This is a genomic window from Myxococcales bacterium (genome assembly GCA_022184915.1).
Lineage (GTDB): Bacteria > Myxococcota_A > Polyangia > Fen-1088 > Fen-1088 > JAGTJU01.
Genome location: JAGTJU010000007.1, coordinates 1 through 57,671, shown reverse-complemented (window position 1 = coordinate 57,671; position 57,671 = coordinate 1). Strand labels below are relative to the sequence as shown.

At 65.6% G+C, this 57,671-nt stretch carries 44 protein-coding genes and 1 pseudogene (1 of these 45 running past the window's edge); 20 read left to right on the top strand and 25 right to left on the bottom strand.

What is annotated here, in order from left to right:
• The 7 genes from glnA to KA712_22770 all read left to right on the top strand — a co-directional run.
• Window positions 1-1,336: the 3' portion of a type I glutamate--ammonia ligase gene (gene glnA, locus KA712_22800; protein ID MCG5055797.1), read on the top strand. 77 nt of this gene lie to the left of the window's left edge; the window shows 1,336 of its 1,413 coding nt (coding positions 78-1,413); its start codon lies off the left edge, out of view; the stop codon is at window positions 1,334-1,336.
• A 157-nt stretch (window positions 1,337-1,493) separates the two neighbouring features.
• Complete coding sequence (gene asd, locus KA712_22795; GenBank protein MCG5055796.1) at window positions 1,494-2,366, top strand: archaetidylserine decarboxylase; 873 nt, start codon at window positions 1,494-1,496, stop codon at window positions 2,364-2,366.
• Between the two features lie 13 nt (window positions 2,367-2,379).
• Window positions 2,380-3,780, top strand: coding sequence for a class I SAM-dependent methyltransferase (locus KA712_22790; GenBank protein MCG5055795.1), 1,401 nt, complete (start codon window positions 2,380-2,382; stop codon window positions 3,778-3,780).
• Between the two features lie 396 nt (window positions 3,781-4,176).
• A complete protein-coding gene (locus tag KA712_22785) occupies window positions 4,177-5,622 on the top strand; it encodes a sigma-70 family RNA polymerase sigma factor (GenBank protein MCG5055794.1) in 1,446 nt (481 codons plus the stop codon).
• A 54-nt stretch (window positions 5,623-5,676) separates the two neighbouring features.
• Complete coding sequence (locus KA712_22780; protein ID MCG5055793.1) at window positions 5,677-6,336, top strand: EboA domain-containing protein; 660 nt, start codon at window positions 5,677-5,679, stop codon at window positions 6,334-6,336.
• Window positions 6,333-7,226, top strand: a complete 894-nt coding sequence (locus KA712_22775; GenBank protein MCG5055792.1) for a TatD family hydrolase — start codon at window positions 6,333-6,335, stop codon at window positions 7,224-7,226. Before KA712_22780 ends, KA712_22775 begins: the two co-directional genes overlap by 4 nt.
• Window positions 7,227-7,241: 15 nt before the next feature.
• Entirely contained in the window at window positions 7,242-8,615 is a 1,374-nt protein-coding gene (locus KA712_22770; GenBank protein MCG5055791.1) for an alkaline phosphatase family protein, read from the top strand.
• 12 nt (window positions 8,616-8,627) lie between these two features.
• On the opposite strand, the gene KA712_22765 is transcribed toward KA712_22770, so the two are convergent.
• From KA712_22765 to KA712_22755, 3 genes are read right to left on the bottom strand one after another with little or no spacing between them, the layout of a single operon-like run.
• Complete coding sequence (locus KA712_22765) at window positions 8,628-9,497, bottom strand: UbiA family prenyltransferase (GenBank protein ID MCG5055790.1); 870 nt, start codon at window positions 9,495-9,497, stop codon at window positions 8,628-8,630.
• Window positions 9,497-10,789, bottom strand: a complete 1,293-nt coding sequence (gene eboE / locus KA712_22760) for a metabolite traffic protein EboE (GenBank protein MCG5055789.1) — start codon at window positions 10,787-10,789, stop codon at window positions 9,497-9,499. The genes KA712_22765 and eboE overlap by 1 nt, the downstream gene beginning before the upstream one ends.
• Before the next feature lie 9 nt (window positions 10,790-10,798).
• The gene (locus KA712_22755; GenBank protein ID MCG5055788.1) at window positions 10,799-12,106 is read right to left on the bottom strand and encodes a 3-dehydroquinate synthase; all 1,308 of its coding nucleotides are present in this window, start codon (window positions 12,104-12,106) and stop codon (window positions 10,799-10,801) included.
• A gap of 186 nt (window positions 12,107-12,292) precedes the next feature.
• On the opposite strand from KA712_22755, the gene KA712_22750 reads away from it, so the two are divergent.
• Window positions 12,293-14,755, top strand: a complete 2,463-nt coding sequence (locus KA712_22750; protein MCG5055787.1) for a DNA internalization-related competence protein ComEC/Rec2 — start codon at window positions 12,293-12,295, stop codon at window positions 14,753-14,755.
• An 85-nt stretch (window positions 14,756-14,840) separates the two neighbouring features.
• Window positions 14,841-15,425 (top strand): CBS domain-containing protein, encoded by a 585-nt coding sequence (locus KA712_22745; GenBank protein MCG5055786.1) that lies wholly within the window; start codon window positions 14,841-14,843, stop codon window positions 15,423-15,425.
• On the opposite strand, the gene KA712_22740 is transcribed toward KA712_22745, so the two are convergent.
• Window positions 15,426-16,739 carry a dicarboxylate/amino acid:cation symporter gene (locus KA712_22740; GenBank protein ID MCG5055785.1) on the bottom strand — a complete coding sequence of 438 codons (1,314 nt, stop codon included), beginning with the start codon at window positions 16,737-16,739 and terminating at the stop codon, window positions 15,426-15,428. It abuts the gene before it with no gap.
• A gap of 14 nt (window positions 16,740-16,753) precedes the next feature.
• On the opposite strand from KA712_22740, the gene tilS reads away from it, so the two are divergent.
• The 3 genes from tilS (at window position 16,754) to folP (ending at window position 21,056) form a co-directional block, all read left to right on the top strand.
• Window positions 16,754-18,082 carry a tRNA lysidine(34) synthetase TilS gene (gene tilS / locus KA712_22735; GenBank protein ID MCG5055784.1) on the top strand — a complete coding sequence of 443 codons (1,329 nt, stop codon included), beginning with the start codon at window positions 16,754-16,756 and terminating at the stop codon, window positions 18,080-18,082.
• A gap of 114 nt (window positions 18,083-18,196) precedes the next feature.
• Entirely contained in the window at window positions 18,197-20,074 is a 1,878-nt protein-coding gene (gene ftsH, locus KA712_22730) for an ATP-dependent zinc metalloprotease FtsH (protein ID MCG5055783.1), read from the top strand.
• A gap of 139 nt (window positions 20,075-20,213) precedes the next feature.
• Complete coding sequence (gene folP, locus KA712_22725; protein ID MCG5055782.1) at window positions 20,214-21,056, top strand: dihydropteroate synthase; 843 nt, start codon at window positions 20,214-20,216, stop codon at window positions 21,054-21,056.
• A gap of 105 nt (window positions 21,057-21,161) precedes the next feature.
• Here the strand turns inward: folP and KA712_22720 are convergent, their stop codons facing one another.
• Window positions 21,162-23,357, bottom strand: coding sequence for a cytochrome c (locus KA712_22720; GenBank protein ID MCG5055781.1), 2,196 nt, complete (start codon window positions 23,355-23,357; stop codon window positions 21,162-21,164).
• Window positions 23,358-23,489: 132 nt separating this feature from the next.
• On the opposite strand from KA712_22720, the gene glmM reads away from it, so the two are divergent.
• Together glmM and KA712_22710 are read left to right on the top strand one after the other, a co-directional pair.
• Window positions 23,490-24,866 carry a phosphoglucosamine mutase gene (gene glmM / locus KA712_22715; protein MCG5055780.1) on the top strand — a complete coding sequence of 459 codons (1,377 nt, stop codon included), beginning with the start codon at window positions 23,490-23,492 and terminating at the stop codon, window positions 24,864-24,866.
• Window positions 24,867-24,882: 16 nt separating this feature from the next.
• The gene (locus KA712_22710; GenBank protein ID MCG5055779.1) at window positions 24,883-26,460 is read left to right on the top strand and encodes an NAD(P)H-hydrate dehydratase; all 1,578 of its coding nucleotides are present in this window, start codon (window positions 24,883-24,885) and stop codon (window positions 26,458-26,460) included.
• Here the strand turns inward: KA712_22710 and KA712_22705 are convergent.
• The 6 genes from KA712_22705 to KA712_22680 form a co-directional block, all read right to left on the bottom strand.
• Window positions 26,457-28,769 carry a caspase family protein gene (locus tag KA712_22705; GenBank protein MCG5055778.1) on the bottom strand — a complete coding sequence of 771 codons (2,313 nt, stop codon included), beginning with the start codon at window positions 28,767-28,769 and terminating at the stop codon, window positions 26,457-26,459. The genes KA712_22710 and KA712_22705 overlap by 4 nt on opposite strands.
• Window positions 28,769-29,557, bottom strand: a complete 789-nt coding sequence (locus KA712_22700; GenBank protein MCG5055777.1) for a hypothetical protein — start codon at window positions 29,555-29,557, stop codon at window positions 28,769-28,771. The genes KA712_22705 and KA712_22700 overlap by 1 nt, the downstream gene beginning before the upstream one ends.
• The gene (locus tag KA712_22695; GenBank protein ID MCG5055776.1) at window positions 29,557-30,069 is read right to left on the bottom strand and encodes a sigma-70 family RNA polymerase sigma factor; all 513 of its coding nucleotides are present in this window, start codon (window positions 30,067-30,069) and stop codon (window positions 29,557-29,559) included. The genes KA712_22700 and KA712_22695 overlap by 1 nt, the downstream gene beginning before the upstream one ends.
• Before the next feature lie 102 nt (window positions 30,070-30,171).
• Window positions 30,172-31,236, bottom strand: coding sequence for a hypothetical protein (locus KA712_22690; GenBank protein MCG5055775.1), 1,065 nt, complete (start codon window positions 31,234-31,236; stop codon window positions 30,172-30,174).
• Window positions 31,236-33,716 (bottom strand): TonB-dependent receptor, encoded by a 2,481-nt coding sequence (locus KA712_22685; protein ID MCG5055774.1) that lies wholly within the window; start codon window positions 33,714-33,716, stop codon window positions 31,236-31,238. The genes KA712_22690 and KA712_22685 overlap by 1 nt, the downstream gene beginning before the upstream one ends.
• Window positions 33,717-33,803: 87 nt before the next feature.
• Complete coding sequence (locus tag KA712_22680; GenBank protein MCG5055773.1) at window positions 33,804-34,280, bottom strand: MarR family winged helix-turn-helix transcriptional regulator; 477 nt, start codon at window positions 34,278-34,280, stop codon at window positions 33,804-33,806.
• A 56-nt stretch (window positions 34,281-34,336) separates the two neighbouring features.
• Here KA712_22680 and KA712_22675 point away from each other — a divergent pair, with 56 nt between their 5' ends.
• Window positions 34,337-35,041, top strand: coding sequence for a DUF4336 domain-containing protein (locus KA712_22675; protein ID MCG5055772.1), 705 nt, complete (start codon window positions 34,337-34,339; stop codon window positions 35,039-35,041).
• 12 nt (window positions 35,042-35,053) lie between these two features.
• On the opposite strand, the gene KA712_22670 is transcribed toward KA712_22675, so the two are convergent.
• Window positions 35,054-37,381, bottom strand: coding sequence for a redoxin domain-containing protein (locus KA712_22670; GenBank protein ID MCG5055771.1), 2,328 nt, complete (start codon window positions 37,379-37,381; stop codon window positions 35,054-35,056).
• Between the two features lie 128 nt (window positions 37,382-37,509).
• Window positions 37,510-39,693, bottom strand: coding sequence for a sulfatase-like hydrolase/transferase (locus KA712_22665; protein MCG5055770.1), 2,184 nt, complete (start codon window positions 39,691-39,693; stop codon window positions 37,510-37,512).
• A 172-nt stretch (window positions 39,694-39,865) separates the two neighbouring features.
• On the opposite strand from KA712_22665, the gene KA712_22660 reads away from it, so the two are divergent.
• Complete coding sequence (locus tag KA712_22660; protein MCG5055769.1) at window positions 39,866-40,267, top strand: DUF2780 domain-containing protein; 402 nt, start codon at window positions 39,866-39,868, stop codon at window positions 40,265-40,267.
• Between the two features lie 268 nt (window positions 40,268-40,535).
• A complete protein-coding gene (locus tag KA712_22655; protein MCG5055768.1) occupies window positions 40,536-40,922 on the top strand; it encodes a VOC family protein in 387 nt (128 codons plus the stop codon).
• A gap of 49 nt (window positions 40,923-40,971) precedes the next feature.
• Here the strand turns inward: KA712_22655 and KA712_22650 are convergent, their stop codons facing one another.
• Window positions 40,972-41,361, bottom strand: coding sequence for a DUF1428 domain-containing protein (locus KA712_22650; protein ID MCG5055767.1), 390 nt, complete (start codon window positions 41,359-41,361; stop codon window positions 40,972-40,974).
• 14 nt (window positions 41,362-41,375) lie between these two features.
• Window positions 41,376-41,858, bottom strand: coding sequence for a VOC family protein (locus KA712_22645; GenBank protein MCG5055766.1), 483 nt, complete (start codon window positions 41,856-41,858; stop codon window positions 41,376-41,378).
• Window positions 41,859-42,696: 838 nt separating this feature from the next.
• Here KA712_22645 and KA712_22640 point away from each other — a divergent pair.
• From KA712_22640 to KA712_22630, 3 genes and pseudogenes are all read left to right on the top strand, one after another.
• Window positions 42,697-43,149, top strand: coding sequence for a hypothetical protein (locus KA712_22640; GenBank protein MCG5055765.1), 453 nt, complete (start codon window positions 42,697-42,699; stop codon window positions 43,147-43,149).
• Window positions 43,095-44,222, top strand: a pseudogene (locus KA712_22635) (IS3 family transposase). Before KA712_22640 ends, KA712_22635 begins: the two are co-directional and overlap by 55 nt.
• A gap of 183 nt (window positions 44,223-44,405) precedes the next feature.
• The gene (locus tag KA712_22630; GenBank protein ID MCG5055764.1) at window positions 44,406-45,413 is read left to right on the top strand and encodes a hypothetical protein; all 1,008 of its coding nucleotides are present in this window, start codon (window positions 44,406-44,408) and stop codon (window positions 45,411-45,413) included.
• 33 nt (window positions 45,414-45,446) lie between these two features.
• Here KA712_22630 and KA712_22625 read toward each other — a convergent pair whose 3' ends face one another.
• From KA712_22625 to KA712_22580, 10 genes are all read right to left on the bottom strand, one after another.
• On the bottom strand, window positions 45,447-46,049 hold the full coding sequence (locus tag KA712_22625) for a sulfotransferase (protein MCG5055763.1): 603 nt from the start codon (window positions 46,047-46,049) through the stop codon (window positions 45,447-45,449).
• 143 nt (window positions 46,050-46,192) lie between these two features.
• Window positions 46,193-46,672: a hypothetical protein gene (locus KA712_22620; GenBank protein MCG5055762.1), complete on the bottom strand. Its 480-nt coding sequence runs from the start codon at window positions 46,670-46,672 to the stop codon at window positions 46,193-46,195.
• 39 nt (window positions 46,673-46,711) lie between these two features.
• Window positions 46,712-47,896 carry a glutathione-dependent formaldehyde dehydrogenase gene (locus KA712_22615; protein ID MCG5055761.1) on the bottom strand — a complete coding sequence of 395 codons (1,185 nt, stop codon included), beginning with the start codon at window positions 47,894-47,896 and terminating at the stop codon, window positions 46,712-46,714.
• A complete protein-coding gene (locus tag KA712_22610; protein ID MCG5055760.1) occupies window positions 47,893-48,597 on the bottom strand; it encodes a DUF2892 domain-containing protein in 705 nt (234 codons plus the stop codon). Before KA712_22610 ends, KA712_22615 begins: the two co-directional genes overlap by 4 nt.
• A gap of 34 nt (window positions 48,598-48,631) precedes the next feature.
• Complete coding sequence (locus tag KA712_22605) at window positions 48,632-49,687, bottom strand: SDR family NAD(P)-dependent oxidoreductase (protein MCG5055759.1); 1,056 nt, start codon at window positions 49,685-49,687, stop codon at window positions 48,632-48,634.
• Between the two features lie 98 nt (window positions 49,688-49,785).
• Window positions 49,786-50,568: a hypothetical protein gene (locus tag KA712_22600; GenBank protein ID MCG5055758.1), complete on the bottom strand. Its 783-nt coding sequence runs from the start codon at window positions 50,566-50,568 to the stop codon at window positions 49,786-49,788.
• A 28-nt stretch (window positions 50,569-50,596) separates the two neighbouring features.
• Window positions 50,597-50,899, bottom strand: a complete 303-nt coding sequence (locus KA712_22595) for a hypothetical protein (protein MCG5055757.1) — start codon at window positions 50,897-50,899, stop codon at window positions 50,597-50,599.
• A gap of 28 nt (window positions 50,900-50,927) precedes the next feature.
• The gene (locus KA712_22590; GenBank protein MCG5055756.1) at window positions 50,928-52,862 is read right to left on the bottom strand and encodes an alkaline phosphatase family protein; all 1,935 of its coding nucleotides are present in this window, start codon (window positions 52,860-52,862) and stop codon (window positions 50,928-50,930) included.
• A gap of 22 nt (window positions 52,863-52,884) precedes the next feature.
• Window positions 52,885-55,059, bottom strand: coding sequence for an alkaline phosphatase family protein (locus KA712_22585; GenBank protein ID MCG5055755.1), 2,175 nt, complete (start codon window positions 55,057-55,059; stop codon window positions 52,885-52,887).
• Window positions 55,060-55,069: 10 nt separating this feature from the next.
• Window positions 55,070-57,367 carry a sulfatase-like hydrolase/transferase gene (locus KA712_22580; protein ID MCG5055754.1) on the bottom strand — a complete coding sequence of 766 codons (2,298 nt, stop codon included), beginning with the start codon at window positions 57,365-57,367 and terminating at the stop codon, window positions 55,070-55,072.
• Window positions 57,368-57,671: the final 304 nt, after the last annotated feature.

The window sequence follows — 57,671 nt, the reverse complement described above, 5'->3', positions numbered from 1 at the left end:
CGGCACCTGGCAGCACACCACGATGCCCCTCGTCAGACTCGACGAAGACTCGTTTTCCGAGGGGTTCAACTTCGACGGAAGCTCGATCCGCGGCTGGCAGACCATCAACGAGTCGGACATGTCGTTCATTCCCGACCCTGAATCGGCGGTGATCGACCCTTTCTACGCCGAGCCGACTTTGTCAGTGGTGTGTGACATCGTTGATGCCGTTACCCGTCAACCCTACAGCCGGGACCCGAGGCACATCGCCCGTAAAGCCGAGCAGTACCTCCGGCAAACCGGCATCGGAGACCGGGTCTTCTTCGGGCCCGAGCCTGAATTCTTTGTCTTTGATGACGTGCGCTTCGCAGATGCGCCTCATCAGTCGTTTTACTACCTGGATTCAAGCGAAGGCATTTGGAACAGCGGGCGGGACGAAAAGCCAAATCTCGGGTACAAGACGGCTCACAAAGGGGGCTACTTTCCCGTTCCGCCGGTCGACACCTTGACTGACCTGCGGATGCAGATGGCGCTCACTCTCGAAAGCGTCGGCATACCGGTAGAGGTGTTCCACCACGAGGTGGCCACCGCAGGCCAGTGTGAGCTGTCCATGCGTTTCAATACGCTGAAGACGATGGCGGATTGGACCATGTGGTACAAGTATGTGGTCCGGAACACAGCGCGAAAGTACGGAAAAACTGCCACCTTCATGCCCAAGCCCATCGTGGGCGACAACGGCTCGGGTATGCACTGCCACCAGTCGATTTGGAAGGGCGAGAAGAATCTGTTTGCCGGTAACAAGTACGGCGGACTCTCGGAGACAGCGCTCTACTACATCGGCGGGCTGCTCAAGCACGCGCCGGCCCTGCTGGCCTTCACCAACCCCACCCTCAACAGCTACCGGCGCCTGGTCCCCGGCTTCGAGGCGCCGGTGAACCTGGCTTACTCCGCCAGGAATCGATCAGCCTGCATTCGGATCCCGGTGTCGGGCGCGTCGCCGAAAGCAAAGCGGATCGAGTTCCGTTGTCCCGATCCCACCGCCAATCCGTATCTGGCCTTCGCAGCCATGTTGATGGCGGGTCTCGACGGCATTCAAAACAAGATTGATCCGCGCGATCCGCTCGACAAGGACATTTACTCGCTCTCTCCAGAAGAGCTCAAGGAGGTGCCGAAGGCGCCGGCGTCGCTGGAGCAAGCGCTCGATCACCTTCTCGAGGACCACGATTTTCTCCTGCGCGGCGACGTGTTCACGCGAGATGTGATCGAGGGCTGGGTCAACTGGAAGGACGAAAACGAGGTCAAGCCGGCGCGCCTGCGCACGACCCCGTTCGAGTTCAGGATGTACTACGAGTACTGAGCGCCCTCGCACGACGAGGCTCCCTCGCCTGTAGGTAACTAACCTACTTCGAGGCCTGGGTTCCGGCGCGTGCCCCGAGGAAGGAGCGGCCTCTCGGGAACTTGTTTTGACCGAGGTTCGTTTCGTGTCCTAAAGTGACGTGTCGGGAGTTGCACGCATGGACGGCCTTTCTTTAGGTGACAAGATGATGCGCCATGCGTGGCGCTTGGCCCCGCAGCGCACGCTCTCGGAGCTCATTGGATGGTGCAGCGGGATCCGGGTGCCTGCGGCCATACGCGCCCGGGTGTTGGAGTCGTTTGCTGCCAAGTACCGTATCGACGTGGACGAGGCCGAGCGGCCCCTCACGTCCTACGAGTCTGTCGACGATTTTTTCACCCGTCGCTTGCGGCCCGGTGCGCGGCCCCTCGATCCCGACCCTCGCGCCGTCGTGGCGCCTGCGGACGGTCGGCTGGTCGCCACGGGGGTGATCCGGGACCAGGGCATCGAAGCGAAGAACATTCGCTTCAAGACGGCCGCGCTCCTAGGGGATGCCTCCACGGCCGCGCGCTTCGAAGGGGGGACCTTCCAGGTCACTTACCTTTCGCCCCGCGACTATCATCGGGTGCACGCGCCCACAGGGGGCCGAGTGACCTCCTGGCACCACCTTCCGGGTGAGTTGTTTCCCGTCAACGACGGTAGTGTGAGGCGGGAGCCGGATCTCTTTGCGCGCAACGAACGCTTTGTGTCGGTGTTCTCGGGGGAACCGGGCGTTTTCGCCGTGGTGATGGTGGCTGCCGTGGGTGTTGGACACATCACGGCCGCCTACGATCCCGAGGTGAGGACCCACCGGGGCCCTGCAGCCCTAGGGGAGGTCCGGTCCAAATCTTTCTCGGATCCCCCTACTTTGGCGAAGGGCGACGAGATTGGGATTTTCCACTTGGGCTCGACCGCGATTATCCTGTTCGAGCCGGGGCGTGTCGCCTTCGACCCGGTCGTGCCCGGCCAACCCATCCGCATGGGTGTTCGGGTGGGCCAGTTGACTTCCGCCTAACCCAACCCCCCGCATGTCGAAATCCGACGAGCAAAACCCGGACACGCCTGCCTCCCCTCGAGGTCCGTCTTTCGGTCTCGGCGCCTCCGCCCAGACCGAGGTCGCCCGGGACGCAGACGCCACGGAGGAGTGGGACTTGGGGCTGATGCCGATCCCGGATGGACCTATGGTCAAAGACTCCGACGTCGACCCCGAGGCCGGGGCTGCGGAAGCTGTTGCCCGGGACGCGGGGCGCTTCGACACTCTTCCAAGTGTGGATGTGTCGGTTTTTTCGGCTGAGGTAGGCGCGGCCCCCCAGGGGCCTGAGCTGCCACCCCTGGTCGAGACACCCACGGCGCCCCTACCTCTCGAGGAGGCAGAGGAGGTGAGCACCGGGGAGATCGAGCTGGCCGAAGTGGACGAACTGGTCGATGGCGTGGAGCGGGTCAATGATGCGCCGGTGACGACAGGCGCTGCACCACAATCCATTCACGACCAGGCTGAGTCCGTCTCCGACGAGGTGGAGTTCGTCGACGACGTCACCACACCACCGCCCGTACCGCTCGAGGCCCAGGCTTCACGGCAAGCTGTGGTGCCCCCCTTGCCCGTGGTGCCCGTTGCACCCTCGACTGACCCGGCTTCGGAGACGTGGGCGGAGCCCCTGGCCGCGCGTCCGCGCCGCAAGCGAACCAAGCCTTGGTACGAGGAGGTCTTCGACGAGGACTACCTTCGCACGTTGCCGTTCATGACGGCCGAGCAGACTTTGCGCGAGGTGAACTTCATCAAGGCCTCACTTGCCCCCGCGGAGGGCAGTGAGGTTCTCGACGTGGCCTGTGGTTACGGCCGGCATTCGATCGAGTTGGCGCAGCGTGGCCTGCGTGTCACCGGCATCGATCTGTCACTGCCCCTCCTCATCCGTGCTGCTGACGAGTCGCAGCGCCGGTCTCTTTCGGTGAACTTCGTCCACGCTGACATGCGAGAGATGTCGTTCGACAGCCAATTCGACGGCGCCTGCTGCATGATGACCTCGTTCGGGTACTTCGACGAGGAAACCAATTTGAAAGTCGCCTCGGGCGTGTTCCGGGCTCTCAAGCCGGGGGGGCGGTTTCTGCTCGACGCGATCAACCGCGACTACATAGTGGGAGATCTACCCACGCGCGTCTGGTGGGAGGGCGACGGGTGTGTGGTGCTCGAGGAGGTCGATTTCAACTTTCACACGAGCCGCGTCTCCGTGCGCAGGTCGATCGTGTTCCAGGACGGCCGTCAGATTGAGCAAGACATCTCGATACGGGCTTACAGCCTGCACGAGCTTGGGCGCCTCCTGAAGCAGGCCGGGTTCCGCGTCAGCGAAGTTTCGGGAAGTCTGGCCACACGTGGCCACTTTTTCGGAGCGACCTCCCGGAACCTCTTCGTGCTCTGCGAAAAGCCTCGCTGAGGCGCCTCTGCCCCTCTGATTCGGGGTCCCGGCGGGGCTTGGGCATATGGCTTACGCTTTATCGGAGCGCAATTTCCCTGTTTGCCACCTTACCGTGTCTCAACCCTCGAGGCGTTGCGACCGATGAGATCCCCTGAGCATCTACCATAAAGGGCGTGCGGAGGGAGGGGAATAATTCGGCGTCGAGACGCGTAGTACTTGTTGAGAACCGTTTCCTTGGCGGGCAACCCGGCAGGTGCCCACGGAAAGGCCGTCACCATGGCGAGGACAAGCACACCAATGAGCAAGAAGGCCAAGCGTAGCACGAAGCCTGTGGCCAAAACGGGCCGATCTGGGGCCGCTGCGCAGGCGAGATCCACGGCGCGGGCTGGGGGGCCGGGTGAGGCTGAGGAAGCGGTGTCGTCGCCGAAATTCCCTTCGGGGAGGGCGGTGCGATCGGCAAAGGGGCCAGAGCTGGTGGCAGCGGCGGAGGTCGTGCCGGACACCGAGGCGACGAGCGCCTTCGAGGGTGACGACGAACTCATGGCCTCAGCCGCGGGGCTCGAACTGCCGGATGACGATTTTCCCGAAGGCGACGGGCCCTCGCTCGAGGCGGCTGCGCCCGAGGAAGGTACCGCCGAGGAGTTCGAGGAGGCCGCGGCCCCGGTCAAGGCCGTCAAGGATGACGAGTCGCAGAGCTTCCTCGCCATGTACTTCAAAAACATGGCCGAGCTCGATGTGCTGCGCCCCGAGCAGGAGTTCGAGTCGGCCCGGGAGATCGAGGCGCTCGAGGTGGAGCTTTGGACCTTGCTGCTCTCGTACCTTCCCGGGGCTCGCCACGTGAACGCCGTGGTGCTGCGCACCATGGGGAAGCCCTTCCCGCTGCTCGAGGAGCACCGCGCGTTGGTGGAATCGCTGGGCGCCAAGCCGAAGCCCGCGGCGCGCAAAAAGTTCGAGGAATTCGTGGACGAACTCGCTTCCAAGCTGCGCGACGAGGACATCGATCGGCTTTTCGTGGACGCGGCGATGGCCGAGGTGCGCCGGGGGCTCCGCGGGGTTGCGGGTGATGCGGCGGCAGGTTTCGACAGTCACGAGTCGGGCTTTCGCGACTTCGCAAACCTGGCGGTTGCCAAAACCGTGGCCATCAAGGCCGCAAAGAACGCCTTCGTCAGGGCCAATCTGCGTTTGGTGGTGTCCATTGCCCGTAGGTTCAATCACGGGCGCCTTCCCTTGGCCGACTTGATACAAGAAGGGAATATCGGCCTGATGAAGGCGGTGGAGCGCTACGACTACCGCAGAGGGTTCCGCTTTTCGACCTATGCAAGCTGGTGGATTCGGCACGCGATCAGCCGTGCTCTTGCCGACAAGGGGCGAGCGGTTCGCCTTCCTGTCCACATGATCGACGCGTACCACCGCATCGCCAAGAGCGAGCGGGAGCTGCAAAGCAAGCTCGAGCGCCCGGCCACGAACGAAGAGCTGTCGGAGGCGACGGGCATCGAGGCCGAGAAGCTGGAGAAGATGCGGGGGTTCCTCAACGAGACACCCGTGTCCCTCGACCGGCCCATCTCGGATGAGGACGGGCGCAAGCTCATCGACATTCTCATCTCAGACGAAGACCTGCCGAGCCCGCCCGACCAAATCATCGTGGGAGAAACCCATCGCGAGATGCTGCGGCTCCTGCAGTCCCTCAAGCCGATCGAGGCAGACATCCTGCGCAAGCGCTTTGGCTTGATGAACGACAAGGAGCGTACGCTCAAGGAGATAGGTGACGAGTATCACTTGTCGCGAGAGCGCGTGCGGCAGCTCCAGGAGCAAGCCTTGGGCAAGATGCGCAAGGCCATGCAAAAAATCAACGCCGCCTAGCCTTGGCGGTTGACCACGGGCTCACGGGTGCCCACCTTAGGGTAAGATGCGCCCGTGGGCCCTTGGGAACAAATCGATGCGCGCGTGAGAGCGCGCGTGCGGGACGCGGCAGCGACCTGGTGGGACGAGGCGACGGCCGGACCTTTCGAGCGGGAGCGTTTTCTGGCCGCGTTTTCCGGAGCAGGCCGGCGGCTGGGGCGCGAGTGCGTTGCCGAGCCCCTTCGGGGACCTGCTGCCGAGGGCCTTGGTGTGCAAGCGCGGCCCTGGGCAGAGCTTGGGCGGATCGGGCTCTTACTGTCCATGGCCGCCCGCGTGCCTGAACCGCAGCACCTGGCGATTGTGGACGAGACCTACCGCACCGGCGACCTCAGCGAGAAGCAGGCAGTGTTGCGTGCCTTGTGCGTGCTGCCGCATCCGGCGCGGTTATTGGGGGTGGCGGCTGAAGGGGCACGCGCGAACGCGATGGCCGTGGTGGAGGCCATCACGTGCGACAATCCCTATCCTGCGCGCTTCTTTCCCGCCGACGCGTTCAACCAGCTGGTCATGAAGGCCCTGTTCAATGCGCTTCCGCTCGGCGGGATCGTGGGGCTTTCCACGCGGCTCGACGCTGATCTCATTCGCATGGCTCGAGACTATGGCCGGGAACGTCGGGCGGCTGGTCGCCCGATTTCCGCTGATCTTGCTTGGCTTGAAGGAGAAACGGCCGCGTCATGAAGCTCTTCGACCCGCACGTTCACATGACCTCGCGCACGACGGACGACTACGAAGCGATGGCGAGGTCCGGGATCGCCGCCCTCGTGGAACCGGCGTTTTGGGTAGGCCAGCCTCGCACGCACGTGGGGACCTTCGAGGACTACTTTCTGTCGCTGCTCGGGTGGGAGCGGTTCCGCGCCCAGCAGTTCGGCATCCGGCACTTCTGCACCCTGGCTCTCAACCCCAAGGAGGCCAATGAGCCGCGGGTGGCGCAAGGCGTGGTGGACCTCCTGCATCGTTACCTCGAAAAAGACGGGGTGGTCGCGGTGGGAGAGATTGGCTACGACGAACAAAATGACGTCGAACACCACTTCTTCAAGACGCAGATCGAAGTGGCCCGGCAATACGAGTTGCCCATCCTCATCCACACGCCCCACCGCGACAAAAAGCGTGGCACCGAGCGTACGCTCGCATTGGTGAGGGAGCTCGGCTTTCCTCCCGAGCTGACGCTCGTGGATCACAACAACGAGGAGACGCTGCCCATGGTTCTGGCTTCAGGGTGTTGGGCCGGACATTCCGTATATCCCAACACCAAGATGGACGAGACGCGCATGGTGTCGCTGATGCAGCAGTACGGGACGGACCGGATCATCGTGAACAGCGCCGCGGATTGGGGTGTGAGCGATCCCTTGAAGGTGCCGAAGACGGCTGCCGCCATGAAGGCCAAGGGCTTCGACGAGGCGCTCATCGCCAAGGTGCTTTGGGAAAATCCCGTGCGCTTCTTTGCGCAAAGCGGCCGTTTGGACCTCGAGGACGTGGGCCTGCCCGTTGCGGTGGATCAGCGGACCTTGTGGGAGGGCAACTCGGTGCTGCGCGGCCAAGCTCCGCGCGTCGATGGTGACGAGGCCTGAGGAGCAGGGGGCCCCATGCGACCGACCCTCGTCCTGAACGTCGTTGGGCTGACCCGCGCCCTGTTGCCGTCTGCCCCGGAGCTCTCGGCTTTCTCGCGGCGAGGTAGCGTTCGTGATCTCGAGACGATCACCCCGGCCGTGACGTGCGCGGTTCAGTCCACCTTTGTTACGGGCGAGCTGCCGAGCCGCCACGGCATCGTGGGCAACGGTTGGTATTTTCGCGATCTCGCCGAGGTGTCGCTGTGGCGCCAGTCGAATCGATTGGTGCAGGGCCCAAAGCTTTGGGACGTTGCCAAGCGCCGCGATTCGTCCTTTACCTGCGCGAAGCTCTTCTGGTGGTTCAACATGTACAGCAGCGCCGACGTTGCCGTGACGCCCAGACCCCAGTACCCGGCCGACGGACGGAAACTGCCTGATGTCTACACCAGCCCTGCCGAGCTGCGTGACGAACTGACGGGCCGCCTGGGTGTGTTCCCGCTGTTCAAGTTCTGGGGACCCGCGGCAGACCTGTCTTCGACGGCGTGGATCGGGCGTTGTGCGGAGCACATCCTCGCCACACGGGCGCCCACGATGACCCTGGTTTACTTGCCCCACCTCGACTACGACCTTCAGCGCCTCGGTCCGCACCATCCCCAGGTCGCCAAGGCCGTGGCCGAGGTGGACGCCGTGGCGGGGTCCCTGATCGCGCTGGCGGAGGCGGAAGGCATGGCCGTCGTGGTGCTCTCCGAATACGGGGTCACGGAGGTGAGCGGGGCGGTGATGATCAACCAGGCGCTTCGCCGGGCGGGGCTCCTGGCCGTCCGTGCTGAGCGGATGGGCGAGCAGCTGGATGCGGGGGCCTCCGAGGCCTTCGCCGTGGTGGACCACCAGGTGGCGCACGTGTATGTGCGTCGCCCGGAACGCGTGGCCGAAGTGGCGGCGCTGGTGCGTGGGCTCGACGGCGTGGAGGCCGTGTGGACGGGACAAGAGCGCCGCGCGCAGGGCCTCGATCATGAGCGCGCCGGAGAGATCGTGGCCGTGAGCCGCGCGGATCGTTGGTTTCAGTATTACTTCTGGTTGGACGACGACCGGGCGCCCGACTATGCGCGTACCGTCGACATTCACCGCAAGCCAGGATACGACCCCGTCGAGCTTTTCCTGGATCCCCGCATCCGCTTTCCCAAGCTCAAGATCGGCTTGACTCTGCTCAAGCGTCGCTTGGGTATGCGCAGCCTGCTCGACGTGATTGCTCTCGATGCGGGGCTCGTTCGGGGTTCGCACGGTCGTGTGACGGATCGGCCGGAGGAAGGCCCTCTGTTCGCAACGAACCGGCCGGAGACCTTACCACCAGGCCCTTCGGTGACTGCGACGTCGGTCAAGGATTTGCTCTTGGCGCACGTTTTTGCCTGAGGGCACCACCCTTCACGTGCCAGGCACGTGCCGTTGCCAGAACCGCGTCAGGCCGAACGCTGCCACGCAGGCTGCCACCCCGATGGTCCCCGCCGCGCGCGTGACGAAGACCGCGTCGAGCAGGCTGATCGCCGCGATCAAGGCGGGCACGGCTTTGCCCGGGTTGGGACGGCTGCGTCCCCATCCCAGCGCGGGCGCAAGACCCGCGGCTACGGTGTACGAGGCGTACGCAAGCCCCACGGGCAGCCAGGCCCATGCGACGACCATCGCCGCGACGAGGGCGGGGAGAAACAAGAGCAAGGGGGACAGGCGCACAACCTGGCCGCGGGTTTCGTGCTTCGCCACGTAGGTGAGGCCCACGAGGTGCCCAAGCAGCAACGACGCCCCTACCCAGACGGCCAGGCCGGGGAACCCCGAGGTGGCGCCCGCCACGGTGTATACACCCACCCGGCAGAGTCCCATGACGAGGGGACCCCAGGCGTTCTGTTTGTGGTTGAGGTCGTAGTAGACGATGAGGCTCGCCAGCACGAGGGTGAAGAGCAGGGCCCAAGCGCTCACGAGGCCCAAGGCGGCCAGGACGCCGACGAGCACCACACCGGTGGCGAGCAAGGCCAGCCCCATCTTCAATACGAGGCGTAGCGGCACCTCCCCGCGAGCGATGGGGCGCTCGGGGCGATGAACGCGATCCCAAGCGGCGTCGAAGGCGTCGTTGAGGTACATGCCACCCACGTAAAGGGCGCTCATCGCGAGGGAGAGCCCGAAGTAGACGCCTGTGTGCCACGGGGCACCTGAGAGAGCCCAGCCGGCCGCGATGTTCGTCCACACGGTGGGCAGATTCGACACCCTGCCCAGCCTGAGGGCTGTGGTCCACGAGAGGGCCATCAGGGCATGCCTCCCGCGTCCTCACCGATTCGACCAGGCACCAGCGCGTTGTGGGTGAACGCCAACTCGCGTGCGATGGCGTCGTCGAGCGGGGCTCCCCTCAAAGCCTCCGGCAACACGTCCCAGGTATAGGTTTCCACTTCGACGTGAGGGCAGAGGGGCTCGCGCGAAAAGAGCGTCAGCAGTTCCTTCAAAAACGCGCTTGTCGGCTCGAGGCGTGAGAAGCCCTCGGAGAACTCGTTGGTGAACACCGGCACGTGGTAGTGGATGCGCCATTCGTCGCCGATGTCTCCCGCCCCGGCGGCCGCGAGTGCATCGGGCAGGTCCAGGTGCCGGACAAGTGCACCGCCGCGACTGACGACGGTTTGGTGAAGGTACACACCATCAGCGAATTCCTGCAACACCGCGAGCGCCCGCGCCGAGGGCACCGGCACGCGGAGGCCCGCGCTGACTTGAAGTTTGAAGACGGGAATGGCGCTCTTTTTGAGGAGAGCCAGAGTTTCATCGGGCGCCTCGTACTCGACTGCGGCGTGGCAAGCGTCGAGGCAAAGGCCGAGATGGCGGTGGAGCGCTTCGGCTGCCTCTACCCGGGACATTCCCGTGAGCGGTTGGAAAGCGCGGACGCTGGCTTCCGTGTAGAGATGCTGCTCGAAAAACCGAACGGCCTCCGCCGTGGTCTCGAGCACGCAGTGAGGCTCAGGCTCGAGGGCCAGTCCCATCGTGGGTCCTCCGTCGGCCCGGATCCTGGCGAGCGTCGCCGCGGCCATGCGGAGGTTCTCGGCGATGGTGGCCAGAGCGGCGCCATGGGCGGCGGCGCGTCCCCGAAAGCTGCCAGGGACCGTGCTGATTGAGCCTTCGAGCAGTCCGAGAGCAGGGCCTGGGCCTCGAGGGCCCCGCGGCAACAAGGCAGCCAGCACACCGGCGAGCCTTTGCGTGTACGAGATGCGCTCGGGTTCGAGCCAGTCGGGGCGATACACTGTCTCCTTGACGGGCTGGCCATGGAAGGGGCCGTAGGGAAAGCCGTTGAGGGTGAAGACGTAGAGTCCCTCGCGGTCGAGCTCGTCACGAAAGTCCTGGAGCACGTCGGGTGCGGCAATGAGGGTGCGCACGGCGCGGTCGGAGAGGCGCAGTCCCATGCCGAAGGGCTCGTGGGGCGAGACGCGCTGCTTGACGGCTTTGACGTGGCTGCGAACCACTTCGAGCACCTCCGGCCAGGTCTCGCCCGGATGGATGTTGGTGCAGTAAGTGAGGTGAACCGGGCGTCCACGGCTGTCGCTGATCGGCAGCTTCATACGGCTAGCCTAACCGGCCGAGGAGCGGGACAGAAGCTGCGTGGGGTCCACGCGGTCGTGATCGGGCGGGGCGGCGCGCAGCGCCTGACGGTCGGGGGCCGCCGTCAGAGGGTGTGAAGACGCCAGACGTTCGAGGTCACAGACAGCCTCCGTGACCCCAACGGCGTCCATGTGGTGAACCTCTTCGGCATGCCCGATGTCGCGAAGCAAAGTGACGCACAAGTCCCCACCGAGGTGCTCGCGGAAGGCCTCGAGGCCGGCCCAAAGAGCCAGGGGGCTAGCGGGGGGAGACGAGGAGGGCCCTGCGGTGGGAGCCGGGCGTGCGAGGGCGTCGTGCCAGCAGGGCAGGCCAAGGGTTTCGAGGAGGGCGTACACGCGCGAGAACACGTGCGGGGGAAGCCGCCCCATGAGCACGGCGTAACGCGTATCGAGCAGAATCCCAAGTGCCACCGCCTCCCCGTGGCGCAAGGCATGTTCGGTACAGGTCTCGAGATGGTGGGCGGCCCAGTGGCCGTAGTCGAGGGGGCGCGCGCTGCCCTGCTCGAAGGGGTCGCCGCCCTGGGCGATGTGCGCCAGGTGAAGCTCGGCAGCCCGTCTCACCAAGGTCGCCACGGCGGCCCTGTCACCCTGGGCCAAGCGCGACGCGTGAGCTTCGAGCCACGCAAAAAAGGAAGCGTCCTTGACGAGAGCCACCTTGACCGCTTCGGCGTAGCCGGCGATCCGGTCACGCGCAGGCAGGCCTTCGAGCAAGGCGAAGTCGTTGATCACGGCGAAAGGCGGATGGAACGTGCCCAGAAAATTCTTGGCGCCATAGCCGTTCACTCCGTTCTTTACGCCCACGCCCGCGTCGTTCTGGCCGAGCACGGTGCTGGGCAGCCGCACGGTGCGCAGCCCGCGGTGTGTGATGGCTGCTGCGTAACCCGCCACGTCGAGCACAGCGCCACCTCCGAGCATCAGGACGAAAGACTGGCGATCGAGGTGGCCCGCAGCCAGGGTGTCGAGGATGCGGGCGAGTATACGAGAGTCGTTTTTGGCGATCTCGCCTCCCGGCACGACGAGGGGCGGACCCACGAGCGCGAGGGCTTCGGCGTGCCGATGAAAGTAGGACGCGACTTGGTCGGCCAGGTGCGGAAAAGCCTGCGTTACGCCCTCGTCGAGGATGACTTGGACGCGGTGTCTGCGCCCGGGCTCTCGATGCGTGAGGCTCTCCACCAGCACGGGGTTCTGGGGCGCGAAGACGTCCCGCGTGAACGCCACCGTGTATGCGTAAGGGACCGCGAAGTGCTGCCTGACGATGCCCGTGGAGTCGGAGGTCATGTGGCGTTCCGGGAAAGCCGAGCCAAACGTTCACCTTAGCAGTCCCCTCGTGCCGGCTCCACGAAAGCGTCGGCCCGGAGGTGGGCTTCCCTTGACCGGTTTGGACTCGCGGGCCAGGCCCCCACTGACCCGCAACTCGCGCGCGCTCCCTGTCGAAAACCCCGGGTGCGTCTGGCTTTGTGGGTCATGTCTTTGTTCGTGGGCATCGTCGCGGGCCTCGGCTGTGGGCGATGGCTGCTCGTGTGCACGGCGTTCGGGGCTCTGTGGGCGGCCGCCCATTTCTTGCGGCGGGGCTGGCGCACTCTTGCGGGCGCGGCGGCAGCCCTGACGTGCGGGCTCGGGCTGGGGTACCAAGGCGAGACGGAGCGACAGAAGCGCCTCGACGATCTTGCGCTGTGGACGCCGGGGCAGAGCGCCTGTGTTGAGGGGCGGGCGCTGGCTGGCGCGAGGCCCGACGCGATACGCGTCGAAGGGTGGCTTCGCCCGCAAAACTCGCCCCGAAAGGGGGCGGAGGCGCCTGTCGTCCCGGTGCTCCGCGGACGGCTTCGGCTGTCGCTTCGGCCCCCCGGCACGCCGCCGCGCGCCGGGGATCTCGTCCATGCCTGCGGGGTATGGCAGCCCCCCTTCGGACACTTCAACTTTGGTGCGCCCGACCCCTGGAAGGCCGTGGCCCTCGAGGGCGCCGTGGGACGGCTGCGCACGGAGAGACTCGTTTTCAAGGCCCGGGGTGTCTGGTGGACGCCGCGTCGCCTGGCCGATGATCTGCGCCGTCGGTTGTCCGTGGCCCTCGACGTGTTGCCTGCCGAGCGCGCTGCGTTTCTTCGGGCGACGGTGCTGGGGGAGCGCACGGCCGTGAGCGAGGACATCGAGTGGGGCTTCAAGGCCGCGGGGGCCACGCATGCTCTTTCCGTTTCGGGCCTGCACCTGGCGGCGGTGGCGGCCCTGCTCTTCGTGGGGCTACGTTGGTTGATTGCGGGCGCTCCAGGCCTCGCCGCCCGCGTTCCTCCGCGCATCGTGGCAGCGTGGTTGTCCCTCCCCGCGGTGATCTTTTACACCTTGCTCACGGGTGAGGCCGTGGCCACGTGGCGCTCGGCGCTGATGGCAGGTGTGCTGTTCGCCGGCGCGGCCTTGCGGCGGGCTCCCTCTTTGGCAGCGAGCATCGGGTTCGCGGCGCTGGCTATCGGACTCGAATCGGTATTCTGGGTGCAGGACGTATCGTTTCAGCTGTCGATCGGATCGGTCGTAGCGTTGGCCCTCTTCGCCACGGGGCTTGGCCCTCCTGCCACGCCGTCCTCGCGGTCCTTCTCACGTTCGATCGCGCGCTGGCTGTGGCGAGGTTTTGCTGCCACGGCTGCCGCAGGTCTCATCACCGGACCGCTCGTGGCTCACTGGTTCGCCGAGGTGACCCCCGCGGCGTTCCTGGGCAACATCGTGCTCACGCCGCTCGTGGAGTTGTTCGTGGTCCCCGCGGGGTTGGGGGGCAGCGTGCTGTCAGCGGTCGTCCCACGGTTTGGCTGGTGGCTGCTTTGGCCCGCTGACCAGGCGGTGCGCTTGACCCTGGCCTTGGCGCGTGGGTTTGGTGCCTGGGCGCCCGTGTGGTTCGTGCGGCCGCCCGACCGTTTCGAGACGCTTTGCTTGACCTCGAGCTTTGCCCTGCTGCTGTGGGCCTGGGCGCGGTTGCCGCGGGGGCGTGTGCGCACCCAGGCCCTGGCTGGGGCGTTGCTGGGTCTGGGTATCGGCACCCTGGCCTTCGGTGTGCGGGGCTGGCGGGCGACCCACTCCCAGCTCGTCCAGGTGACCTTCCTCGACGTGGGCCAAGGTGATGCAGCCGTAGTCGAGGGGCCGGGCGGCTTCGTGGCGGTCGTGGATGCCGGGGGGCTAGGGGAAGGCTTCGATACGGGGGCCCGGATCGTCGGACCCTTTCTCGCACGGCGAGGCTGGCGTCACATCGATCTGCTGGCGCTTTCGCACCCGCACCCCGACCACGCCGAAGGGATGCCACATCTGCTGGAGCGGTTCGATGTCAAGCAGCTCTGGATGGCGCCTGCGGCGGCCGGGCCCTCGGCAGAGGGGCCCATCATGCGCAGGCTGCGTGCCCTGGCGCGCGGCCGAAACACCCCCATGCCCGTGCCGGCTCCGTTTTCCGTGGAGGGTCTGCTCGTTGAACCCTTGGGGCCCTGGCAAGGCGACCGCCTGGAGGCTCCGGAAGGGCTTTCGGTGAATGACGCCTCGTTGAGTCTCAGGCTCAGCTACGGGGGGCGTTCGCTGCTGTTTGCGGGCGATCTGGAGGGCGCAGGTGAACTCGAGCTCGCCGCGCTGCCAGCACGTGGGAGATCTCCCCGGGCCGACATTCTGAAGGTGCCGCATCATGGCAGCCGGACATCGTCCTCGCCTGCGTTGCTGGACGCTGTGGATCCCGATCTGGCCGTCATCTCAGCGGGGCGAGGCAACCGCTTTGGTTTTCCCCACGGAGAGGTCCTCGCGCGCTACCAGGCGAGGCACGTACCGGTGTTCCGAACGGACCTCATGGGCGCGGTGCAGCTGCGCTGGGGGCCGGCGCAGGCGCTCGCGTTTCAGTGTGTGCGGTCTTGCCTGACGGCCGAGGCAAGGGCCCGTGACGCGGGACACGACGGCACGCAAGTTGAATGAAAAGCGAGCGGGTAGTGGAATCCGTCGGGCGGCGGGGCCAGACTTGGAGAAAGGGTCCCACCCAACCGGCACGAAGGAGGAGAGCATGCGTCGAAGGCGCAACGCGAGGCAGACGAGCCGCTCAGTACGGCCCGAGAGCTGTGTCGCCGAGGTGATGGGGACCAGTCTGTTCACCGTCACGCCTGATACGGCGGTGTCCGCCGCGTTGAGGCTCGCGGCAGACAAACACGTGAGTCACTTCTTGGTGGTGGATGACGGAGGCCTCACGGGCATCGTTTGCGACACGGATCTGCAGGGCGCCCGGCGCGAGACGCTGGTGGAAGACTGCATGACGAGTCCGGTCTTGTGCATCGGCCCCGAGACGACCATCGAAGAGGCCACGGGCATCATGGAGGAAAACGCCGTGGGGGCTTTGCCCGTCGTGACGGGGACCTTCCTCGTGGGGATGGTCACGCGGGCAGGGCTGGTGGCGCTGGACCTCGAATGGGATCGGGACGTGCAACGGAGCGAGGCCGAAGACGACGCTGTCTTTACCGCCGCTGCGCCTCTCACCTGCGTGGGTTGCGGAAGCCGGCGCCGTGTCGTGCGCGACGTTCGCTCGAATTTGATCCCGATGTGCGTTCGCTGTTTGGGGGGCAAAACGCTCGAGACAACACCCAAGGCGAATTGATCAAGCGCGATCGCGCCACCCGCTGACCCGCCTGGCCACGAAGGCCGCCGCAGCGAGGTCGCCCACGACGTTCACGGACGAGCGACACATATCGAGCAAGCGATCGATGCCGAGGATGATCGCAATGCCGGCGGGCGGCACCCCGAAGGTCGAAAGCAGCACCATCAGGAGGGGAATCGAACCACCTGGCACGCCCGCCACGCCAATCGCGGAGATGGTGGCAAGCAGCACCACCCCCACCTGCGCACTCAGGTTGAGCTCGACGCCAAACACCTGCGCCAAGAACAAAGCCGTGACCCCTTCAAAGAGGGCGGTGCCGTTCATGTTCATGGTGGCGCCGAGCGGGGCAACGAAACCGCTGACCTCTCGCGGAATCGCGAAGTCGCGTTCGAGCACACGCAAGGTGGTGGGGAGCGTTGCGCTCGACGACGACGTGGAAAAAGCCGTGGCCCATACCACGCGGCTCCGCCTCAGGAACGCGAGCGGCCGAACTCCTGCGAACACCTTGGCCATGGCCGGTAGGACGACCAGCGCGTGGGCGGCGAGCCCCGTGACCACCACCACCACATAAAGGGCCAACGAACGGAGCACGTCGAGACCGAAGCGGGCCATCACGCCAAAGAGCAAGAAGAACACGCCGAGGGGCGCCAGCCGCATGACGAAGGCAATCACGACGATCATGGCGTCGTTGAGCGCCTCGAGCACGCCCACGAGGGGGGCCCGCCGCGGTGCCGGTAGCGAGAGTAGGGCCGCGCCCAGCACCACGGCGAAGAAGATCACCGAGAGCATGTTCCCCTCCGCCATGGCGCCAAGGGGGTTCGCGGGTACGATCTCTACCAGCAGGTTCATACCCAGCTTGGCGCCCCCCGCCGCCGTGGTCATGCTGCGTGCGTCCCCGGCGTAAGTGGCCATGAGGCGATCGCGGGTTTCGCGGGCCAACGCCGCTCCGGGGTGCAGCAGGTTCACCAAGACGAGGCCGAGCGTCGTCGAGACGGCCGTGGCGCCCAGGAAAAACGTCATGGTGTACCCTCCCATGCGCCCGAGCCGTTTGATGTCGCCAAGTCCCACGATGCCCACGGACAACGAGGCCAACACGAGGGGCACCACCACCATGACGAGGCTGCGCAGCCAGATTCTTCCCAGCGGGTCAGTGACGTTGCGAAGAGTCCAGTCGAGCGTCGGGCTGTCGGCGACCGTGACGTTGGCAAGAATGCCCGCTGCGGCCCCCACGGCCAAGGCGGCGAAGATGGCGCGTGTGCCGGCTTCTCGGATCGGAAGCGGCTCCTGGTCGTGCAGCGGCTCTGCGGAAGGCATGGGCGCACGCTAACATGGCCGGCCCGGGCGAAAAGACGTTGCTCTCCAAGATCCTCGACACGGTTCGCACACATGGCTTGATCCCAGCGGGCGCGCGCGTGCTCGTGGGCCTCTCGGGAGGGGTCGACTCCCTGGCCCTGCTTTTGGGCCTGCAGCGGCTCGCGCCCCGTCTGCGCACGGAGCTCCTCGCCGCTTACGTTGACCACGGTTTGCGGCCCGAGGCGGCTGCCGAAGGCGCGAGGGTCAAGGCTACGTGCGAAGGCCGTGGGGTATCCTGCCACGTCGTGCGGGTCGACGTAGGCGCGCGGCGGGGCCCGCACGTGTCGCTTCAGGATGCGGCCCGGCGCGCGCGCCTCGACGCCCTCGCGGCGCATGCCGCCTCCTTGGGATGTCAAGTCGTTGCGCTTGGCCATAACGCCGACGACCAAGCAGAGACCGTGCTGTTTCGGATCCTCCGGGGCACGGGTGTCCGCGGGCTCGCCGGAATACCTTACCGACGGGGTGTGTTCGTAAGACCGCTCCTGGATGTGAGGCGGGCCGAGATCGAACGCTTCGTCGCGCGACAAGGGGTCGAGCCTGTGCGCGATCCCTCCAACGAGGACCGCCGCTTTTCGCGGGTGCGGCTCCGGCTCGATGGGTTGCCGGCGCTGGCGAAGGAAAACCCCCGCATCGTCGAAGCTTTGCTGGCGCTTGCGGACGATGCGCGCCTTCAGACGATGGGACGAAACGCGATCGTAACGAACGAGGCTTTGCCGGCCCTGCCGCCGAGAGCGTCAGCGCGGCTGGCGCGTCTGGCGGCCCAGGGAGGGAGCGCGAGCCTCGACGTGCCCGGAGGCCGGGTCGAGGTTCGTTACGGCCAACTGGCCTTCGAGGCGACGGGACGCGCGGCGGCTCGACCCCTTCCCGGAACGGCCAGGCTTGGCAGGCCGACCTCGGGGGGGCAGGTGGAGGTTGCCTGGCCCGGGAGTCCCTTCACGTTGGTCGCACGGCTTTTACCCGTGGACCTGGGCCCGAGGCCTGCGGCCCCCGGTGAACGGGGCCTGCACGCCAGGGACGCGGCGCTGTTCGATGCTGATTGTCTCGTGTGGCCGCTCACCGTGAGAAGCTGGCATACCGGGGACCGCCTGCGGCCGCGCAAGGGCCGGGGCCGCCGTAAGTTGCAGGATCTGTTCGTGGACGCCAAGGTGCCCCGAGACGAGCGCCCCCACGTGCCGGTGCTCGTCGACGCCGCGGGGCAGGTGCTCTGGGTGGCGGGTCTCCGCGCCTCCGAAACGGGCGCGCCCAACGAGGCGACGCGCACATGTGTGCAGATTGTGCTTGAAAATCGCCGTGATCTCGCGTGAGTCACTGGCAACCAGCTTGCGTTGACGGCATCGTATTGAGGGTCAATACTAGCCCTTCGTTCGTAGAAAGGACTGTAAGTGCGTCAAAGCCATAAGACGTTTCTGCTCTGGGTCATGCTGATCCTGGCCTTCTTCGTGGTCTGGCAGCTCCTCGGGCAGCGGCCCGCGCAGAACCAGGTTGCCTTTTCGACATTCATCCAGCAGGTCGAAAGCCATCCCGAAGAAATCAAAGCGCTCCGTGTGCGGATGAGCGACAACTTCGCTGAGTTCCAAGGCACGGAGAAAGACGGAACCCAATTCATCTCCACCGGGTACATCGGTGAGAGCCTGCTCGAGAAGCTCAACAAGTCGGGCGTGAACTACGAAGTGGTTCGCGAGGCCGAAGGCGGTTTTTGGCAACAGGTGATCATCACCTGGCTGCCCATGATCGTTTTGGTGGGGCTTTTCCTGCTCTTCATGAGACAGCTGCAAGTGGGCGGGGGCAAAGCGATGAGCTTCGGCAAATCCCGCGCGAAGCTGCTGTCGGAAAACTCGCGCAAGATTACCTTCGCGGACGTCGCGGGCATCGAAGAGGCCCGCGACGAAGTGGAAGAGATCATCTCATTCCTGCGGGACCCCAAGAAGTTCACGCGCCTCGGGGGGCGTATCCCGAAGGGGGTCCTGATGATGGGGCCTCCTGGCACGGGCAAGACCTTGCTCGCCCGCGCCATCGCCGGTGAAGCGGGTGTTCCCTTCTTCTCCATCAGCGGTTCGGACTTCGTCGAGATGTTCGTAGGCGTTGGCGCAAGCCGCGTGCGCGACCTGTTCGAGCAGGGAAAAAAGAACGCTCCCTGTATCATCTTCATCGACGAAATCGATGCCGTGGGCCGTCACCGGGGCGCAGGCCTGGGGGGCGGTCACGACGAGCGCGAGCAGACGCTGAACCAGCTGCTCGTGGAGATGGACGGCTTCGAGTCGAACGACGGCGTCATCCTGATCGCCGCCACGAACCGTCCTGACGTGCTCGACCCCGCGCTGCTACGCCCGGGGCGCTTCGACCGGCGCATCATCGTGCCCCGGCCGGACGTGAAGGGGCGTTCGGGCATCCTGAAAGTGCACACGAAGAAGGTGCCGCTTTCGGGCGACGTCGACCTCGAGGTTCTCGCGCGCGGCACACCGGGGTTCTCGGGGGCCGATCTCGAGAACCTGGTGAACGAGGCCGCTTTGCTCGCGGCGCGGGCCGACAAGGACCGCGTGGCACACCTGGATCTGGAGATGGCGAAAGACAAGGTCCTCATGGGACCGGAACGTCGTTCGCTCATCATCAGCGAGCGGGAAAAGCGGGTCACCGCTTACCACGAGGCAGGCCATGCGCTCGTGGGCAAGATGGTGAAGTCGACCGATCCCATCCACAAGGTCACGATCATTCCGCGAGGCCGTGCGCTGGGGCTCACCCAGCAGCTGCCCGAGGAGGATCGCCTGAACATGTCGAAGGAGGCGGCGGTGGACCAGATCGCCGTGGCCATGGGGGGACGCGTAGCCGAAGAGATCATCTTTGGTCAGATCACGACGGGTGCGTCGAACGATCTGCAGGTGGCAAGCGATCTGGCACGTAAGATGGTGTGCGAGTGGGGCATGTCCGACAAGCTGGGACCGCTGCACTTCGGGCACCGGGAGGAGATGGTGTTCCTGGGGCGCGACTTTAACGAGCAGCGCGACTACAGCGAGCAAACGGCCATCGAGATCGACGCAGAGGTTCGGCGCATCGTGACCGAGAACTATAACCGCGCCAAGCAGATCGTGGGCGAGCACGTCGAGAAGCTCAAGCGACTCGCCGAGGCGTTGCTCGAGTACGAGACGCTCGACGGCCAGGACATCGACCTGGTGTTCCTGGGGCAGCCCCTGGGGCGCCCCCCGGTGCCACGACCTACGCGGCCCGCCGCTGAGCCCAAGGTGGAAAAGGAAAAAGCCTCTTTCTTGCCAGGGCGTTTGCCCGAGCCAGAAAAGGCATGAGCCGAGGGCCCGTCCCGTACGCGTGACGGGGCAAGGCAAGGCAAGGCAAGGCAAGGGACGATTGACGGGCGGTGTGCCACCAGGCGCTCCGCCCGCTCGCTTTTCGAAGGGTCGAGGAAGGCCCTGATAGAATTACAAGATGCGCATCGGGACGACCGCGAGGGGCCGGGCAGACACCCTGTTGGCCGGAGTGCTGAACGTGACCCCGGATTCGTTTTCGGACGGCGGGCGCTTTGTCACCCCCGAGGCCGCCGTGTCCGCGGCGCTGAAGATGGTCGAAGAGGGCGCACACTGGATCGACGTGGGCGGGGAGTCGACGCGACCGGGTGCACCGATGGTCTCCCCGGCCGAAGAGCGTGCGCGGGTGCTGCCCGTCATCGAGTTGCTGGTGCCGGCGCTTGCGGGCCGCGCATGGGTCTCGATCGACACCTATAAAGCCGAGACGGCTGAAGCGGCGCTCCAGGCGGGGGCGCGTGTGGTGAATGACGTCTCGGGAGGTCTGATGGACCCTGAGATACTACGAGTGGCGGCACGCCACGAGGCTCCGATCGTGCTCGGGCACCTGCGGGGCACGCCTCAATCCATGATGGAGGCCGTGGCGTTTGACGACGTCGTGAGTGAGGTGCAACACGAGCTGGTGGAGCGGGTGGCGGCCGCGCGGGCGGCGGGGTGCGCTCGCCTCTTCATCGACCCCGGGATTGGGTTCGGCAAGCGGCTGGCTGAAAATCTGGCGTTGATGCGCGGTCTCCAAGGGCTGCGCAAGGCCCTGGGGCTTCCCATGATGTTGGGTCTGTCCCGGAAGCGCTTCCTTGGTGAGCTGACCGGGCGCAACGTGAACGAGCGAGGCATGGGTACAGCCGCAGCGCTCGCCTGGGCCGTGGCACAAGGGGTGGAGTGCCTGCGCGTGCACGATGTCGCCGCGGCAAAAGATGTCGTGGCGGTCTCCGAGGCACTCCTGCAGCCCCACCGCGGGCCGGACTAGCGAGCGCGGTCTCGGCTGTGGGGACTTCACGAGGCGGACATGAAAAGAGCCAGCCACACGAGCTCGTGTGCTGGCTCCTTTCGGGTCACACGGTGACCTCGTGGCTCAGGGGCCGCAGTGCTTGGGGTAGGTTAGCTCGCCGTAGCGGAGTGGACGCCGGTCGCAGGCTGCATCCACGGCGGCTTCGTATTCGTCTACGAGCTGCTTCGTCTTCGCGAGCGTCTCGGCGGACTCGTGCTTTTCCGAGAACTGGATGGGCATGGTCGACCTGTAAATGGGTCGCATGATCTCCCGGTCGCTCACCTTGCCGGTGCGCTGAATGTGCTCAATGGTAAGCAACATCATCATGCGAAAGGTGTTGCCCGCCAGGATTTTGTAGAGCGCGAGGGCCTCCGGATCCTTCGGCATCTTGTCGAGCTCGAGGCCGCGGTTGTAGCCCATGTAGTAGCCGTAGGTATGCGCCCAAGAATGGTCGATCCCGGCTGGCCCATCCACGTCCTTCTCTTTGCCCTGGTGTTCGTAGGCCGCAGCCAGGTTCTTGCGGAAGCGGTGATAAACCGTGTGATTGAAGTAGCCGCGCTCGTAGAGCTCGCCGGTGAAGTACTCGGACACTTTCGTCGAGTTGCTGCCGCTGGTGCGGTAGAGGGTGGTGTCGAAGAACCAGCCCACCCAGAACCACGCAAGCTTGAGGTCTTTCAGCATCGCCCGTGGGTCTTGCGCTTGGTCGATCTTCTCGACGGCGTCAGCCGGCAGGCCGAGGCAGGTATTCCAGCTTCCCCTGCAATCTTTGGAGAAGAACACGCTGTCGCGGGTGCGGGCCAGGTCACCCAGCTCCCAAAGGCTGTTTCGGCCGGGGAAGGGCGACGCGCTCATCTTGGAGAGGCCCGGTCGTCCCCGCAGCTCTTCGAGGAAGTGGTGCTGCGCGAAGAGCACGGACTCGTACTTGAGACCGTACGATCGGAAAGCGAAGTCGTCGTGTTCGTTGTAGCCGGGCGCCATGGCGTTCGGTGTGGTGACGCCGGTCAGCTTGGTGAGCGTTTTACCAGCGTCCTGGATGGCCCACAGGTTCTCCCACGTGGGGTTGGCGATGTACTTGTCGTGCAGGGCGTAGAGCGCTGTTTCGGCGGCTTTGTCCACCGGGATGTGGGGCCTGTCCGGGATCCACTCGTTGAGCGTGCCGTGCTCCTTGCCGTGGTGAATGTCTTCGGTCCAGCGGTTGAGCGGCATTCCGATGGGGAAGGTCCGGGGGTTGATGGCCAAAAGCTCGTCCTTGGCCTTCAAGGCCTCGGCCTTGGTGTCCAGCACGCCGTCGAAGAGCGTGGGGGCTGCCTGTTTGAGGTTCAGGCCAAACTTGTGGTCCCGTTCCGCGGGTGTGGCCCCCGAGATGACGAGGCCGCCCGGCTGGAAGGGCCGAAACTCGAGGAAGTTCTTCGGGCCTGCGATGCCGTACTTGGCGCGGATGGCGTGCACGAAGTCGATGACGGCACGCGTTTGCGCCTCGGTGATGTGCTTGAGCGCCCGGCGGAAGATCGTGGCGTCGTCGTAGCCGATGTACGCTAGGTCGATGGGCATCGGGCCGTGGCAGCTGGCACACGAAGCGGCTTCATGGTCCGGAGCGCGCCATTCTTTGAGGCCCGTCTCGAAGGCGCGCGCGATGGCCGCCTCGTCGAGCGGGCTTGCGCCGTTACAGCCGAGGGTCCGGTCGGCCTTGAGGGTCTTGCCCGCGAGGGTCACGTAGACCTGCAGCAGCTCGCTTTCCGAAAGGTGCGAATCCGAGAAGGCGGGCATCACGCCTGCCACGGCGCCTTCTTTGCCCTCGCGCACGATCTTCGAGAAGGCCTCGAAGCCCTTGTCTTCGGTGAGCTTCGGAAACTTGCCGACGCCCTGACCGGTGGCGCCGTGGCAGCCCGCGCAGTTGAGCGCGTAGACGCCGTTCAGCGTGGCCGGGTCGGGTTTGACCTCGCTTCCCGCCTCGATGCAGATGCGTTTGACGGGCATGGGCGCCTCGGGGCTTCCCCCCGTACCCCCCAAGGCACTGCCTTCCAGGCCGCCCGCTCCGCTGCCGGCGCCGCCTTGGTCGTCGGTGGAGCTGGATCCGCCCTGGCCCGCGCCGCCCTGACCGGATCCGCCCTCACCGTCGCGCCCGGCTTGGCCGCCCGTGTCGTCGTCGCTGCCCCCGGAGGTGACGCCCGGGGCACAGGCCCCCACGGCGAATAGCGATGCGAAAAGGGCCGTGCTGACGGCAAGTCCACCGCGCGTCGCGTCGCCGGTGCCCCTCAATGAACGAAGCTGCATGTTCATGGTGATGTGATCTTATGTGACGTGGGCGCCGTTCTCGTTACAGGAAAACGATCATGACCAACAAACGGGCACGGAGGCGCTTAGGCGCACGCTGACGTTCCTCCAGGCAGCGAGGTACACTGGCGGGACACCATGGCGAGCAATCCGACCACACGACACCTTTTCGGCACCGACGGCATCAGAGGCAAGGCGAATCAACACCCCATGACGGCGGAGGTGGCGCTGCGGCTCGGCATGGCCGTGGCGCACCGCTTCAGGCAAAAGGACCGGAAGGGGCGCATCGTCATTGGGAAAGACACACGGCTGTCCGGCTACATGCTGGAGAGCGCGCTCGAGGCCGGGATCGTGGCCGCGGGGGCGGACGCCATGCTGGTGGGCCCCTTACCCACGCCGGGGATCGCCTTCATCACGTCTTCGATGCGGGCCGACGCCGGCGTGGTGATCAGCGCGTCACACAACCCCTACCAGGACAACGGCATCAAGCTCTTCGCTGCTGACGGCTTCAAGTTGCCCGACGAGGTGGAGGCGGAACTCGAACGCGCGATGACCGCGATCGAGGACGGTGACGAGTCGTTCGCGGCCGGCGCGGACGAATTGGGTAAGGCGACCCGCATTGACGATGCGGAGGGCCGATACATCCAGTCGCTCAAGCACGCATTCCCCCGTGACCGCACGCTCGACGGCGTTCGGGTGGTGGTCGATTGCGCCAACGGCGCGGCCTACCAGGTGGCGCCCCGTGTTTTCGACGAGCTCGGCGCCGACGTGATCGAGCTCGGGGCCAGTCCCGACGGTCGCAACATCAACGAGCGCTGCGGCGCCTTGTTTCCAGAGAACGCGGCGGCCGAGGTGAAGCGGACCCGGGCCGAGGTGGGTGTGGCGCTCGATGGCGATGCCGATCGGGTGATACTCATCGACGAGCGCGGCCAGGTGGTCGACGGTGACCAGATCCTCGCGATTCTGGGACAGCACCTCAAGAAGCAGGGCCGCTTGCCTGGCAACACCGTGGTGGCCACCGTGATGTCGAACTTGGGGCTCGAGCGCGCGCTCGCAAGCCACGGCATCGAGCTTTTGCGCACCGCCGTGGGCGATCGTTACGTGGTGGAGGCGATGCGCGCGGGGGGCTTCATGCTGGGCGGGGAACAATCGGGGCACGTCCTTTCGCTCGAGCACGCCACCACGGGTGATGGCACGATGGCGGCCCTCCTGGTGATGGCGGTGATGACCGAGACCGGCAAGCCGCTTTCCGAGCTGGCGCGGGCCATGACGCGCTTCCCGCAAGTTCTGGTGAACTTCCGCGTTCCGCAGAAGATCCCGCTCGAGGAGCTGCCCGAGGTGCAGAGGGTCATCTGCGAGGTGGAAACGGAACTCGGACAGAACGGACGCGTGGTGGTGCGCTATTCGGGCACGGAGTCGAAGGCCCGTGTGATGATCGAGGGCAGCGACGAGGGGCACATCGCCGCGCGTGCCGAGGACATCGCGAAAGCGATGCAAAAAGCGCTCGCGCTCTAACGGAAGGGGCAGGCGGGTGGCACAGGTGTTCACGGCCGCGCAGGCCCGGGCCTCCGATGCGTGGGTGATGAACACGCTGGGGCTCCCAGGGCTCGTGATGATGGAGAACGCGGGCCTGGCGGTCGTGTACGCGATTCGCCACACACTGGCGGCACGCCCCCTTGCGCTCGCCGATGCCGATGTGGTGGTGGTGTGCGGGGCGGGGCAGAACGGGGGCGATGGCTTCGTGATCGCCCGGCATCTAGCGCTCGGCGGCGCCAAGGTGCGTGTGGTCACGGCGCTGCCTGCCGCCAAGATAAGGGGTGATGCCGAACGCAACCTCCAGGTGTTGAGAGGGCTTTCCCACGTGCCCGTGCGGGATGCGGGGCACGAACTCGACCGCCAGGTGTGGCAGGACCTCCTCGGCCAGCCCGATGTGATCGTGGACGCCGTATTCGGCACCGGCTTGAACGCGGACGTGCAAGGCGCACCCGCGGCCGCCATCGCGGCAATGAACGCGTGTCAGGCGTTGCGCGTGTCCGTGGATGTACCCTCGGGGCTCGACGCCGACAGCGGCCGCCAACGAGGTGTTGCCGTGCGCGCCGACCTCACGGTAACCATGGCGGCGCGCAAGTTGGGCTTTTGCGTGAACCCAGACGCTCCGGTGGGGGACGTGGTGGTTGCACAGCTGGGGGCGCCTGCGTTCGTGCCCCCTGAGGGAGGGCCGGTGGCGGAGTGGCTGGAGGCGGCTTTCGTGAGCCAGCTCGTGCCGCGTTTCGGGGCTGGTAGTCACAAAGGCTCTCGGGGGCATCTGCTGGTCATTGCCGGCGCGCCGGGCACGACGGGCGCGGCCGCGCTGTGTGGGCTTGCGGGCCTGCGGGCCGGTGCCGGGCTCGTCACGGTGGCGAGCACGCGCAAGGCTCAAAACGGCCTCGACGCGAAGCTGGCGGAGGTGATGTCGGCGGTTTATGCCGAAGGAGAGGACGCCGACGGTGACAGCTTCGACCTGGTCGTGCAGCTGTCGAGGCGCATGAAGGCGGTGGCTCTTGGGCCCGGCATTCCCACTGGCCCAGGTACGAAGGTCCTGGTCCAGCGCTTGGCGCGGGAGTTGACGTTGCCCACCGTGATCGACGCCGATGGGCTCAACCACCTGGGAACCGAGGTGGCGTTTCTGAAGGAGGCGGCGGCGCCTCGCGTGTTGACGCCTCACCCCGGTGAGATGGCCCGGTTACTCGGTGTCACCACGGCCGAGGTGCAGGGTGACAGGGTGGCAGCTGCACGGGCACTGGTCGACAAGAGTGGGGCGGTGGTGGTGCTCAAGGGTGCACGCACCCTGATCGCCACGCCGCTTGGGGAGCTGTTCATCAACCCGGCGGCCACGGCGGCTTTGGGTACCGCAGGCAGTGGGGACGTGCTTACGGGAACCCTCGGCGCGCTCCTGGCGCAGGGACTGTCGGCGCGCGACGCGGCTATCTGTGGTGTGTTCGCACACGGCGAGGCAGCGCTCGCGGCGTCCGAGCGGCTAGGCACCGATCGCCTGGTGGCGGGGGACCTGCCGCTTTCGATCGCCCAGCGCCTGTCGTCGCTCGGGGGCGCGCGTCCGCACGCGGGTTAGATCTGCACGCCCAGCACGAAACCCGGGAAGAGCCGCACGGTGGTATCGCCCTCGCGGTAGACCTTCTCGAAAACGCCGAGACCGGTCTCGTAGTCCTGCCCCTCCCAGGAGGTGAGTACGTTGTACGTGGGGCCGAGCGTGACGGCGAAGCTGCGCGCGATCTCGTAGCCCAACACCACCCGCAAGGTCCCCACGAGGCTGTCCCTTTCTCCGAAGTCGTCGCGGTTCCCCTGCTGCGTGGCGACGAGATCGATGTCGAGGAAGAGGGGCCCTCCCCACGGCGTGATATGTCCGCCCAGGCCCACGAAGGTGCTGTAGGTGCGGCGCTCGTCGTTACCGCTGCCAACGCCCCCGCCGAGCAGCGTGTACACGTGGCGGCCCCCCAGCTTGATGCCCAGGTTGCTCAGGCTGAGATCACTCGACCACAGCGCCAAGCGATGGTAACCGTCCTTGACGAGAGGCAAGAGCCCCAGTGACTCCCCCTCGACCGATGCGGCCACGTTGATGACCCCGATCTGCGCACCCCGCACCTTGCGGGCCACGTTGATCGCGGCAATTTGTGTGCCGCTGACGTCGCCTCCGATGTTCACCGCGGCGACCTGAACCCCGTTTAAACCTTCGGACACGTTGACGGCGCCCGCTTGCACACCTTTGAGCCAGCCGCCGTTGACGTTTACAGCCCCTGCTTGCATGCCGGTGAAGCCTCCGCCGTTGACGTTGACGCTTGCGGCTTGCAAACCGCGAAAGGCGCCGTCGTTGAAGTTGATGGACGCCGCTTGAAGGCCCGTGAAGTCACCGTCTGACCAGTTCAGGGACGAAAGCTGTGCCCCCTTGAAGGGGCCCCGGGACACGTTGGCCAAACCGGCACCCGCGAAGCCCGTAAATCCACCCGTGGCGATGTTGACCCCGCCAGCGAGTTGGGCGCCTTTGCCGAACCCCTTGGTCAAGTTGAAACCCGCCGCAAGTTGCGCACCCGACATGGTTCGTTCCACCATGTTGCCCGCGAGCGACAGTTGAGCGCCCTCGAGCTCATGTGAGTGCCCGAGCAATCCCAAGACGAACCGGTGGCGCACGGGTTCGTCGCCCCCACCGGACAGGCGAACGCCAGGGGCAGCCACCAGATCGAAGCCCACCTCACGCAGGGGGGCATCAAAGCGCGGAGGGCTATTTCCACGCACGGTGGTGACCAGGGCTTGGGTAGATCTGAAGTCGTTCTGTGCGAGCTGCTTACGGCTGCCTTGGCTCAAGGTTACCTTGGCCTCGAAGGGGCGCCCGTCGGCGTCGAGGAGCACGCGGTAGTCACCGGGCGACAAACCGAGCTCGACGGGATACACGGGCTCCTTGCGCAGTTCGACCAGAAGGCGCCCGGAGGCATCACGTACGTAGATGCGGCCCGCGAGCTTCTCGCCGAGCACCAGCGCCGCGTCGGTGGTGCGCAGATCGGTCATGACCAGGTCACCCGTGCCCGCGAGCTGGATGTCGTAAGCGGGGTGTTGAGCGCCCGCGCGGCTGTTTTCCGTGCGTCTCAGGGTCTCGTCGTAGGCGTATTGATAGGCCTCACCCAGGGTGACCCGCCCATCCCGGCTGGCGTCCGCGGCCCCGCGCAGACCAGAGACCAGGTAGTGGGTGAAGAACGCCGCGCCCACGCGGTCCGACTCTTGCGCCGATTCGTCGGCCGAGCTGGCGGTAAGGAACGCATGGCCCCGCGCATCCGTGCTGACGTCGGCCAAAAAGGGGGCCCGTATGGCCCCGCCCTTGAGCCGGATCAGCGCCCCGGAGGCGCACGAATCCAGCACGGCGATGCGCACGTCCGCGCCCAGATCCGAGATCCACTGGCGCAGCTCACGGTACGTGATGCGGTCTTTGCCCAACAGGAGCCCCTGCTCGTCGGAGTGGCCCGAGTAGTAGACGAAGAGTTCCCGGCGTGTGCCAGGCGTGGCGGGCTGGCCGAGCTGTGTCCGCAGCTGATCGAAGCCGCTTTCCACTGAGGTGCGGTTGGCGTTCGGCAAGAGGATGAGATCGCGGGGAGACAGACCGCCAAGCTGCATCAGGACATCGGACATCGCGCGGGCATCGGTGTTGGCGAAGCGAAGCGGCGCGCGCCCGGTGCCTCCGTCGTTCGACGAGACGATGAGGGCGAAGCGGCGCAGGCGGGGGCTTGCGCCCGTGGCCTCCTGGGCGTGTGCCCCGCGGGCCAAGAGCACGAGCAGACCCAGGAACACCAGCAGCGAGACCGTCACGTGCGTGAGGTAATGCAGCAACGCACGGGACAGAGGGTGTGCGGGCAGAAACGATCGAGGGGCGCGCATCACGGAAGCTCCTTATTCAAAGTCATCTCGAATCGAACGAGGCCTCGTGGCAGTGCTCCTCCTTGCCGCAGGGTCCGCAGGAGCGGCTCGGTGGCGAAGGGCTCGGCCGAAAGCAGAAGGACGAAGCGTTCGAAGCCCGGGGAGGCGTCGAGCTCGTAAGAGATGGGCAAACGCGTTTCGCCTTGGGTCGTCATGACCGCGGCGGCTCCGGGTCGTGTCGGAAAATGCAGAGTCGTGGTTTTGAGCGCATCCACCGATACGATGGCTCCGTAGGGCGGCGGCCCCCCCTTGGGATCACCCGGGACCACGTAGGCCAGCTGCAAAACGTCACCCGGGCTCACGGTGTCCTGTGCGGTGAGCCTTTGAGGCGCGCCTTCGTGCTTACGGTAGACGATCAGGTGCGGCGCGAGGCCCTTGATGCCCACGTACTCCTCTTGCACGGAGAGCGTGTTTTGCCCCCTGCGTGTCTCGGCGGCTGGGGTCAACGCCACCAGGGCGGCGGCACCGGCCACACCCAACGCGAGGGCGGGCAGGAGAAACGGCCGAGGCCTCGCGGCGGCAGGGTTTTGCGCCAGACGACGCCGGATCTCGCGGGCGGCCTCAACGGGAGGATGGGCGGCCAAGATGGCCACATCGTCGTCGCGCAGGTGGAGAAGCGCTTCCTCGGCACCTCCGGGCTGTGCCGCCAGCTTGGCTCTCAGGGCTGCGGCTTGGGCCGGAGGCAGCTCGCCCTGGGCCAGGCGTTCGAGCAGGTAAGAGGGGACGTGGTGTTCGGGCCGCTTGGACATCACTGCATCTCCAGGGCAGGGGCGAGTTCGGGCGTTTCCGCGGGAAGTCGCGCTTTGAGAGTTCTCAGGCGTTTGCGCACGCCTGACACCGAGAGGCCGACCTCGTGGGCCACTTCTTCGAGGGTGAGGCGATCCACGTAGTGCAACACCGCGATCTGCTGCGTGGACTCCGGCGTGTCGGAGAACAAGCGGTCGAGGATGCGCCGCCCGAGCGTGCGGTTTTCGTTCGAGGCCAAATGACTGATGTGGGTGAGCAAGACGGTGTCCGGATCGGTGTCGTGTTCGGGGTGGCGGCGCGCACTGCGGAGCTTGTTGAGGCAAACGTTGGTGGCGGTCGTGAGCAAGAGGGCGGCGGGGGCCTCCTCCGTGAGGCGTTCCTTGCGACGCAGCATCTCCACGAAGGTGTCGTGCATCGCGTCCAGGGCCTTTCCCTCGTCTTTGAGCAGGCGGCGACAGCGTCGCAGGACCATGGGTCCGTACTGCCGATAGAGGTTTTCCACGTCGAGCGCCATGACCGGTACTTATCCCTGAAACACCGGACCAAGGAGAAGCTGTCACCCTCGTCCGCGTTTTTTTTCACGTGAGTGTTTCCCTGCGGCGCGTGAACCCCCGGTTCAGGGCGTCACAAGCACGCGCAGTTGCATCCAGCCCGTGCCGCCGCGCAGGTCGCGCACCACCATCCACAGGGCCACCCAGCCGCCCGTGGCTGTCGGTGGGGCTTCGGGCGCCGTGTAAACGTTGTCGAAGGTCTTGGTGGACGCGATGGCTGTTTGGTCTTCGTCGAATGTGCCGGCCGTGGCGAACCAGGACACGACGGGCTGCTCACGTACGTCTTCGACCTGAAGCCGGTTGTCTTGCAGCGCCGCTTCCACGCGCTGGTAGCTCTCGAAGGCGCTGGGCGAGAGCGCTGGCTCGATGCGCAGACTGTCCCCGGCCTTGACGGTGAGAGTTGCGGGCAGAGGCTCGAAAGGAAGCCCGGCCTGCTTGCCGCGCGCCACCCTGACCGCCGTGAGGGCGGGGTTTTGGTTAGGTGTGCGTGGCTCAAGGCGCAGACATCCCGGCTGCGGGGCCGTGGGCTCACAAACAGAGAAGCCGAAGGCGGCGCTGAGCTCGGCGTTGTACTGCGACAAATCGCGTGCGTTGAGCGTCACCCGCTTTTGTGCGAGCACCGCACCGTCGGCGGCGCCCACGCTGAGCACGGCCGAGGGCCAGGCGCCGTTGCCAAGGCCGAGGGCGGAGCCTTGAAGGTGGTAGACGAAGAGATCCGAGGGCCAGGCCGTGGTGAAGGGCGGCAGCGCCAGGCCGGCCATCTCCTCGCCAGGCGCCGCGAGGCCCTGCTGGTGCTGCGCAAAGAGCGCGTCCAGCATCGGGCGCATGGGTAGGGGCGCCGCTTCGCGCACGGCAGGGAAGTTCAGGCAGGCTTGCTCCGACTCCACGGGGCAAAAACGCCAGGTATACGTGGTGGTTTCCCCACGCGGATCGGCCACCAGCGCCGAGAAGGTCACCTGGGGTACGCCAAAACCTGCGGCCCGGTCGTAGAGAACCTCCGGAGGTTCGGCGGCCACGGCCAGCACCCGCAGATCCTTGACCTCACTCGGGCGCTCCACCGGGTCGCCACAGCCGATGAGCGCCAGGGGCAAGAGCGCAAGTTCGAAGGCGGACAGTCGAAGAGCAAACATCAGATTTCTCCTTTCACGCCGAGCAGGGGCAAGAGGGGCAGGCCGCGCAGTTCCGTGCGGTTGGCGAAGCGGTAGTCGTAATCGATCGCCTCCACGGCGCGGCGGTTGCTGGCGTTCATCACCTCGAGGTAGGCGGTGAGGTTCCAACCGTGAAAGTCCCAGCGTTTGTCCAGGCGCAGGTCCACGCGCTGAAAGGCAGGCAGGCGGGCCGAGTTGCGGGCCACCGAGCCCGGCGCCACCCGGTAGATGTCGCCATCGGCGTCGTAGGTGCTGCGACCGTTCTCGAGCGGTGTGGTGGGGTTGCCCGACACGACCTGCACACGAAAGCCAAGCGTCATCTTCCAGGGCAGCTGCCAGCTGCCCACGGTGGTGAAGATGTGGGTTTGATCGAAGGGAGACAGATAGGTGCGGGCCGTAGCGGGCAACTCGAAGAGGCGTGCCGCGCCCGGATCGACGCCTGCGTATCCCCCAAGCCCCTGGGCGTCGGGGGTGCGATCCGTGCGAGTGGAGCGCGAGAGGGTGTATGCCACCCATCCGCTGAAACGACGCCCCTCGGTGGGGTTGCGCTTGAGCAACAGTTCGAGCCCGTAGCTGCGGCCTCGGCCTTCGCTCTCGAAGAGTACGGGTTCGGCTTTGCCATCGCGGAAGGTCACCGCATCTGTGGGCGACGGTAAACGGCTGCGCCACACGTGAAAGCCCTCCAGCGTCACGTCCAAGGGCGAAAACCGCCGTTCAATGCCTGAGGTGAGGTGGATGGCTCGTTCGGCGAGCAACCCGGGCTGCCCGAATCCGGGCACCATGACGCCCGAGAACAGATCCGGTAGCTTGCGATACACCCCACCCGAGGCCTTGAGGGCGGTGGGCTCATTCACCTGCCAACGAGTGGCGAGGCGCGGGTCCACCGCCCACTGGGCGCGGTTGGCGAAGTCGAATCGGTCCACCCGCACCCCGGGTGTGAGCGTGATGCCGGTGGCCGGGCTCGTGACGAGCTCCGTCCAAAATCCAAGGTTGCTGTCGAAACTGCTCTTTTTCCAGGGGATCTGGCGTTGCGGGTCGACCCCCAGCGGGTTCGGGAACTGCCGGGCGAGGTTGGGCAGGTCGGTGATGAAGTCGGCCTGCCAGGTGTAGAGCTGATGGTCGAGGCCCGCGCGCAGCGCGAGGTGCTCGCTCACCCGCACAGTCAGGTTCTCACGCCCTTGCAACGTGAACATGTCCACTTTGGAGTGGTGCTGGCGATCGAGATCCGCCGAACGGCTGCCGAAGTCCTGCCGCAAGAACCCGGGCACCAGGGCCGACTCCAGCGTCACGCGATCACCGAAGTGGGTGTGGCGCACCTGCAGGCGGTGAAACTGGATACCACCGCCGAGCGACAGGTCGGCGTCTTCGGCCGAGGTGGCGCGCGTGACCTTCAGTGTGTCGTTGGCGCCGAAGGCAAAGATCTCCCACCGGGTGCGGGCACTGGTGTTTTCGGCCTTGGCTTGATAATCGAAGTAGGCGGGGGCAATCACGGTCGGGCTTTCGCCCGGATTCGAAGAGGCTTCGAGCAGTGCGGGCAAAAACGCGTCCACGTACGAGCGTCGTCCCGCGAGGGCCAGCTTCCAGCTGCCCACGGGCGCACAAGCGAACATTTCGGCGTCGATGGGATCGACGGCGGCCAGCGCCCGCAGCTGCGTGCACGACAGCGGCTTGGTCTCGACGTTGACGATGCCGGCGGTGGCGCGGCCGAATTGCGGGCCAAAGCCCCCCGGCGTAAAGGTGATGCCCCCCATGAACTCGCCGCTCACCACGGAGGTGAGCCCGCCAAAGTGGTAGAGCAACGGGATCTCGACACCGTCGACGTAAACGCCGCTGTCGGCAGGGTTGGCCCCGCGGACGATGAGCGCGCCGCCGAGACCCCCTGGGGTCCGGTTCATGCCGGGCAGGTTCTCGACGACCCGCACGGGGTCACCCAGGGTGCCGGGCACGGTCTTGAACTCGGCTTCGCTGAGCACCACCTCCGTGGCCTCCCGTCGGGGGCGGGCGTCCTTGGCCGCAATCTCGTAGACCTCCGCCGTGGCGGCCGCCAGGCGATAGCGGACGTGGGTGGCGCCACCAGAGTGCACCCTCGTCTGTGTGTCGAGGGTATCGTGTGCGGCGCTCATCACGAGCAGGTTGTGAGGCCCCACGGCGAGCGGACCCAGGGACACCCGTCCCTCGGCATCGGATTCACCGCCGGCGTCACCATCGACCATGACCGTGGCACCCGCGATGGGGGCGCCCGTGGCCGCGTCGAACAGCTGCACCTCGAGGCGACCCTGGGCGTGCCGAGGTGGCGGGACTTCGTCAGGCGCCGCCGCGAGCGGCGGTTCGGAGGGCGGCCCTCCAGGCGGGGGCGCTTCGGGCGTCGGGGGCGCTTCGGGCTGGGCCTGCGCGAGCGGCGAAGTCCACACACCACTTACGGCGAGCGCAGCGAGCAGGAGAGGGGAGATCTGTTTTTTCATCTGAGGCCGTCCGTGCGGGGTTCGCCTCAGACAACGCCGCGGGCCGGAAAATGTGTCACCCCCGGGTGTCGATTTTGGGGGCCTTCGTCATCCGCCTTCGAGCACGGCGGAAAGCCGCGCCAGGGTGTCGGCAAAGCGCTTCAGATCCCCCTTGCCCAGTTGCGCAGCCAGTTCCGCTTCAAGCTCGCCCAGCAGCGCCAGCCCTGCCATGAGCCCCTTGCGGCCCTTGGCCGAAAACCTCACCAGGCGCGCCCGGGCGTCAGCGGGATCGGCCACGCGCTCGAGCATGCCCATCGCCACCATCTCGTCCACCAACTGACCCACGGCCTGTTTCGTCACGCCCAGTCTCTCCGCCAGCACGCTCGGCCGCGTGCCCTGAAGATCGATGTGGGGGAAAAGAGCGGTGTGCGCGGCGCGTACGGGCTGCCCGGTGCGGCGCCGCAGCTCGGTCAGGGCCCGTTCGTTGAGTAGCCGCGCGCACTTGAAGAGCAGTTGGGCCCAGCTTGCCGCCTTGGCCACAGCCAGCCGCGCCTCGAAGCTTCCCACGTCGTCACCGGTTGCCATGTGGATAGTCAATCACGCTTGACTAAATCGTCAAGAAAGCTTTACCATTGTGAGCGATGACAAACCCACAAAGCTCGTCACCTGCCCTGGTGGGCCTCGCACCTGGTCTGTGGGCCGCCGCATCGGAGGTCCGGATGCCCGGCGGCCTTCGGCTGCCCACACGCATGACCGTCATCGCCCTCGGCGATGGCACGCTCGCTCTGCACAGCCCTGTGGCGATGAGCCCGGAGTTGTCCGCCGCGGTGGCGGCCTTGGGGCAGGTGGCCTACGTGATCGCGCCCTCGGCGCTCCACCACGTGTTCGTGCGCCCGGCCCTCGAGCGCTTCGTGGGCGCCAAGCTTCTGGGTCCCGAAGCCCTTGCGCGCAAAAGGCCGCGCTTGCGCTTCGACACCCTCCTCGAAACGCACCTGCCCGCACCCCTTTCGGACACCCTCGACATGCTGGCCGTTGCGGGGGCGCCCACGGTCGAGGAGAAGGTCTTTCTCCACAAGCCCACGGGCTCGTTGCTGGTCACCGATCTGCTCTTCAACATCACGGCGCCTCGGGGCTTTGTCACCAAGCTGGTGCTGCGAGGCACGGGGACCTGCGGCCACCTGGCCCAAAGCCGGCTGTGGCGGTTTTACGGCAAGGATCGCGCGGCGTTGTCAGCCAGTGGGCGGGCGCTGCTCGGGTGGCGCTTCGACCGTCTGGTGCCCTGTCATGGCGAGGTGTTGGAGACGGGCGCCCACGCGGCCGTCGAGCAAGCCTTGCGCTTCAAGTGACGGCCGTTGCCTTCAAGGCCGCCGCCAGCCCGGGAAGGGCAGCCCGGCGGCACTGTCGTACCCGCGGACATAGGAGGTGATGCGGCCGCTGCCGTCCACGAGCACGAAGGTGGGCGTGGCGCTGATGCCGTAGGTGACGAAGGTCGTGCGCGAAGGATCCATCGCCACGTTCGTGGGAAAGGGCGCCTTGTGCTTGGCGAAAAACGCATCGAGGGTCTCGCGATCTTCATCGGTCACGGCGATCACCGTGAGCTGGCGCGCCTGCGCGAATTGCATGACCTCCGGCACCGAGGCTTTGCAGGGCCCACACCATGTGGCCCAGTAGAACAGCATGTACCCCGCTTTGCCGGCCACGTCCTCCGGCGCTCGTCCTCGGTAGGCCTCGAGCGCCCCCAGCGAGGGTGCCGCTTCGCCTTCCTTCGGACGTCCCGGAAGCTTCGGTAGCTCCGAGGGGTAGGGGGTCAAAGTGAGCGGCGCCGTCATCTTCTTTCCCTCGCGTAGCACCAAGAAGGGCAGGGGCGTGCCCGTGGCAGACAACATGGTCCAGGTGCGTACCTGGTTGTTGTCGGCAAAGGGCTCATCGGGGGGCCCCAACACCACGTCGCCCGCCCGCAGGCCCGCCTTGGCGGCGGGAGACTGGGGAAACACCCTCTGAATCATCGAGGCCCCCTCGGGCAAGGACAGGCGCTTCGCGAGCGCCGCGGGCACGCCGCCGAACTGGATGCCCAGCCAGGCAGGGAACACGGCTTCGGCCCGGGCCAGGTCGTCCTCGAAGGGCGGAAGAGACGGGGTGCTGCGGTCTTCGGGCTTGCCACCCAGCGGCAACGAAAAGCGTTCACAGTCCGTGAGCGCGGCCAAGGCTTGCTTGTGTTCGGCCGAGCCCTGCGTTTCGAGCAGCACCTGCCCCGCCACACGCGCCAGCAGGGCCCGCATGCGCAGCAGCGCCGCCAGGCGCACCTCCATGCGGTACGCCACTTCGTTGATCGTGTCGAGTCGCTCCGCAACCCGCTGCAAACGCGCCCACCTTTCCGCCTTGGCCTCGGTGAAGGGGCCGAGCTCGTCGAGCAGAGCCCGCGCGAGGCCGCGCCGGGCCTCCTGCTCGAGCCGCTGGATCGCGTGTGGCTCGAGCTTGCCGCGCCACTGCGGCGATCGCTGAAGAAAGTCGGCGAGGTTGCCGTTGGTGATGTCCGAGAGGGCGTCTTCCCAGAGCCGTCCATGCTTGTCGAGTTGCTCCAGCACGGTGTCAAGCTGCTTGCCAGGCGCCTCCAGTTCGGCGAGGCTGCGCGGCGAAAACAAGCCATAGGCGCGGCCGAGCGCGTCCAGCAGACGAATCTCGGGCTCCCAGCGAGCCTTGTTCTTCCAAGCCTTGGCCAGGAGTGCGTCCACCGTGGCCTCCAGCGGTTGTCCCGTGCGCTGTGCCTGCGCCTCGAGTGTGTCGAAGAGAAATACGTCGCTCGTGCGCAGGGGCACGTCGGGGGAGTCGTCGTGCAGCAGGGTCTCGCGGTGGGCGGTGGAAAAATCGCTCCCGCGTCGCAGCGATTCGAAGAATGTGAAGGCGTGCCCCACGGCGTCTTGGCCCACGTTTTCCGGGAAACACCCATAGGCGGGGCGATCGGCGGTGGAGGAGAAGAAGCCACAGGTGTTGCCAGCGGGCAGGCCCTTCCGGGTGCGGGCGGTGTAAAGCTGCGCAAATCCGCCCGAGAAACACTGGGACATCAACGTGACCACCCGCACCCGCGGGTCCAGCGTGCCCATCAAGGTCTCGAGCTGCCGTACATCCAGCGCTTGCCGAGGGCCCCACAGGGTGATCTCGCTCTTCCAGGGATCGGTGCCGGCGTTGTGGCCGTGATCGGTGACGAAGACCAGCAGGGTGTCGCCGGGCCGGAGCCGCTTGCGGGCCTTGCGAAACCAGGCTGCGAGCTGTCCCCGGGTGGCAGGCTCGATCGAGACGCCCGGAAGCTGCGAGTTCTCAAAGCTGAGCGTGGGCGCAAGCAAGTCTTGGAGAGGGGTACGGTCGAGCAGCCACAGCCCCTCTTCGGGCTCTTCGTCGAGCACGGCCAGATCGGCGCCCGCATCGCTTCCATCGGCAGCCAGTACGGAAATGCGTTCGCGCGGCACCCCGGCCTGCTCCACCAGAGCCAAGAAGCGCTGGAGGTGAATGAGGTGCGAGCGGAAGTTCTGCGCGGGCACGCCCCCGCCGCTGAGCATGAGCACGTGCAGGCGCGAAACGTCGGCCGCAGGGGCGTCTGCGGGGCTGTGGCCGCGTTCGGGCGCGGCCATCGCCAGACGGGGCCTTGCGACCCACGGGGCCAAGAGGGCCAAGAGGACCCCAAAAGCCAAGAAAGCCAGTGCGCAAGGGGCGTGGCGAGACGGCGCGGGGCGATGGTCTCGATGGGAGAGCAGGGCCATGGCCCGTCAGTTTGGCACGCCTCGCCTCGGCGTGCTTGGTCCTGGCGGTTCTCTCGTCGTCAGGGGCCGGCCGCGCGCAGCAGCCCGGGGCCGTGGTTGTTCAGATCGCCCCAGGTGGCCGCGCGCCAGTCGTTACGGTAAGTGAGGAAAAGTCCGGCCAGGTCGCGCAGGTAACGCACGCCGAAGGCTCCGCGGGCGCTGGGACTCTTCAGCAGGTCGATCTTTTCACCGGGGTCCTTTTCGAGATCGTAGACGTGCTCGCTGCCGTCGTAGTCGACGATGTATTTCCACGAGCGGGCGCGTAGGGCGTAGCTACGGCCGTACTCGAGTGAGAGCACCCGGGGCGTCCACGCGCCCTTGGTTTGCACCAGTGGCAAGAGGCTCATGCCCTGGATGCGTTCGCTCGGCCGCACCCCCACGAGGTCCAGGACGGTGGGCACGATGTCGATGTGCCCTGTGACCACGTCCACTTTCAAGGCAGCCGGCTCGAGACCGGCACCGAAGATTACCATGGGAACGGCCGAGACCTCCTCGAAGTGTCCCCACGCATGACCCATGTAGCCGTGCTCGTGAAGACCTTCTCCGTGGTCGGCGGTGAGCACGATGGCGGTGTCTTTCGCAAGGCCCAGTTTGTGAAGGCCTTGGAGCAGCTGGGCGAAGCAGCTGTCGAAGTGTTCGGCCTCGCCGTCGTAGAGCGCACGCAGCTGGTTCCATTGCGACTCGGAGAGCGTCAGCTTGCCGAAGCTGAGTTTGCCCAGCAGATCCCCGTCGACGAGCTTGCCGACGGGAGGGCCAAAGTCCCCCTTGTGAAACCTGTCGGTTACGCCTTCGTGGTAGCGGTAGGGCGTGTGGGTTTCGTAGGGCAGGGAAGAAATGAAAAAGCGTTTGCCCGCCTTCGCCTGTTTCTCGGCGAAGCCCAGCATCTCGGTCACGAGGGCCGTGCAATCGATGCTCTTGCCTTCCTGGTTGGGATGGTGAAACTCGGTCCACGTCCCGGGCTTTTCTTGGCGGGCCATGCCGAAGGGGTTGTTGCCGTAGTAGCCCGTAGCGAAGCCGGCGTCGGCGAGCTGCCCGCTTATCGTGGGCGTGCCCGGCTCGACTTGGGCTTTGTCACCGACCACGCCATGAACGCGGGGGATCATGCCGGTTTGAATACTGCCGTGGGAGGGAGGCGACGAGGGCGAGGCGGCCTGGTTGTGCATGAAGGCCACACCTTGCTCCGCGAACAGCTTCATCACGTTGGCCATGGCCACGCGGGTCTTGCCTGCGGGCGCGCGGTCGTAAAGGGGCACCCGATCTTGCCGAAGCGCATCCACGACGATGAGGATCGCATTTTTGTAGACCGGAGGGCGCGCGGCACGGGGGGCCTCGACCACGATCCGCGCGTCTGCCCAACCGGCGGCCTTGGGATCGCCCTTGATGGCCAGATCCAGTCGCACGAGTTGTCCCGCCAGCGCGTCGAGTTTGACCACCCGGGGTGCCCAGCCTTTGTCCTGCTTGGCGTCGAGTAGGGCGTGGGTCTTGCCGTCGGGCGTGGTGGCAGAAAGCACGAAGATGGTGGCGGCTGCGGCGCCGGTTTGCGCCTCGAAGCGCGCGCGGGGAGGGATCTCCACGAAGACGCTGTGACGAGCAAAGCCCGTGAGGGCTTCCTTGGCGCCGGCGCCCACGTCGAGCGTGCCCACGGGCCCCGGGGCGGGCGGCGCGCCTGCGTCCTCGACGCCGCTCGGCAGAAGCTCGAGGGAGGAAAACAGGGCGTAGCCTTGTGGCGCTTTTTTCGCCAGCACGAAGCGCAGTTCGTTGTCTCCGGGGCTCAGGATCTTGTCGGCGATGGGCACGAGCAGCGGCTCCCAGGTGGCGGGCAGCTCGGTGTTTTTGACGTTTTTACCGTTGACGAAGACGGAGATCTTTTGGCCCGCGGTCAGTCCGTGGGCGCGCACCCGCAGCGTGGCGGGACCCGTGCTGTCTGCGGGCACGCTCAGGATGGCGGCGCGCCCCGACAACACGCGCCCTGCGCGTCCGTCGAGGTTGCTCACTTGGCCCCAGGGCGAACTGTACTCCTGGCTGTATTTGCGGAATCCCTCACTCACGAATGAGACCACCAGCCCCTCACCGTAGAGGTGAAAAAGGTGGCGGGAGGTGATGAGGTCAATCTGGGGCGGCTTGTCACTGGCCGCCGCGGGGGCGGAGGCACAGAGCAAGGCGGCAACGAAAAGGGCGGGGTGGGGGAGGACGGTGGTTCTCACGGGCCGAAGCTAGCACAGCAAACCCGATGTCCGGGTGGGCGCCCGTCCTGACCTGGTAGCAACAGGGGAACGTACGGTACCCTCCCAAACCACGTCCCATCCGGTTCGAACACGCCGCGGGGGACACAAGAGCCTCTTGTGGCCGCACACGGCCCCGGTGCATTCTGCGGCCATGCAAGAGCTCTTGAGCCAATTGATGTCGGGACTAAACCTGGACGCGAAGCAGGCCGAGGGCGGGGTGGGAACCCTGCTCAATTTCGCGAAACAGAAGCTATCCGGGGGTGAGTTCGAGCAGGTCCGCTCCACGCTGGGCGGTCTCGAGGCCGATGGCGCCATGGCGCTTGCTGAAGGGAAGCGCCCGGACGGGGGCGGTGGTCTGTTCGGAGCTGTTTCGTCCCTAGTGGGCGGAATGGGCGGCCTCGGAGGCGTGGGCGAGGTTGCTTCCGTGCTGAGTAGCTTCAAGGCCTTCAACCTCGATGCCGACACTTTGGGCAAGTTCGTTCCGATCGTGGTGCGATTCCTCAGCAATAAGGGGGGTGAAGGCGTGGGCGGCCTGCTGGCCCGGCTGTTCTGAGCGGTCCCCCGCCTACGGGGCGGTCAAGGCGTAGGTGCTCGGCGTTGCACCTCGACGCCGAACACCGTGCCATGCTCGATGCGCCGTGGGTGCGTGGGCGCAATCGGCCGCTTCATTGTTGAACACAGGCGAAGCAGCCACCGGCGAGCGTGGCGCAGTTTTCGTGGACACCCGCATGGGCCTCTCAATCGGCCGAGTCTCTGGGGAGGCTAAAGGGGCTGCGGGCCGCAAGGGGATCCAGTGGTGTCGTGGGCCGTATACTATCCCCATGATTGACCACACCTCAGTGAACGTGAGCGACTACGAAAAGAGCAAGGCGTTCTACGAAAAGGCCTTGGCGCCCATCGGGTACACGCTGCTCATGGAGGTCCCGGCGAACGCCAACCCCGGCGGAGTGTCCGCTGCCGGGTACGGCGAGAACGGCAAGCCTGACTTCTGGATCGGTACGGGCGACCCGGGGAGCCCGCCGGCTCACGTAGCGTTCCAAGTGACTTCCCGCCAGGTGGTAGACGCATTTTACGCTGCAGCGCTGGCGGCGGGCGGCCGGGATAACGGGCCGCCTGGCTTACGACCCTTGTACCACCCCCACTACTACGGTGCATTCGTCCGGGATCCCGACGGTCACAACATCGAAGCGGTCTTTCATGGGGGTTGACGGCGGCCCATGTTCGAAGGCGCTCCGGCGTGAGGCGAGGTTTGGTATGTCAGGCTTTTTTCGATAGATCCACCAGAGGAGAAAACCCGCCGAAAATGAGCCGCTTGCCATCGAAGGGCATCGGGTTCTTGTTCGGGTCCATCCGTGGGTCGGCCTTTTCTGGATTGTTCATCCAATCTTGCATCTTTTCGTAGGCAGCATCGCGCGTGGCCTTATCCGGCCACTCAATCCACGAGAACACGACCGACTCCTCTTCGGTGGCTTGAACCGCACGGCGGAAGTCGGTCACCTTCCCCGGGGGCACGTCGTCGCCCCAGCACTCGACGACACGCAACGCCCCGAGCTCCATGAACACTTCGTCACCCAGCCGGGCGTGGTCGATGAACTCTTGCTTGTTCGCCGTCGGGACGGCAATCACGAAACCATCGATGTACGACATGGATACCTGTCTCCTCATGTGTTGCGGGCCGCGGCGTCGAGGGCCGCGATATCGATCTTCGTCATGGTCATCATCGCGTCAAAGACACGCTTGGCTTCATCGCGGTTGGAGCCGGTCGTCAACTCCAGTAGACGCCTGGGGGTGATCTGCCACGAGAAGCCCCATCGATCTTTGCACCATCCACACGCGCTCTCGGACCCTCCACCTGCAACGATGGCATTCCAATAGCGATCGGTCTCTTCCTGCGTTTCGGTCACCACCACGAAGCTCATAGACTCATTGGGCTTGAAGTTGGGGCCGCCATTGAGACCTATGAAGCGCTGACCCATGACCGTGAATTCGACCGTCAGCTCGCTTCCCTCTTTGCCTCCAGGAAAGTCACCGGGAGCTAGATTTACACGGCCGACGTGGCTGTTGGGAAAGGTGTCCGCATAAAGCTTGGCCGCTTTGCTGGCCTCACCGTGGTCGAACCATACGCAGGTCATCAGTTCAGGCATATTCTTCTCCTTCCTACTGCTTTTCGTAAGGCGGAGTCTGCAAAAGGTATGCTCGGACCCGTACCCGCAAGGGGAATCGCAACCGCACCCCTCTAATTTCAACTCAAGTCCTTCACCCTCATGGCCGAGGGCGTGGTGTTCGCACTTGGACTCGTTGGGAGCCTCGGACTCATCGGTCGAGCCCAGGGACCGTGCGCGGGACCGTGATGGGCTCCCGTGGGGGGATTTCCGATGCCGCTGCTTGCGCCGGGAGATTGCTCAGCGGACGCTCGAAACCGTGGTCCCAACGTGACCGGAGCGCAGGTGGTATACTACGCGTTGCTCGTTCGCTAAATCCGCTTCGGAAAGCTTGGATCCCCTACCGCCAAGCGCCCCACGCGGTTCTCCGGAGTAAAGATGCGCCCGATCGAGTGCTCGTCGTCTTGGCTTTGGCTGTTCCCCGCCGTTGCTGCCTGCTTAGGCGAGGGGAAGTCGTTGGGACCCGCTTTGCCAGACGCGGGAGACCGGGACGGTGGAAGCGTTGACCTTTCTGGCTGCCCCTCGACCTTTGAGAGCCCCGAGGGCAAGGTCTTCGAGGAGCAGGCTCTGGTCGCGCGCGGTGGAGCCAGCACCCGCTTGATGGTCACATTGCGGGCAATCGCATCGGCGCCTCTCGAGGTACGAAGGAGACTCAACGAGCTGCACTTCGCCTGCGTTCTTGTGGCGGCCGGGGTCACGAGGGGCGCTGCAGGGGTTCTGCCGCTGTGGTACGAGATGCCCCCCCCCGTGGCAACAATACCCGAGACGCCAGATTGACAAGAACTGAAGTACATTGTGGGGCGAGAGTGGTCAAGAAGAAGTGCCAAAACCAGTAAGCATCGACAACGAAGTGATCGCGCTGCCGGAGAACGACGGGCCGCAGCGGCGAAAGTTCAGCGCGGGGGAGAAGCTCCGGATCTTGAGAGAAGCCGACGCATGCACCGAGCGCGGTGACGTGGGGAAGCTACTGCGGAAGGAAGGCATCTACGCGTCGCAGCTTGCGAGCTGGCGGCTGCGCCTCGAGGCGGAGGGGGCCAAGGGTCTGAAAGGAAAGAAGGTCGGGCGTAAGCCGATCAGGGACGCAAAGGATCGGCGGATCTCCGAGCTGGAGAAGCGCAATGCAAAGCTGGAAGACAAGCTTCGCATCTCGGAGGCGCTGTTGGAGCTTTCGGGAAAAGCGCACGAGATTCTCGGGATAGCGCTGCCGAGGATCGAAGAAGCACAGGACAGCTCCTTGAGCTCGTCCAACAGCGCCCGCCGGAGGTCTCGATGACTGCGGCATGCGACGCAGTAGGGCTGAGCCGCGCGACAGCTTACCGACACTTGTATCCCAAAGCAGGTCCGCAGAGGAAGCGCGGGCCGCGGAAGGCGCACAGACGGATTCCCGATGAAGAGCGGCAGAACATCCTGAGCGTGTTGGATTCGGACGAGAACGTGGATCAGCCACCACGCGAGGTCTATGGGAAGCTGCTTTCAGCTGGGATTTATCTTTGCTCACTACGGACGATGTATCGCGTGCTTGCAGAGCGAGCCCCCATCAAGGACCGGCGGAATCACCGGACTCCTCAGCGCCATGCAGTGCCGCGCTTGACGGCAACCGCACCGAACCAAGTGTGGAGCTGGGATGTCTCGAAACTCGCGACTTTCGTGAGGGGAACATTCTTGAACTTGTACGTGATTCTCGACATGTACAGCCGCTACGTGGTGGCATGGATGATTTCGGAGCGGGAGAACAGCGCACTGGCGCAGCAGCTATTCCGCGAGGCGATCGGACGCTACGGTATAGAGCCCAAGACGCTTACGGTGCATCAAGACCGGGGCGCTCCGATGACCAGCCATGGGTTCGCCGAGCTGTTGGGTACGTTGGGCGTCGAGCGAACGTACTCGCGCCCGAGGGTGTCGAATGACAACGCCTTCTCTGAATCACTTTTCCACACGGTCAAGTATCAGCCCGACTACCCGGGACGCTTCAAGGACGTCCACCACGCGCGCCGTTGGGCAGGCGCATTCTTTGGTTGGTACAACGAAAAGCACCATCACGATGGCTTGGCCCTCTACACGCCGGAGCAGGTGTTCAAGGGCCAGGTCGAGGACATCCTCATGCGTCGTCAGCAAGCGCTGGACGATGCATTTGCCCGCAACCCAGAACGCTTTGTGAAGGGGCGCCCCATCGCTTTGCGTCCCCCTGTGCGCGTCGAACTCAACCCCATTGATGCTGCTCCTCAAACAGCTGACACCGTGCTTCGCCTGGATGACGAGCAGGCCGCTGTCTTCTGGACACCGCCACCTCCATCAGGACCGCCTGTCATCGTGCTACCCGGCGCCGAGGCTCCGAGCCAGCCATGAGCGGAGGTGCGGCTCTGGCTCTGTCCACATGTGCACAGCGGTCGTAGGTCCTCACATGACCAGCGACGCTGTGCGGTTGTGGGCAGATTGCCAGAGCCGTGCTGCAGCGGCGCTACACATATTTCCAAAACCTTCTGTCTCTAAATCGTTGACACGTTCCGGCCCCAATACGATTCTTTCGGAGTGCCGGCGCCCCTCCTCCTCAGCTTCGAGCTGTCTTTTCCCTGGTCCAGCACGGCTCGGGTCGCAGCAAGCCCGTTGGTCGAGAGGATCGAGCCGGCTCCGGGCACAGTCGCAGCGCTCGGTACACCCGCGCCCGCCCCGCCATCCGATTGCCCCGCGGCCAATGAGGACGTTGCCTCGAAGATTGCAGGGATTGACGACCTCAAAACCCAGGGACGAAGGCCCGTGATCGTGGAAATGAAGGACGAGGGTCTGCTGCCTGCTCCCCTCGCTTGTCCCGAAGGCGGTGGCTGCGGAAGCAGCGTTGCAAGGCAGTGGGAGCGCACGATCTTGAACACCCGCCACGTCACGTGCGTCAAGCGATGGCTCGACGCCTCCTCGAACGTGTCGACGTTGAACGTGGCGTACGTGTCTCAACGTGGGGACGTTTCGGCGCCTGGACTGCCGCCGACCGGCCAAGCCGCGGCGACGTTGAAGGCCTTCGGCGTCGGACTCACCTGGGACGAGGCCGTCTCGATTGCCGCGCATCCTTATGTGAAGCGCGTCTGGACGTCTCCGGACCTGCAGTTTGAACCCGAAGGGAAAGCTGGTTGTCCTCCCGACGTTTCCAAGCCCATTCCGACGAAAAGCTGCTCGTCGATGACCGAGGACGTCGAGGGGAAGATCAGCGACTCCGCCCGAGCGACGTTTGCGGCGTACGCGGGGGTCGCAAAGGCCTTGGTGAGCGTGAAGGGTGGCGCGAAAGTTTGCCCCCTTCCCAACTGTCCGGAGCCTTGCGTTGAGTCGACACGCATCAAAGAGCGTTGGACGCAGGAGAATTTGGCGGCGCAGCGGTGTGTGCGCGAGGCCATCGCCACGATGGGTGGCGCAGCGAGCACCGATACATTCTGGCTTGTGAATGCGTTCGAGGCTTATCTAACCTGGCCTCAGATTCAGCTGCTTGCCGCGCATCCGGACGTCTCGCGGATTGAACCTGCCAGCGGCGGCACGCGACCGGAGGCGCCGTAGGTCTGCACGACCAGCGCGAAGGCGCGGACGCCTTCACACCCGGTTTCGGTAGAGCGACGGCTCGACGGCGCTGGCCATCTTTTCGGCGCTCACGGGCACATCCAAAAAGCGGGCGAGGCGGAGGGACTGCGCGAGAGGTTCGGTCATGACGCGCGTGTAGTTGAGATAGAGCACCTCCACGTGCGGCGCTTGCCGCAGCCAGCGCTCGGTCTCGTCGAGGTGCTGGATGAAGAGCTCCTTCATCTCTTGGTCCTGCGACGGGTTGTCCTCCCCCCGATGCGCCAGCATCTTCTTTTGCGAGGCGAGCACCTCGTCGAGATGGCGGCGCATGAACACCACCTTGTACCGGTGCGACGGTGGCAGGTCGGGGAGCAGCTGTGAGATCACCTTCACCACGTGTCCCTCGGCGCCTTGCACCCAGCTGCTGTCGGCCTTGAGCCGCTTGACGCGCTCGAGCTCGTAGTAACCACGGGGGTTGTCGACATCGGCGGCCCGTTCGCCATCGGTGAGCACGGGCAGCCCCCCGAGCTCCAACATCCGCATCATCAGCGAAGTGCCTGAGCGCGGAAGCCCGGACACGACGAACACGGGAAGGGTTTCAGGAGGGGGCGGAGCGGCGGTGTCGGCGAGGGGCATGGGGAGGGGGGAGGTTCCGGTGAGCTGCAGTGCGCAAGAGGTGTAGCGGTGGCTCCTCATGGTTAGCAGATATCCCCGGGAGAGTCCGAGGACCGCGGGGGTTCGACGAACGCCTTCCGCTTTCCTCGCCGCCGCCTTGGCCCCTAGCGCCGGGGGGCCCCGTGCTCGTCAGAGGTGCGCTCGGGCCCCGGCGCGCCGTGCGCCACCACCTCGTCGGCTTGCTTGCGCGCTTCGTCCAGGTCTTCCCGGCTCACGTCTTCGTCGTTTTCGGCCCGCAAGCGGTCGCCCCGTCCCGCCGCATGATGGCCCAGCTCGTCTTCGCGCCGGTGCCGCTCGTCCGCCTGCCGCTTCGCCGTGGCCGTAGGGCCCACGTCGCTGCCGCCCGAGGCGGGCAGACTCTCTTCTATTTCCGGGTCACGGTCCACCGCGTGCGCGTCCGGGCTGGCTTCCCGCTTGTGTTCGTGCGGGCCCACCAGCCCCTCGTGGGGACGCCCCCCGTGCCGTCCACTTTCGTCGAGCCTCGCCTCGAACGCGTCCTGAAAGTCGCTGTCGGCAGGCGTGCTGTTGCTGCGGGGCCTTCCCGCCCGCTGTTGCTGCCCCTGTTTGCCTCGTCCGCTCGTCATGTTGCTCTTTCCTTTCCGCCTCTCCGCCCTTCCGACCCCTCACGCCGCGCCTGGTGTCATCACGACCTTGATGCACTTGTCGCGCTTGTGGACGAAGGTTTCGTAGGCTTTGGGCGCGCTTTCCAAGGGAACGCGGTGGGTGATCACGAAAGATGGGTCCACTGTGCCGCGCTCGATCACGTCCAACAACCCCCGCATGTAGCGGTGAACGTGCGTTTGTCCCATCTTCAGCGTGAGCCCCTTTCCAAACGCCGCCCCCAGCGGGAACTTGTCGATGAGGCCTCCGTACACCCCCGGAATCGATACCGTGCCGCCCTTTCGGCAGGCCATGATCGCAAGGCGCAGCGCCGCCGCACGGTCCGTCTCGAGCCGCAGCGTTTGCTTGACGCGGTCGTAAGTGCCTCCGTCGATCTGCGAGCTCCCGTGAGCCTCGAGCCCCACCGCGTCGATGCACGCGTCGGGGCCGCGGCCGCCCGTGAGATCCCGCAACTGTTCCAGCACCCCTTCGCTTTGCAGATTGATCACCTCTGCCCGGCCCGCGGTTTGCGCCATCTCCAGACGTTCAGGAACGTCATCGATCGCGATCACCCGTTCTGCCCCCAGCAGCCAGGCGCTCTGAATGGCGAACTGGCCCACCGGGCCACAGCCGAACACCGCGACGATCTGACCCGGCTTGATGTTGCAGTTCTCGGCCGCCATGTACCCCGTGGGGAAGATGTCGGACAGGAAGAGCACCTTGTCATCGTCGAGGTCGCTTTCGATCCGCAGGCATCCCACGTCGGCGAAAGGCACGCGCACGTACTCGGCTTGGCCGCCAGCATAGCCACCCATCATGTGGGAGTAACCGAACAAACCCGCGGCCGGTTGGCCGTAGACTTTGTCGGTGACCCACGCGTTGGGGTTCGAGTTGTCACATAGGGACCATAAATCGGTTTTGCAGAAGAAGCATTGCCCACAAGCGATGTTGAACGGCACCACCACGCGATCACCTAGCGAGAGGTTCCGCACGTCCGGCCCCATGTCCACCACGTGGCCCATGAACTCGTGACCCAGAATGTCGCCCTTTTCCATCGTGGGCATGTATCCGTCGTACAGGTGAAGATCCGAGCCGCAGATCGCCGTACGCGTCACCTCCAGGATGACGTCTCGGGAGTCCACCAGCTCCGGGTCGTTCACCGTTTCCACCTGAACATTGCGCTTTCCGCGCCACACGACCGCTTTCATGGATTCACCTCCTCGAATACGGGTGGCGTCGCCACCGGCGGATACGGATCTCTTGGCGTGAGGGCCTGCCCACGGCGTCGTGCGGTGGAAGGCGCGCCCGTTTCGATGATTTGCTTGATGCGACGAAGCTCCTGTCCCAGCTTCACGTCCACGGACTGACGCAGCAGCGGCCGCGCCACGGCAGAGATCCAGCTCTTGCTCGGCACGGTTCGCAACTGGACGTGGATTTCAGTGCCACGGTCTCCCGGTGCCGGCGTGAAGCGTACGCTGCCGCTGCGACGTGGATAGCCGTTTTCGTGCCGCCAGCTGATGAGGCCCGAAAGTTCGTCCTCGGCAATGACCGCATCGGCTTGCCGCAAGAGCGACAGCTCGGCCGAGCCGCTGGTCTCGGGCCCCGTGACAAGGTCGAGCCATGCGCTCCGGGCGTCTTCCTGCGCACAGCCAACGGTCACCGCGCGCCTGAGCGTGAAGCCCTCACTTCGGGCCTGCGGGCTCGTGTCGAGTCCAAAGCGGGAAAACACCGGACAGTGGCCCGTAGCTCCCCTCACACCAAGGAAGCCCCCGCCGCCAAGCATGATCAGACGTGCGAGTCCGCTCCGACGGAGCCCTGACCACGCCAACACTGCGCCCAGCGCCACGCTGACGCTGCGCTCAGCCGTGCCGACGTTCTTCGCACGTGAGCCCCTTTTTCTTCGTTCCATGTCCTGTCTCCTGACGTGAATGGGTGATCGGTCCTCAGGAACTCCGTTGCGGGTCCTGGTTCATCATGCCTATGGCTTGGTCTGCGTTCGCGGTGAGCACCGATCCGCGCGCCTCCGCCTGCCGGTGTGCCTCCGTTTGTCCGCCCGGCACGGCAACGTCGGCGCCCGGCGCTCCTGAGGGGCCCGGGAGCAGACGGTTGCCTAAGGCCAGGGCAGCGGCCGTGAAGCCGGGCGCCAGGCCCTGCATGAGCTCCGCCATCCGCGCGGGCCACCCTATGGCCACGTGAAAATCACCGAAGCGAACGGCCTCGATCACCCTGCGGGCCGCTTTGTCGGCGGCAAGCGAAATGCCTGGCGTGGCATCGGCTGTCGCGAACCACGCGTATTCCTTTTCCTGCTGACCCTTGAACAGCGCCTTGACGTGTGAGCCGGTGCGCATGAGTCCCGGCACGACGGTCGTCACGCGAATGCCTCGGGTGACGAGCTCCGCACGCAATCCATCGGAAAGCCCGATCAGGGCCGACTTGCTGCTCGCATAAGGCAGAAGGTGCGGTACGCCCACGGCGCCGCCCACGGAGGAGATGTTCGCGATGCGGCCGAGCCCCCGTTTGCTCATGTGGGGGATGACGGCTCTCATGGTGTGAAGAGGTCCCCAGAAGTGCACGGCGAAGGCGTTTTCGTAGTCCTCCACGGCCATCTGTTCCCACGGGCCCACTTGAATCACACCTGCGACGTTGAGAAGAACGTCGATCCGTCCGTGGCTCTCGGCCACGAAACGAATGGCCTCGTCGACTTGGGCACGATCCGTCACGTCACAGACGAGACCCAGGGGGATGGTCCGCGGGTTCCGCTCCTCGAGCTCGTTCGTGGCGCGATCGAGTTCGCTGCGATCCCGCGCCAGCAGCGTCACGTCAGCGCCCTCGTCGACGAGTTGGCGTGCAATGGCGAGACCCAAGCCGCGCGAGCCGCCGGCGATCACCACGGAGCGCCCGGCGAAGTCAAGCCGCCGCCGTGCCCTCTTGATCCGAGATAGAGCTATGCCTGCACCCCCTAAAAGGAGCAAAGCCTTCGTCATTCCGTCGAGCGTCATCCATTCCCCTCGGGCAAAGGGGGTGCAAGCGCGCGGCCAATGCTGCCGTGTTCCGACGGGGCTACGCGCTCACCGTTGGTTGCGGCGTCGCGCAGGCGCTAAAGAGCCACGCCGAGCGGCTTACGAAGGGCGAGGGCGGCGACTGTCGCCCCTACCATCCAGTACATCCACCAGGGCATGCGCAGCCAGGTATCCGTGCGGTCCGGGTGGATCAGACTGAGCTTTTCGATGGCCCCCGCAGGAAGGCCGGGCTCGAGGGACTGCTCGAAAAGCGCAGCGAAACCCCGCCCGCGCGTGTCACTGACCGGCGTACCCCGGGCCGCGACCAAACGCTTGGAGAGCGTTTCGCCGCCCGCCCGCAGTTGCAGATCGTAGACGCCCGGGCGCTGAACCTCGAGGCGGAAATAGACCCGGGCGAGGTGAGGAACGCCCACCGGGCCTGCGGTCAGGCGCACGCCTTGGGGAAGGTTTAGCGCAAGGTCGGCCGGTGCCCGTCCCTCTGCATAGTCCACCCGCAGCACCAAGGGGGCTCCGAGTGCAACAGGGGCCTTTCCGTAACGGCCTTCCAAGTGCAGGTAGTAGAGCCCCATGGGCACTGCGGCGAGCACGAAGGCTGGCAGCATGGCCGCGACGTAGACGAAGCTCCACACGACCAAGCGGCCCTGGGCCTTGATGAGACGGCCGGGATCGTTGAGGAACAGGCGCGTCTCGTAGACCGCGGACGTCATGCGGTTGCGTGCGCGATCCACGAAGCGCTGGGGCGTGGTGGTGCGCACCAGGAGCAGCAACACGACGCCCGTGATGACGGCGAGCAGGGTGAGGGCGAGCGCCTCGGGCAAAGCGTCGAACGGATACAGGCTCAACTCGATCAGGCGACGCACGGCAGATCCTGCTGGCAAGCGGAGGGGGTCAATCGATGTAGCCCAAACCACGGAGCCGGGCTTCGAGTTCCTCGGGGCTGGACGCCGATTCCTCGTAGGCGCGAAGCCCACGCACGAGCAAATGCTCGACGGCCTCGTCGATTGACGAGTAACCCTGTTCGTCCACGAGGTAGGCCAATTGCTGCTTCACGGAACCGGCGGGCGCCTCGTAGGCCTTGAGGCCGCGGGTGATGAAGTGGTCGGCGGCGGTCTCGGGGGTGCCCAGATCGTGCTTCTGAGCGACGTCGGCGATGCGGGTCTTGAGGGCTTTGGGAATCTTGTAGTCGGCCATGTCTCTCCTCGTCGTAGGGGGTGCCCGTTCAGTGCGGCGCGGCCCAGAGATCCTGGCCCGCCATGCCTGCAGGTGGCGTAATGCCGAAGTACCGCAGGATCGTCGGAGCCAGGTCGACCAGCCCGGGCTGCGCGGCCAGCGGTGTGCGGCTGCTGAAGATGACGCCGGGCACGTGCGCCGGATCGATGCAGTGGTCGCCGCTCCACTTGCCCGTGTTGCGTTCAATCTCTTCGCTCGTCAGCATGCCAGTGGCAGATTCGTCGCTGCTGCGGTACCCGCGGTTGTAGCCCACGAGCAGATCGGGCGCCAAGCGGCCAAACTCACCGGGCGGCGGGGTCGCGGTCTTCGTCACGACCCGCTGCCCCGTCTCGTCGTGACGCCAGGCCAAAAGCTCGCGGGAGAGGCGGGCGAGGAGCTGATCGCGCTCGAGGGCAGGCACCACGCCACGGGGTTCGCGACCGGCAAGGTTCAAAAAAACCTGGTTGAGGCCCAACGCATAGACCTGCGTATTGTCCCAGTCGATGTGTCCAAGCGGCCCAGGACCGGGCTTGTCCGCCAGCGCGAGGTACCCATGGTGCGCAAGCCAGGTATTGAGATGCACCTTGTGCCGGTAAGACGTAAAGCCGTGGTCGGACATGACGATGACGGGCGTCTCGGGGCCCACCCGGTCCAACACGCGGCCGATGGCGGCGTCGACTTTTTCGTAGATCTCGGGGATCACATGGGCGTGGCGGGCGTCCTCAGCTGAGGCATCGGGTTCGAGCGATCGCCAAAACATGTGGGAAATGAGGTCGATCGAGGACACGTAGAAAAAGTAGAGGCCCCCGTTGAAGTCACCCAGCGTGCGCTCGAGCAAGCGCATGCGCTCGTCGAACACACCCAGCGCCTGGGCCACGTATTCTTCGTCCGTCAGAACGCCTGCCGACAGGGCCTTGGTGTCCTCCGCCATGCCTTGAGTGAAGAAGCGCCCCACCTCGGCCGCCAGCTTCTCGACGTAAGCCGGTGGTGACGAAACGGGCATCGCCGGATGCAAAGGGTCGAGATTTATGGGGCTCACGTACACGAGCAGATTGGGGCGTGCGCTTTTGAGGAAAAGACGCACCATCCCGTGAAGGTCACCGGCCAGGACCCCTGGCGAAAATGCAACGGGCACCCAGCCGCTCCACTCTCCCTGCGCGAGCACCACGTCGGTGCCTCCCACGGTCACCACGGCGTTCGTGCCGTCGACCGCCACGCTCACGGGCACTTGCATGGGCTTGCCACTGTTCGAAAAGGGGCTGGGGGGGCCATCGAGCTGACTACGCCAGACGCCCGCGCCGTCCTTGTGGGCGACCTGGGCAATGCCTCCCTTGACCTCATTCGGTTTGAAGTCACTGCCGGAGGTGATGACCTGGAACGTGCCGTAGGTGCCGAGCAGATCGGGCGTTCCCATGTCGGACGAAGACACGGCGTCCTCGGTTGGAGCCGGAGGGAAGTTTGCGGGGATCTTGTGCACGAAGGCCGGCACCTGGTGTTGCTCGAGCAGTTGCCAAAAGGCATCCCCGTGGCGGAGCAGCTTCATCTCGGGCGCATCGAGCGGCAACACGAAAGAGCCGAGCGCGAGCACGGTGGGCTCGTCGGCCCGCGATGTGGAGAGGTAAGGGCCCATTGCCTCCACGTCACGGTGCACGAAATCGAAGATGCCGTGTCCCTCCGTGTGCATGCCGGTAATGAAGCTCGACCAGGCCACCGGGCTTTGCGGAGGGTTGGTGGTGGCGAGCGACGTGAACGTCCCGCGCTTGGCCAAGCGCTCGAGATGAGGCAAGCGCCCTCGGGCCATGTACTGGCGCACGAGGTTGGGATCCATGCCATCGATGCCGAGTACGACGAGCTTTTTGTCGTGAGGGCGTCCTTCGAGGACCACGGGCTTACGACAGCCCGAGCCCATCAGCACGACGCTCAGCAGGCCAAGGCCCAAACCCACGAGGACTGGGCGTCGCAGAAGCTCACTGGGCGGGCACAAGGCTTTTTCCATCCATGTAGCGAGGGGCTGGGATGCCGAAAAGATCGAGCAGCGTCGGTGCCAGGTCGGAAATGGCAGGTTCGTGATCGGCAGGCAAGAGCTTGTGGTTGCAGATGAACACACCGGGCACCAGCTCGGGATCGATGCAGTGGTCGCCGCTCCAGGCCTTGGTGTTGTCGTCGAAGATCGTGGCGTTCACCACGCCGCGCACACCTTCCCAGGAGGCGCGCCATCCAGCCGCATAACCGATGACCAGATCGGGTGCGTCCTCGGCGTAGGGCCCCTTGTAGATTTTGTGTGACGGGTAGGCCTCACGGATCGCCACCTGCCCGAGATCGCCATCCACCAGGCCCGTGAGCTTGCGCGCGATTTCTTCGGCCAGCAGCGGGGCGGCCGCGGCTTCGACCTGGCCCTGAGCCTCACGGCCCACGACGTTCAAAAAGATGCCGCCCAGCCCGAGGGCGAAGGCGCGAGTGCGCTCCCAGTCCACGTGGCGGAACCATTCACCTGATGTGGCGTGCCCCTCCTTGAGCGCCAGGTAGCCATTGGCGAGCAACCAGGAGTTCAGGTTCACACCGCGCCGGAACGTCTTGAAACCATGATCGGAGATCACGGCAACCAGGTTGCGCGGATCATCGATGCTGACGTCAGTGAGCACGCGTCCCACCATTTCGTCGAGGCGCGCATAGGTGTCCTCGATGACCTTGGCGTAGCGCTCCCGATCCGCGCTGCTGCTCTGGTCGTTGGCCATGGCCGGGTGACCTTCGTCCAGGTAGCGCATGAACATGTGCGAGATGCGATCGGAACCGTCGAACACGCAGGTGATGAGGCCTCGGGGTGTCCGCGCGAGCATCTCGAAGAACTGAGCCTCGCGCTCGGCATGATTGGCCCATGCCTGTTCGAGGAACGCGTCTTCGTCGAGGACCTGTTCGTTGAGTGCCCAGGTGTCTTCGGCCAGCCCCAACGTCGCGTAGCGTCCGTAGAGCTTGGCCAGAAAGGTTGCGAAGAACTTCGGATGCGAAATGGGCATCACCGGGTTTTCGGGATCGATGTTGAGCGGCGTGACATACAGGCGGAACCGATCCTTGACCTCCAGCAAACGGAAGCGGCAGATGCCTCGAAGCTTCGGCCCCACGATCCCAAGCGGCCCTGTGAGGAGCGGGAAGGTCAGCGGTACCCACTCCGAAAACTTCCCGACCTCGAGAAGGTGTTTTATTCCGCAGATGCGCAGTGTGGCGCGGCTTCTGCCCCGCTCGAGCGCCACGGAGAAGGGGAGGGCCAGCTTTCGACCGTCTTTCAGGAAGGGGTTGGCGGGCCCCTCGAGGTTGGCATGCACCCGTTCCCCGGCTTCCACCTTCACGGAGACACGTTTACCCCCAATGGCGTCGCCCACATCCCCGCAATCGGTAAAGTAGCTGAACGTACCCTGCGTGCCTTCGAGGTCGGGCACGCACATCGCCGAAAGAAGCGTGCCCTCGAACGACTCGGGCGGAAAGGTGATGGGCACGCGCAAGATCGAGCAAGGAACCTGGTACTGGCCCAGGATCTTCCAAAACGGTTTGCTCTTGCGCAGCAGGCGGATCTGCGGCGGCCCGATGGGGATCCGATAGCGGCCCAGGCTGAGGTGCCGCTTGGGGCCCTTCACTTCGGCCGAAGACAGGTCCGGCAGATAGGTGTTGGGGTCGCGCACGAGGAAATCGTAGATACCGTGTTTCGCTGGGTTCACGCCTGTGGCAAACGAGCTCCAGGCCACGGGCGACATGGCGGGGAAGGTGGTGCGGAGTTTCGAGAACGCGCCTTTGGCCGCCAGCCGCTTCATGTGGGGCAAGCGCCCGGCGTCCATGAACCGCTGCACCAGCTCCGGGTCCAGACCGTCGAGTCCGATGAGCACCACCCTCTTCACGCGCGCGGGCCTGGGGGGGCGTTTGCGGGAGACGAGGCGGTATACGTAACGCAGAGGCCAGAGCAGCAGGCCGAAGATGGCCAGGACCAGGCTCACCACGAAGGCGAGCGCGGTGGTCGCGATCGCGATCCCTGCCCCCGGCCCCACGTAGGCTTCGGCGGGGCCGGCGATGAGCAGGGCGCCCAGGGCCGCGCAGGTGGCCAGCCACGGGCGGAGCCGAGGCGCGGGGTGAAGGGCAGCTGTCACGAGGGGCATGAGTCTTCGTTTACTCTCCGAAATACCCGAGCGCTTCCAATTGTCGACGCATTTCGGGATCGATGTTGGCGCGACCGGCCGTGAAGCGCTGGCGCGTGGCCGCGTCATCGAGCCGCTGTCGCTTGCGCGGGTTGGCTGCCGCTTCGCCCATGTGCACCTCCGTCAGGCGCAGCGCGATGGGGTGTTCCTTCGAGACGTCCTTCGTCTCGCCAGGGTCGTTGGCCAGGTCGTAAAGCTCGCGCAGGCTGCCGGTGCTGCGAATCAGTTTCCAATCGCCAACACGCAGCGCGCGCTTGGCTTCCTGGAATTCGGCCACGGCGTAGAGCGGCCATTGCACCGGTTCACCCCGCAGCGCAGGAAGCAGCGACATGCCATCGGCTCCCTTCATGGGTGACAGCCCCATGGCGTCGACCAAGGTGGGAACCAGGTCCACGTGCTCGACGACATCCTGGAACTGGCCCGCCTTGAACAGCGCCGGGTGGTGCATCAACAAGGGCGCGCGCAGCAGCTCCTCATAGAGGCTATGCCCATGCCCCCAGCGCCCGTGATCGCCGATCTCCTCGCCGTGATCGTTCGTGATCACGAAGAGGGTGTCCGAAAGGCGGCCCTTGTCTTCGAGGGCCTTGAGAAAGTTGCCCAGCATCGTGTCGTGGTACGTGACCTCCGCCTGGTACTGAGCCCGCACCCACCGGCGATCCTCGTCGGTAAACTTGTCGGGCGTCTTCGAAAGCGCGATTTGCTCTTCAGCCTCGATGCTGGGGCCCAGCTTGCCCTTGTAGGCTTCCGCGAAATACGGCTTCGTGTAGGTCTCGTCGGTGCGGTAAGGCACGTGCGGGTCGATGGTTTGGATGTAGAGAAAGGTTCGCTCCTCCGGCTTGCGCTCTTCGAGCCATGCCAGCGCATCCTTGAAAACGTTCTCGGCGTCGGTCTTGCGGCCCTCTCGGATGTAGTTCCGAAACATGTCCCAGCCCTTGTCGAAGCCGAACTTGTCGCTGACGTACCCATTGGCGACGAAACCGGCGGTGGTGAAGCCTTCGGACTTGAACTTTTGAGAGGCCATCTCCAGGCCTTCGGGCAAACTGGCGCTGTCGGATTTGGTGTCGTGGGTGACGGGGTAGACGCCGGTCAGCGAGGTGGCCACGGAGGGCTTCGTCCAGTTCTCGTTGTCGTAGGCCTTGGTGAACACCAGGCTCTTGGCGGCAAGGCCGTCGTAGGCGGGGGTTGAGACGCCGTTGTTTGGATTGAACGCGTCGAACACGTCGGCCCGTTGCGTGTCGATGAGCAAAAAGACCACGTTTTTCGGGGGCGTGGGTGCTTCGAGCGCCAGGGGTTCGGCCAGGTCCTCCGGTCTCACCATCAGCTCGGGTTCGCCCCATCCCGTGACGCCCTGGGCGCCCGTCGTTGCGAGCTCGAGGCGAATGGCCTTGCCCGCGTAAGCGGACAGGTCGACCTCGGCCTCGTTCCAGCTGCTGGTGGCTTTGCCGGCCCAAAGCTCGGCCGGCACTGCGCCATCGGTCGCCACCCGCACCATGAATGTGGTGTCGACGGTGGAACCATAGTCGAACACCAGGCGCGCGCCCTTGGGAGGTTGAACGTAGAACCCGTAGGTCCGGGAGGACGGCGCCACCAGGGCCCGTTTGGGAGACTGACCCACCTTGATGGGCATCACGCGAGGGACGGCCAGTGGGGCCTTCGCCGTCGCGTCAACCGGAAGGTGAAGCCAGTTCACCTCTGCGCGGACGTCTCCTGGCTGTTTGAACAGGAGCCGTAGGCTGTGGCGCCCCGCCTCGACCGGCGATGAGAAAGGGAAAACAACCGCGGCGAAGTCACTGCCCACGTCCGCCGAGGCAATGGCCTTTCCGTCGAGGTACAGCGTGACCTTCTGGCCTGGAACGTCACTGCGGGCCTGCACCACCAAAGACGTTGCGGGCCTCATGAGTTCGACGTCGAGCGCCGTGTTTGACGCCAGGGCCCGGCCAAACGTCGCGCCGTCACGGCTCCCGTTGTCTCCCCAGCCCGTGCCCCAGCCGCCGCGCGTGTACTTGTGCTGCTCGGCCGTTCCCATGTCGACAAAGAGGCCGTCCACGTCGAGCTCCGCACGGGGCGCCTCCGCCAGCAAGGGTCTCACCGTGCGCAGCTTTGGGCGCACGGACACCCGCTGAGGCGCCGGTGGGGCGGTGTTGTCCGCGGAGGCCGTGGGGGCCGGTGCCCCCGGCTCGGTGGTCGTCTTGCTCGACTTGCACGCTGCCAGCGCCAGGGCGCACAGGGCCACGCGCAGCATGGTGGATCGTGAGGTTGGCTTGAACATGAAAGAGCTCGCGTATCGAGAAGAAGAGGAAGCACCGTGAGGGCGCCTTTGGGGGCGCGCCTCCACACCGGAGACGTCGACCGCGCGGTTGCGCCCCGCATGTCGCGGGAACTGAGTCAACCTTGACGGGGCAACGACGAAGGATCCGCTGCACTCTAGGCAGTCGGTCGACGCCAGTCAAACGAGCGGCCGTTCGCTGTGGATAAGTTGTGGATCGTAGCGCGTGAGCCCTGGATCGGACTTCAAATTTGACACTTTCGGGGTGGGGCAGGGATGATTCGCGCACATGGTTCCACCGTCTCCC

Excerpts from the sequence above, each read along its gene's own strand:
- KA712_22680 (MCG5055773.1), bottom strand. The coding sequence starts at position 34,280 with ATGGCAACCGGTGACGACGTGGGAAGCTTCGAGGCGCGGCTGGCTGTG.
- ftsH (MCG5055783.1), top strand. The coding sequence starts at position 18,197 with ATGCTGATCCTGGCCTTCTTCGTGGTCTGGCAGCTCCTCGGGCAGCGG.
- KA712_22705 (MCG5055778.1), bottom strand. The coding sequence starts at position 28,769 with ATGCGCGCCCCTCGATCGTTTCTGCCCGCACACCCTCTGTCCCGTGCG.
- KA712_22700 (MCG5055777.1), bottom strand. The coding sequence starts at position 29,557 with ATGTCCAAGCGGCCCGAACACCACGTCCCCTCTTACCTGCTCGAACGC.
- KA712_22790 (MCG5055795.1), top strand. The coding sequence starts at position 2,380 with ATGTCGAAATCCGACGAGCAAAACCCGGACACGCCTGCCTCCCCTCGA.
- KA712_22685 (MCG5055774.1), bottom strand. The coding sequence starts at position 33,716 with ATGAAAAAACAGATCTCCCCTCTCCTGCTCGCTGCGCTCGCCGTAAGT.
- KA712_22675 (MCG5055772.1), top strand. The coding sequence starts at position 34,337 with ATGACAAACCCACAAAGCTCGTCACCTGCCCTGGTGGGCCTCGCACCT.
- KA712_22690 (MCG5055775.1), bottom strand. The coding sequence starts at position 31,236 with ATGTTTGCTCTTCGACTGTCCGCCTTCGAACTTGCGCTCTTGCCCCTG.
- KA712_22615 (MCG5055761.1), bottom strand. The coding sequence starts at position 47,896 with ATGAAAGCGGTCGTGTGGCGCGGAAAGCGCAATGTTCAGGTGGAAACG.
- tilS (MCG5055784.1), top strand. The coding sequence starts at position 16,754 with ATGGCCGGCCCGGGCGAAAAGACGTTGCTCTCCAAGATCCTCGACACG.
- KA712_22695 (MCG5055776.1), bottom strand. The coding sequence starts at position 30,069 with ATGGCGCTCGACGTGGAAAACCTCTATCGGCAGTACGGACCCATGGTC.
- KA712_22655 (MCG5055768.1), top strand. The coding sequence starts at position 40,536 with ATGATTGACCACACCTCAGTGAACGTGAGCGACTACGAAAAGAGCAAG.
- KA712_22595 (MCG5055757.1), bottom strand. The coding sequence starts at position 50,899 with ATGGCCGACTACAAGATTCCCAAAGCCCTCAAGACCCGCATCGCCGAC.
- KA712_22770 (MCG5055791.1), top strand. The coding sequence starts at position 7,242 with ATGCGACCGACCCTCGTCCTGAACGTCGTTGGGCTGACCCGCGCCCTG.
- KA712_22740 (MCG5055785.1), bottom strand. The coding sequence starts at position 16,739 with ATGCCTTCCGCAGAGCCGCTGCACGACCAGGAGCCGCTTCCGATCCGA.
- KA712_22720 (MCG5055781.1), bottom strand. The coding sequence starts at position 23,357 with ATGAACATGCAGCTTCGTTCATTGAGGGGCACCGGCGACGCGACGCGC.
- KA712_22620 (MCG5055762.1), bottom strand. The coding sequence starts at position 46,672 with ATGACGAGCGGACGAGGCAAACAGGGGCAGCAACAGCGGGCGGGAAGG.
- KA712_22765 (MCG5055790.1), bottom strand. The coding sequence starts at position 9,497 with ATGGCCCTCTCGTGGACCACAGCCCTCAGGCTGGGCAGGGTGTCGAAT.
- glmM (MCG5055780.1), top strand. The coding sequence starts at position 23,490 with ATGGCGAGCAATCCGACCACACGACACCTTTTCGGCACCGACGGCATC.
- KA712_22580 (MCG5055754.1), bottom strand. The coding sequence starts at position 57,367 with ATGTTCAAGCCAACCTCACGATCCACCATGCTGCGCGTGGCCCTGTGC.
- KA712_22660 (MCG5055769.1), top strand. The coding sequence starts at position 39,866 with ATGCAAGAGCTCTTGAGCCAATTGATGTCGGGACTAAACCTGGACGCG.
- KA712_22610 (MCG5055760.1), bottom strand. The coding sequence starts at position 48,597 with ATGGAACGAAGAAAAAGGGGCTCACGTGCGAAGAACGTCGGCACGGCT.
- KA712_22605 (MCG5055759.1), bottom strand. The coding sequence starts at position 49,687 with ATGACGCTCGACGGAATGACGAAGGCTTTGCTCCTTTTAGGGGGTGCA.
- KA712_22650 (MCG5055767.1), bottom strand. The coding sequence starts at position 41,361 with ATGTCGTACATCGATGGTTTCGTGATTGCCGTCCCGACGGCGAACAAG.
- asd (MCG5055796.1), top strand. The coding sequence starts at position 1,494 with ATGGACGGCCTTTCTTTAGGTGACAAGATGATGCGCCATGCGTGGCGC.
- KA712_22645 (MCG5055766.1), bottom strand. The coding sequence starts at position 41,858 with ATGCCTGAACTGATGACCTGCGTATGGTTCGACCACGGTGAGGCCAGC.
- folP (MCG5055782.1), top strand. The coding sequence starts at position 20,214 with ATGCGCATCGGGACGACCGCGAGGGGCCGGGCAGACACCCTGTTGGCC.
- KA712_22625 (MCG5055763.1), bottom strand. The coding sequence starts at position 46,049 with ATGCCCCTCGCCGACACCGCCGCTCCGCCCCCTCCTGAAACCCTTCCC.
- KA712_22745 (MCG5055786.1), top strand. The coding sequence starts at position 14,841 with ATGCGTCGAAGGCGCAACGCGAGGCAGACGAGCCGCTCAGTACGGCCC.
- KA712_22750 (MCG5055787.1), top strand. The coding sequence starts at position 12,293 with ATGTCTTTGTTCGTGGGCATCGTCGCGGGCCTCGGCTGTGGGCGATGG.
- KA712_22585 (MCG5055755.1), bottom strand. The coding sequence starts at position 55,059 with ATGCCCCTCGTGACAGCTGCCCTTCACCCCGCGCCTCGGCTCCGCCCG.
- KA712_22775 (MCG5055792.1), top strand. The coding sequence starts at position 6,333 with ATGAAGCTCTTCGACCCGCACGTTCACATGACCTCGCGCACGACGGAC.
- KA712_22755 (MCG5055788.1), bottom strand. The coding sequence starts at position 12,106 with ATGACCTCCGACTCCACGGGCATCGTCAGGCAGCACTTCGCGGTCCCT.
- eboE (MCG5055789.1), bottom strand. The coding sequence starts at position 10,789 with ATGAAGCTGCCGATCAGCGACAGCCGTGGACGCCCGGTTCACCTCACT.